Source organism: Enterobacter sp. SECR19-1250, from assembly GCF_013391025.1.
Classification (GTDB): Bacteria; Pseudomonadota; Gammaproteobacteria; order Enterobacterales; family Enterobacteriaceae; genus Enterobacter; species Enterobacter cloacae.
In genome coordinates this window covers 1-56,768 of sequence record NZ_JACASJ010000005.1, presented here as the reverse complement: position 1 = coordinate 56,768, position 56,768 = coordinate 1, and the positions used below count along the sequence as shown (strand labels likewise).

Here is a 56,768-nt window from a genome sequence, read left to right as displayed (position 1 = left end):
CGCAAGCGGCTGAACGTGCGCTGAACAGCGTTGAAGCGTCACAACCGCACCAGGATGCGATGGAAAAGGGCGCGAAAGCGCTAACCAAACGCTGGGATGAGTGGTTTGAGAATCCTATCGAGCTGGCGGATGCCCGCGAGCTGGTGACGGATACCCGTCAGTTCCTGGGCGATGTACCGGGCCACACCAGCTTCACCAACGCTCAGTTGCTGGACATCATGATGGCGCAGGATTTCCAGGACCTGACCGGTCAGGTGATCAAGCGCATGATGGATGTGATTCAGGAGATTGAACGTCAGCTGCTGATGGTGCTGCTGGAGAACATCCCGGAACCGGCTGCACGTCCGAAACGCGAGAACGAAAGCCTGCTCAATGGCCCACAGCTCGACGCCACCAAAGCGGGCGTTGTGGCAAGCCAGGATCAGGTAGACGACCTGCTGGACAGCCTCGGTTTCTGATACGCCTTTCCGCCTCAGGTGTGCATGCGCCTGAGGCGGTTAACGCAGAATCACCGAAAAGAGCCCGAATAAACGGGCTTTTCCCGCCATTGGATTTCCTCTGCGCTGGCATGATACCCGTGACGTAATGGGCTGAGCATGCACTGTGGCAGAAGAGAACGACGACCGAACAGAAGCCCCCACACCCCACCGACTTGAAAAAGCGCGTGAGGAAGGGCAGATCCCCCGATCCCGAGAGCTGACATCCCTGCTGATCCTTATTGTGGGTGTGTGCATCATCTGGTGGGGGGGGGAGTCGCTCGCCCGAAAACTGGCGGGGATGCTCTCTGCCGGATTGCGTTTCGACCACAGTATGGTCAACGACCCAAACCTTATCCTCAGCCAGATTATTCAGCTTATTAAAGGGGCCATGGTCGCACTGCTGCCCCTGATTACGGGGGTGGTGCTGGTCGCGCTGATCTCGCCGGTGATGCTTGGCGGTCTGGTCTTTAGCACCAAATCGCTGCAACCGAAATTTTCCAAACTGAACCCGCTGTCCGGCATCGCGAAAATGTTCTCCGCACAGACCGGGGCAGAACTGCTTAAAGCCATCCTCAAAGCGGCGTTAATGGGCAGTGCCGCGGGGTTTTACCTGTGGCACAACTGGCCGGAAATGATGCGGCTTATCAGCGAGTCGCCTCTGACCGCGATGAGCAATGCATTGAATCTGGTCGGACTCTGCGCGCTGCTGGTGGTCCTCAGCATTATTCCGATGGTGGGGTTCGACGTCATCTTCCAGCTGTACAGCCACTTCAAAAAACTGCGCATGTCCCGTCAGGATATCCGTGACGAATATAAGCAGATGGAAGGTGACCCGCACGTGAAAGGGCGTATCCGCCAGATGCAGCGCGCCGCCGCCCGTCGACGGATGATGGAAGATGTGCCGAAAGCCGACGTTATTGTCACCAACCCGACCCACTATTCCGTTGCGCTGCAGTACGACGAAAACAAAATGAGCGCGCCGAAAGTGGTGGCGAAGGGGGCGGGCTTAATCGCTCTGCGCATCCGCGAGATTGGCACGGAAAACCGGGTGCCAATACTGGAAGCGCCGCCGCTGGCGCGTGCGTTGTACCGCCACGCGGAAATTGGACAACAGATCCCAGGACAACTCTACGCCGCCGTGGCGGAAGTGCTGGCCTGGGTATGGCAGTTGAAACGCTGGCGTCTGGCTGGCGGTCAACGACCTGTCAAACCTGAGAACCTTCCGGTGCCTGCTGCGCTGGATTTTATGAACGAGAAGGACACTGATGGCTAATCTGGTGGCAATGTTGCGCCTGCCCGGCAACCTGAAATCGACCCAATGGCAAATCCTTGCCGGGCCGATCCTCATCCTGCTAATCCTGTCGATGATGGTTTTGCCGCTGCCGGCATTCATCCTCGACCTGCTTTTCACTTTCAACATTGCGTTGTCCATCATGGTGCTGCTGGTGGCGATGTTCACCCAGCGTACCCTTGAGTTTGCGGCGTTTCCGACCATCCTGCTGTTTACCACCCTGTTACGACTGGCGCTGAACGTGGCGTCCACGCGTATCATCCTGATGGAAGGCCACACCGGCGCGGCAGCAGCGGGCAAAGTGGTTGAGGCCTTTGGCCACTTCCTCGTGGGCGGTAACTTTGCCATCGGCATCGTGGTGTTTGTCATCCTCGTTATCATCAACTTTATGGTTATCACCAAAGGTGCAGGGCGTATTGCGGAAGTGGGTGCGCGCTTTGTGCTGGACGGGATGCCGGGTAAGCAGATGGCGATCGACGCCGACCTTAACGCCGGGCTTATCGCGGAAGATGAAGCGAAAAAACGCCGTGCGGAAGTGACCCAGGAAGCGGACTTCTACGGCTCAATGGACGGTGCGAGTAAGTTTGTGCGCGGTGACGCCATCGCGGGCATTCTCATCATGGTGATTAACGTGGTGGGTGGCCTGCTTGTTGGGGTACTGCAGCATGGCATGGGCATGGGCCAGGCGGCTGAAAGCTATACGCTGCTGACCATTGGTGATGGTCTGGTTGCCCAGATCCCGGCGCTGGTCATTTCTACCGCCGCGGGCGTTATTGTTACCCGCGTCAGTACCGATCAGGACGTTGGCGAGCAGATGGTTGGTCAGCTGTTCAGCAACCCGCGCGTCATGCTGCTGGCGGCGGCGGTGCTGGGTCTGCTCGGCCTGGTGCCGGGCATGCCGAACCTGGTTTTCCTGCTGTTCACGGCAGCACTGCTGGGCCTTGCCTGGTGGATGCGTGGCCGTGAAATGAAACCCGCGGCAGAACCTGTACCGGTAAAAATGCCGGAGAACACGCAGGCCGTGGAAGCCACCTGGAACGACGTTCAGCTGGAAGATTCGCTGGGGATGGAAGTGGGTTACCGTCTGATCCCGATGGTCGATTTCCAGCAGGATGGCGAACTGCTTGGCCGTATCCGCAGTATCCGGAAAAAATTCGCCCAGGATATGGGCTTCCTGCCGCCGGTTGTGCACATCCGCGACAACATGGATCTTCCGCCTGCCCGCTACCGTATTCTGATGAAAGGGGTTGAGATTGGCAGCGGTGATGCGTATCCAGGCCGCTGGCTGGCGATTAACCCGGGCACAGCCGCCGGTACGCTGCCGGGTGAACAGACCATCGATCCCGCGTTTGGTCTGGCCGCTATCTGGATTGAAAGCGCGCTCAAAGAGCAGGCACAAATTCAGGGGTATACCGTGGTGGAGGCCAGTACCGTGGTGGCTACCCATCTTAACCACCTGATTGGACAGTTCTCAGCAGAGCTGTTTGGCCGTCAGGAAGCACAGCAGTTACTCGACCGCGTGAGCCAGGAGATGCCGAAGCTGACGGAGGATCTGGTACCGGGCGTGCTGACGTTGACCACCCTGCATAAGGTGCTGCAAAACCTGCTTGATGAAAAAGTGCCGATCCGCGATATGCGCACCATTCTGGAAACCCTCGCCGAGCACGCGCCGCTGCAAAGCGATCCGCATGAGCTGACGGCGGTGGTGCGCGTGGCGCTGGGCCGCGCGATCACCCAGCAGTGGTTCCCGGGCACCGGCGAAGTGCAGGTGATTGGCCTGGATACGCCGCTGGAACGTCTGCTGTTGCAGGCCCTGCAGGGCGGTGGCGGGCTGGAGCCGGGTCTGGCTGACCGTCTGCTGGCGCAAACACAGGAGGCGCTGGCGCGTCAGGAGATGCTGGGGGCACCGCCGGTGCTGCTGGTGAACCATGCGCTGCGTCCGCTGCTGTCACGCTTCCTGCGTCGTAGCCTGAACCAGCTGGTGGTGCTGTCGAATCTGGAGCTGTCTGATAATCGCCATATTCGTATGACGGCGACGATTGGAGGTAAATAATGCGTAAGTGGTTAGGGCTATTACTCTTCCCGCTGGTGGCGCAGGCCGCGGGCGAAGGGAGCTGGCAGGCCAGCAGCATCGGCGTGACCCTCAGCAACCGTGGCGTGGCGATGTCGTCGCGCCCGCTGGCGCCTTCTGAACCGGTGTCCGGTCAGATGAGCCTGGTGGTGTGGAACTACTCGCTGATTGGCCCGACGCCTGCCGGGCTGCAGGTGCGTCTGTGCTCCCAGAGCCGTTGCACGGAAATTGACGGAGAGAGCGGCACTACCCAGGCGTTTAACGGCGTACCTGCTATAGAACCTTTACGCTTTATCTGGGAAGTGCCGGGCGGCGGGCGGTTGATCCCGGCGCTCAAGGTGCAGAGTAATTCCGTTATCGTTAACTACCGCTAGTTGCCTGCCTCAACGCCCGTTATCAGTGATTATGATAGCGGGCTCGCAAAAATGACCTCGCCTTTTGAAGTAATAGAAACGCTGTTTTATAAATCAGTGATGCACGTAATGACACTCTTTGCATTTTTGCCAGCCTTTGCGGTGTGATGGCAGAAACAGAAAGGTTTCCACAGTGCGTTAATTCTACTGTAGCCGTGTAAAAACTCCCGGACGAGGTTTGCTTACAGGGGGTCTCCTAAAACTGATTAGGGTTGACGGCAATGAAAACACGAAAAATTGGACTCGCAAACTATCTTGCATACGGGGCAGGGGATTTCCTCGGCGCGGGAACGACCGCGCTGACGGCGGCCTGGCTTTTGTATTTTTATACGACCTTCTGTGGACTCACACCGATTGAAGCGACCTTTATTTTTGCTGCTGCAAGGGTGCTGGACGCGGTGGTCAGCCCGCTGATGGGCTTTTTAACCGATAACTTTGGCACCACCTGGCTGGGCAAACGCTTTGGCCGCCGCAAATTCTTTATTCTGCTCGGCATTCCCTGCGTCTTCAGCTACTCCCTGATGTGGGTTGGGGAGATGAATTTCTGGTACTACCTGCTGACCTATCTGGTCTTCGATATCGTCTACACCATGATTCTGGTGCCGTATGAAACGCTGGTCCCGGAGATGACCGATGACTTTAAACAGAAAACGAAATTCTCCGGTACGCGTATTTCGATGGCGCAGATGTCCGCTATCCTGGCTTCGTTCCTGCCGGGGATCCTGCTGACCCACTTTGGTAAAGACAACGCGATTTCATTCTTCTACGCAAGCCTGGTCTTCTCCGTGCTGTGCGCGCTGATGCTGACCTTTGTCTGGTTCTTCACCTGGGAGCGCCCGCGCGAGGAGTGGTCCGAAGCGGCCCTGCGCGCGGAAGAAGAGAAGAAAAAACTGACCCTGGGCCAGAGCCTGAATCGCCTGTTTGTGGAGTTAAGCTCGACGCTGCGCATCAAGATTTTCCGTCAGCACCTGGGCATGTACCTCGGCGGCTACATTGCGCAGGACGTCTTCAACGCCGTCTTTACCTATTACGTGGTGTTTGTGCTGATGCAGGAGGCGTCAATGGCATCGAACCTGCTGGGCACGATGGCCATCTTCCAGTTCCTTGCCGTGATTGGGATGATCCCGCTGTGTATTCGCTTTGGGCCTGCGCCGTCTTACCGCATGGTGGTGGTGCTGTTTGGCCTGGCCTCTCTCTCTTACGCCGTGCTGTATTATGCCGGGCTGAGCGACGTTTACGCTCTGCTGTTGCTAATCTCCGCGGTTGCCGGTCTTGGTCGCGGCGGTATCAACTATGTGCCGTGGAACACCTATACCTACATTGCTGACGTGGACGAAGTGATCACCGGCCAGCGTCGTGAGGGCATCTTCGCCGGTATCATGACATTGACCCGAAAAGCGTCTCAGGCCGGTGCGGTAATGCTGGTGGGCATCGTGATGCAGATGTCCGGCTTTGTCAGCGGTCAGAAAACCCAGCCTGCTGAAGTCAGCCACACCATTCTGCTGATTTTGAGCGTGGGAACCCTTCTGGTGCTGTTCTGCGGTTTCCTGGTTTCCCTGCGCTTCAGGCTCAATCTACAAACCCACAGCACGCTGCGCGAAGAGACCGCGAAAATGCGCGAATCGGGCCGCGCCATGCCTGAAGCGGCCAGCCCGCACGCCCGCGCCACCGTGGAAATGCTGGCCGGTATGCCGTTCGAATCCTTGTGGGGGAATAACAACATTGGTTATCTCAATCGCAATAAACCAGCGGCCCCTTCGCTGAAGGGACGTGCGGTACTGAATTCGACATACAACAGAGGTTAAGATGATGAAAGTTTGGCCTGTCAAACATAGCCCCTTGCTGCGTCAGCCAGAGCGTTTTATCGCCAGGGACGAGCTGAAATCGCTGATTCAGAAGGTGACGCATAACCTGGTCAATATCCACGACAAAACGGGTGAATTTTTGCTGCGGCTGGACGACGGGCGCGTCATAGATACCAAAGGCTGGGCAGAGTGGGAGTGGACGCACGGCGTCGGGTTGTACGGTATCTGGCAGTACTACTGCCAGACCGGCGACGACGGGATGCGCGACATTATCGACAGCTGGTTTGCGGACCGTTTTGCGGAAGGGGCAACCACCAAAAACGTAAATACCATGTCGCCGTTCCTGACGCTGGCGTACCGCTACGAAGAGACCCGAAATCCGGCCTGGCTGCCGTGGCTGGAGAGCTGGGCGGAGTGGGCGATGCATGAGATGCCGCGTACCGAACACGGCGGCATGCAGCACATTACCCTGGCGGAAGAGAACGCGCAGCAGATGTGGGATGACACGCTGATGATGACGGTCCTGCCGCTGGCCAAAATTGGCAAGCTGCTGAACAAACCGGAATACGTTGAGGAGGCCGTGTACCAGTTCCTGCTGCACGTGCAGAACCTGATGGACCGGGAGACCGGGCTGTGGTTCCACGGCTGGAACTATGACGGCAACCATAACTTTGCCCATGCCCGCTGGGCGCGTGGCAACAGCTGGCTCACCATTGTGATCCCGGACTTCCTCGAACTGGTCGATCTGCCGGAAAACAACGCCGTGCGCCGTTATCTGACGCAGGTGCTCAATGCGCAGATTGCCGCGCTGGCGACATGTCAGGACGACAGTGGCCTGTGGCATACGCTGCTCGACGACCCAGACTCATACCTGGAGGCGTCGGCCACGGCAGGTTTTGCCTACGGTATTCTTAAGGCCGTGCGTAAACGCTATGTGGCGGCGGAATACGCTGATGTCGCGGAGAAAGCCATCAGAGGGATTGTGAAAAACATCTCGCCGGAAGGGGAACTGCTGCAAACGTCGTTCGGAACCGGGATGGGGAGCGATCTGGAGTTTTACCGCCAGATCCCGCTGACGTCGATGCCGTACGGTCAGGCAATGGCAATCTTCTGTTTGACGGAGTATTTGCGGAAGTACTTCTGATCATAAAAAAAACCGGCGATGATAGCCGGGTTTTTTGTATTACATACGTTCTACGGTTTCGATACCCAGGGTATCCAGACCCAGCTTCAGGGTCTTCGCCGTCAGCTGCGCCAGCTTCAGGCGGCTGTTGCGGACCGATTCATTTTCCGCAGACAGAATAGGGCAGTGCTCGTAGAAGCCGGAGAACAGACCGGCCAGATCGTACAGGTAAGCACACATCACATGCGGCGTACCGTCGCGTGCAACCACGGACAGCGTCTCTTCAAACTGCAGCAGACGGGCCGCCAGCTGGGCTTCACGATCTTCGGTAATGGTGACGGTCGCATTCGCCAGCACGCTTTCATCGATATTCGCTTTACGGAACACCGAGAGCACGCGGGTGTAGGCATACTGCATGTACGGCGCGGTGTTACCTTCAAACGCCAGCATGTTGTCCCAGTCGAAGATATAGTCGGTGGTACGGTTCTTGGAGAGATCCGCGTATTTCACCGCACCGATACCCACGGCGTTCGCCAGTTTTTCCAGCTCCTCGGCCGGCATATCCGGGTTCTTCTCTGCCACCAGGCGACGGGCGCGTTCCAGCGCTTCATCCAGCAGGTCGGACAGCTTCACCGTACCGCCCGCACGGGTTTTGAACGGCTTGCCGTCTTTACCCAGCATCATGCCGAACATGTGGTGTTCCAGCGGTACGCAATCGGGAACATAACCGGCTTTACGCACGATAGTCCACGCCTGCATCAGGTGCTGGTGCTGACGGGAGTCGATGTAGTAGAGCACGCGGTCAGCATGCAGCGTTTCGTAACGGTACTTCGCACAGGCGATATCGGTGGTGGTGTAGAGGTAGCCGCCATCCTTTTTCTGGATGATCACGCCCATCGGTTCGCCTTCCTTGTTTTTGTACTCATCAAGGAATACGACCGTTGCGCCTTCGCTCTCAACCGCCAGATGTTTGGCCTTCAGGTCAGCCACAATGCCCGGCAGCATTGGGTTATAGAGGCTTTCACCCATCACGTCGTCGCGGGTCAGGGTGACGTTCAGACGGTTATAGGTGAGCTGGTTCTGGGACATGGTGATGTCCACCAGCTTGCGCCACATCTCCAGGAAGTACGGGTCGCCGCCCTGCAGTTTCACCACATAGCTACGCGCGCGCTCGGCGAAGGCTTCATCTTCGTCGTAGTGTTTTTTGGCTTCACGGTAGAACCCTTCCAGGTCCGCCAGCGCCATTTCACCCGCGTTTTCCTGCTGCTGTTTTTCCAGGTAAGCAATCAGCATACCGAACTGGGTACCCCAGTCGCCAACGTGGTTCGCGCGGATCACCTTGTGACCGAGGAACTCAAGGGTGCGTACTGCCGCGTCACCGATGATGGTGGAGCGCAGGTGGCCAACGTGCATCTCTTTCGCGACGTTTGGCGCGGAGTAGTCAATCACCACGGTCTGTGGCTCTGGCTGGGTTACGCCCAGACGGTCAGATTTCAGCGCTGCGTCAACGTGGCTTGCCAGGAAGGCCGGCTCAAGGAAAATGTTGATAAAGCCCGGGCCCGCGATTTCGGTTTTGCTGGCAATGCCGGTGAGATCCAGATGAGTCAGCACCTGCTCAGCCAGTTGTCGCGGCGGCATGCCCAGTTTTTTAGCCACTGCCATCACGCCATTAGCCTGATAGTCGCCAAACTGTACTTTCGCTGACTGACGAACCTGCGGTTCGCAATCCGCAGGCGCACCTGCGGCAATCAGTGCCTGACTGACTTTTTCTGAGAGAAGAGCCTGAATATTCACCTGGATACCTTACGTTTTTGATGCGGGCTGACTGCCACCCGCGCCAGTTAAAGAATGAGGGCGGGAGTATACTGCAAATGCCTTCTGGCGTCAGCATTGCGGGGGGCGAAGATTGCGCAGAATCCAGGCTAAGAAAGCATGCATAATCATGCAGTGATAAAAAGCGTCATTCCGCGGTTGGTCAAAAGGGGGCAACAGAGTAAATTAGCGGCTTTGCGACACGATAAGAGACTGATTTATGGCGAACTGGCAATCCATTGACGAACTGCATGATATTTCCGCAGATTTACCGCGCTTTACCCAGGCGTTCACAGAACTTGCCACACGTCTTGGTCTGGACATTGCGCCGCTTGAGGCCGATCACATCTCCTTGCGCTGTCATCAGAACGCCACAGCCGAGCGCTGGCGTCGCGGGTTTGAACAGTGCGGGGAACTGCTCTCTGAGAACATCATCAACGGCCGTCCTATCTGTCTGTTTAAACTGCATGAGCCGGTCTGCGTAGCGCACTGGCAGTTTAGCGTTGTTGAACTGCCGTGGCCGGGAGAAAAACGTTACCCGCATGAAGGCTGGGAGCACATCGAAATCGTGCTGCCAGGCGAGCCCGAAACGCTGAATGCGCGCGCGCTGGCGCTGCTGTCTGATGAGGGGTTGAGCAAGCCGGGTATCTTTGTGAAAACGAGTTCACCAAAAGGCGAGCGCGAGCGTTTACCAAACCCGACGCTGGCCGTGACTGACGGACAGGTGACGGTGAAGTTCCATCCCTGGACGATAGAACAGATTGTTGCCAGCGAAGAGTAAGCGTTGTGACGACACGCGAAGACCGACCGGGAGCGGCGTGTCATGATGGTGCATTACGCGGAATTTAAGGAGGAGTGGATGGCGCGGCTGGAGATTTGCTGTTACAGCGTGGAGTGTGCCGTGATGGCGCAACGGCGGGGGGCAGACCGCATTGAACTGTGCGCGGCACCGAAAGAAGGGGGGTTAACGCCCTCGTACGGTGTGTTGAAGTCTGCCCGTCAGGCTGTCACCGTTCCGGTACACCCTATCATTCGTCCTCGGGGCGGTGATTTTTGTTACTCGGCAGGCGAGTTCAGTGCCATGCTTGACGATATCGCCCTTGTTCGCGATCTGGGTTTCCCGGGGCTGGTGACGGGGCTGCTCGATGAAGAAGGCAACGTCGATGTACCGCGTATGCGCCAGATAATGGCGGCCGCGAAGGGGATGGCGGTAACATTTCATCGCGCGTTCGATATGTGTAAAAACCCATTGCAAGCCTTTGATACCCTTGCGGAACTTGGCGTGGCGCGTGTGCTGACATCGGGCCAGCAGTCGTCGGCTGAAAAAGGACTGCAATTAATTACGGAACTAAAAGCACATTCCGGAGTTCCAATAATAATGGCGGGTGCGGGAGTCCGTGCCAGCAATCTGGAACTGTTTTTAAACGCCGGGGTGGAAGAGCTTCACAGCTCTGCCGGGAAATGGATACCGTCGCCCATGCGTTATCGCAATACAGGGTTGTCTATGTCGACGGATGCTGAAGCGGATGAGTACTCACGCTACGGTGTAGATGGAGAGTCGGTTGCGGAAATGAAATCGCTGATTGAACGTCATCACGTGTAGCAACGTACCGATTTTTACCGCGCATCATGTCGCCCAATATGATGCTTGCTTGTACCAGGCCCCTGCCAATTACACAGGGGCCTTTTTTTCTCCTTCATATTTCAAGCCGCAGCTGCGTTGGCTGCCTCGCTCCCCCCAGTCACTTACTGATGTAAGCTCCTGGGGATTCGCTGCGTTGCCGCCTTGCTGCAACTTGAAATATTTTGGAGAAAACCTGCGATGACCAGGCCGGGTAAGGCGCAGCCGCCACCCGGCTAAAAGGCTACGGCTTCGTGGCAATCAACACCGCACGCATTGGCGCCGGATAGCCTTCAACGGTTTTGCTGTGGTCGGTTGGGTCAAGGAACTGCTCCAGCGATTCGGTCACCATCCACTCCGTGCGGCGTTGCTCCTCGATGGAGGTCACGCAGACGTCGGCGATGCGCACATCCACAAATCCGCACTTCTCCAGCCAGTTTTTCAGCGCCAGCGCGGAAGGAATGAAGTAGACGTTGCGCATTTGCGCGTAACGATCGCCGGGAACCAGAACGGTATTTTCATCGCCTTCGACCACCAGCGTTTCCAGCACCAGTTCGCCGCCGCTGACCAGCTGATCTTTCAGCTGCCATAAATGCTCCAGCGGGGAACGGCGGTGGTAAAGCACGCCCATGGAGAAGACGGTATCAAACGCTTTCAGCGCGGGCAGTTGCTCAATGCCCAGCGGCAGCAAATGCGCGCGCTGGTCGTTACCCAGCAGCTTACGCACGGCTTCGAACTGGCACAGGAACAACTGCATCGGGTCGATGCCAACGGCTAAATGCGCGCCCGCGCCAATCATGCGCCACATGTGGTAACCGCTACCGCAGCCGACGTCCAGAATGGTACGCCCGGTCAGGTCGGAGAGGTGCGGCAGCACGCGATCCCATTTCCAGTCGGAGCGCCATTCAGTATTGATATTCACCCCGTAGAGCGAAAACGGTCCTTTGCGCCACGGCATCAGGTTACGCATCAGCGTTTCGATGCGATTAATCTGCCCGGCGGGCAGCGGCTCTGCGCTTTCGGCCGTGACGCTGTGCAGCAGATCCAGACGGTGAGGCGTCAGCTCCGGCAGAAACTCCACCGCATTTGACCACTGCTTCAACAGCCCATGCTGCTGATCGCGCTGCCAGTTGGCAATCTGCGCAGGCAGGGTCTCCAGCCAGTGGGAGAGATGGTTTTTTGCAATCAGCTGATAGAAGTTACCGAACTCAATCATGCCGCATCCTCAGCTTTCAGCGCCACCAGGGAGCCAAAGTTAAAGCACTGGAACCACAGTTCGCTGTGCTCAAAGCCTGCCTGGCGCAGACGCGCTTTATGAGTTTCCACGGAGTCCGTCAGCATCACGTTTTCCAGCATGCTGCGTTTCTGGCTAATCTCCAGCTCGCTGTAGCCGTTTGCACGTTTGAAATCGTGGTGCATGTTGAACAGCAGTTCGCCGACGGTCGCGTCTTCAAAGCTGAATTTCTCAGACAGCACCAGCGCGCCACCGGGGTTAAGGCCCTGATAAATTTTGTCCAGCAGCCGCTGGCGGTCATCGGGCACCAGGAACTGCAGGGTAAAATTCAGCACGACCATCGAGGCGTTGTGGATTTCGATGTCACGAATGTCGCCTTCAACGACCTCGACCGGAGTTGCCGCTTTCCAGGCATCAATATGGCGACGGCAGCGTTCAACCATCGCTGGGGAGTTATCGACGGCAATGATTTTACAGCCTTCGTGATGAACGTTACGACGTACCGACAACGTTGCCGCGCCGAGCGAGCAGCCCAGGTCATACACCTGCGTGCCGGGTTGAACGAAGCGCTCAGCCAGCATGCCGATCATGGAGATAATATTGGAATAACCGGGAACAGAGCGCTGGATCATATCCGGGAAGACTTCGGCTACTCGTTCATCGAAGGTCCAGTCGCCCAGGCTGGCGATAGGCGCGGAAAAAAGCGTGTCGCGATCTGACATAACGTAAAAATCCGGGAAAAATAAAGTGGCGTATTGTGCGCTAACGGAAGGAGAAAACCAACTCCCACGGCATATACCAAAGGTTAGCCAGCACCATCAGCAAAAGCGAACACCATGTCGCGCTCATGCCGGAACGACGCCAGCGGAATAAGCGGTGGTGAAAGCCGTAATAATGCATTAACCGACCCGCAATCAGCAGCAGGCCACAAATGTGTACCATCCAGGTTTCGGCGCCATTCATCTCCATAAACAGCAGCAAAATGAGTGCCACTGGAATGTACTCAACCGCGTTGCCGTGGATACGGATAGCGCTTTGCAGTTCGGAAAACCCCCCGTCGCCGTATGAGACGCGGTACTGCATTCTGAGTCGCACAACATCAAATGAAAATTTAATCAGCAGTAATGCACCTAGCACCGCATACAACGCGCTGACCATACAAACTCCCTGTGTTTTGGCAGATGGCGTCTCTATGATATGGCGTGATCTCAGAAAAGAGAAGATTGTTGTGGGATGGACGGCGCGCTGCCGAGCGACGGAACCGCGGTTTGCAGGGCCTGCCAGAGCGTATCGACCAGTTCGGGGGCCTGGGCGATATCCGGCGTATGTAAAAAAAGATACGGCGTGGTGGTCTGTTCCCATTTCGCTAACGTGTGCAGCCAGACGGCGAACATCTCCTGATTTTGCTGCATATTGTCGCTGCCGATAAACCGGACCATCGGATTGTGCGCGGTTACGATGGCGTGGACCGGGACTTTGGGCTTCTTGCGCTGGGCATCAATAATGGCTTCGTTATGCGCAATTGCGCTGTGAACAGGACGACTGTCAAGGATGACGCGGTTGACTGAGCGCTCATGCAATCCCCGGTTGAGTGCTTTCTCCACTTCGCCTTTGGCAAAAAATTCAGGATGTCTCACTTCCACGCCGTAGGTAAAGTCCCGGGGCAGGCCATCAAGGAATTGCCAGAGCGCGGGCAGATCGCGCGGACCAAAGGTGGCGGGAAGCTGCAGCCAGTACTGGCCGATACGGTTTGCCAGTGGCGACATTCGGCCAAAAAACTCTTCGGTTAAATCACCGCAGTTACGCAGGGCGGCGTTATGGGAGATGGTTGCCGGAAATTTAAAGCAGAAGCGGAAATCATCCGTGGTTTGATCCCGCCAGCGCTCGACAATCTCTGCCCGGGGAAGGGCATACAGCGTGGTGTTGCCCTCCACGCAGTTAAAGTGCCGGGCGTACTCTTCAAGGCTGGTTATGCCAAGGCGCACCCATTTCGGGTGCGACCACTGGGGCAGGCCCACATACATCATAACGCGCTTAAAATCTCATCCGTGCTGCGCACGCGACCGATGCGCGGGAAAATATGGGTCATGCTGCCCTGGTGTTGTTCCGCAGAAGCCGCGCTACATGCGTCTTCGGCAATCACCAGGTTAAAGCCCAACTCCCAGGCGTTACGGGCGGTGGATTCCACGCCAATGTTGGTGGAGATCCCGCACAGGATAATGGTGTCGATACCGCGGCGGCGCAACTGTAGCTCCAGGTCGGTGCCGTAGAAGGCGCCCCACTGGCGTTTGGTCACTTCGATATCGCTGTCGCGTTTGCCGAGCGAGACCGGATACGTCCACCAGTTTTCCGGCAGAGCGTGCGCGGGTGCCTGGGCATCAACCGGCTGTTTTAACGCTTCGGCAAAATCGGCCGACCAGCCAACGCGCACCATGACAACCGGTGCGCCGCTGGCGCGGCATTTTTCCGCCAGACGGGAGGCACGGCTGACGACATCATCAGCGGTGTGCGGGCCACCGGCAAAGGGAAGGATCCCTTCCTGTAGATCAATCACCACCAGGGCGGTTTTGCGGGCATCAAGTGTCAGCATGGTAACTCCAGTTAAATGAATCGCTTCCGTTACACCTTACGACGTTATGGCCTGTTATCGGTCGGATAATTTTGTTAATTTTTGTGAGAATGCGCAATAAGAGCGCAGCAAACGTGCGTCTGGCCGTGCTTCGCTCTTATCGTCCGGCGGAATTTCCAGTATAATAGCCGCCTTTTTTCATCCAGTTGTGACATACAGAAAGCTGCGACATAGTAGCCTGCATACCAGGCGACATTTAGCCTGCGGCTAATTAAGGGATATCTCATGCGTACAGAATATTGCGGGCAGCTGCGTCAGTCCCACGTCGGACAGCAGGTGACCCTGTGTGGTTGGGTCAACCGTCGTCGTGATCTTGGTAGCCTTATCTTCATTGATATGCGCGACCGCGAAGGTATCGTTCAGGTGTTCTTCGATCCGGATCGCGCGGACGCGTTGAAGCTGGCTTCTGAGCTGCGTAATGAGTTCTGCATTCAGGTCACCGGCACCGTACGTGCGCGTGACGAGAAAAACGTCAACGCAGATATGGCGACCGGTGCCATTGAAGTGCTGGCCTCCGATCTGACGATCATCAACCGTGCTGAAGCGCTGCCGCTGGACTCCAACCACGTCAACACTGAAGAAGCGCGTCTGAAATACCGCTACCTGGATCTGCGTCGCCCGGAGATGGCACAGCGCCTGAAAACCCGTGCGAAAATCACCAGCCTGGTGCGTCGCTTTATGGATGACCACGGTTTCCTCGATATCGAAACCCCGATGCTGACCAAAGCCACGCCGGAAGGCGCGCGCGATTACCTGGTGCCATCCCGCGTTCATAAAGGCAAATTCTACGCGCTGCCGCAGTCTCCACAGCTGTTTAAACAGCTGCTGATGATGTCCGGCTTCGATCGCTACTATCAGATCGTAAAATGCTTCCGTGACGAAGACCTTCGCGCTGACCGTCAGCCAGAATTTACCCAGATCGATGTGGAAACCTCCTTCATGACCGCTGAGCAGGTGCGTGAAGTGATGGAAGCGCTGGTGCGCAGCCTGTGGAATGACGTGAAGGGCGTGGAACTGGGCGACTTCCCCATTATGACCTTCGCCGAAGCCGAGCGTCGTTACGGCTCCGACAAACCAGACCTGCGTAACCCTATGGAGCTGGTGGACGTTGCTGACCTGGTGAAATCCGTTGAGTTTGCGGTGTTTGCCGGCCCGGCTAACGATCCGAAAGGTCGCGTAGCAGCCCTGCGTGTACCGGGCGGTGCAGCGCTTAGCCGTAAGCAGATTGACGACTACGGCAACTTCATCAAGATCTACGGCGCGAAAGGTCTGGCCTATATTAAAGTAACCGAGCGTGCGAAAGGTCTGGAAGGTATCACCAGCCCGGTGGCGAAGTTCCTGAATGCGGAGATTGTAGAAGCGATCCTTGAGCGCACCGGCGCACAGGATGGCGACATGATCTTCTTCGGCGCTGACAATAAGAAAATTGTTGCCGATGCAATGGGCGCGCTGCGTCTGAAACTGGGCAAAGATCTGAACCTCACCGACGAGAGCAAATGGGCGCCGTTGTGGGTTATCGACTTCCCGATGTTTGAAGACGACGGTGAAGGCGGCCTGACTGCCATGCACCACCCGTTCACCTCGCCAAAAGACATGACGGCGGCAGAGCTGAAAGCGGCACCGGAAGAGGCAGTCGCGAACGCCTACGATATGGTTATCAACGGCTATGAAGTGGGCGGCGGCTCCGTGCGTATTCACAGCGGTGAGATGCAGCAGACGGTGTTCGGCATTCTGGGCATCAACGAACAGGAACAGCGCGAGAAGTTCGGCTTCCTGCTGGATGCGCTGAAGTACGGTACGCCGCCTCACGCAGGCCTGGCATTCGGTCTCGACCGTCTGACTATGCTGCTGACCGGCACCGACAACATCCGTGACGTTATCGCCTTCCCGAAAACCACCGCAGCGGCGTGTCTGATGACCGAAGCGCCAAGCTTCGCTAACCCGGCCGCACTGGCTGAGCTGGGTATCGACGTGGTGAAAAAGGAAGAGAAAAACTGATATGGCATATAAGCGTCCCGTTTCTGTCTTAGTTGTAATTTACGCTCAGGACACGAAGCGGGTGCTGATGTTGCAGCGGCGCGATGACCCTGAATTCTGGCAGTCGGTTACCGGCAGTCTGGAAGAAGGCGAAACCGCGCCGCAGGCCGCCGCGCGTGAAGTAAAGGAAGAGGTCACCATTGACGTTGCTTGCGAGCAACTGACCCTGAAGGACTGTCAGCGCACGGTGGAGTTCGAAATTTTTAGCCATTTACGTCATCGCTATGCACCGGGTATCGAGCGCAACACGGAATCGTGGTTCTGTCTCGCGCTCCCTCACGAACGGGAGATCGTGTTCACTGAACATCTGACCTACCGCTGGGTGGATGCGGCGGATGCCGCCGCACTGACCAAATCGTGGAGCAACCGGCAGGCGATTGAAGAATTTGTAATTAACGCAGCCTGAAAAGGCGCGATTTTTGGAGAACTTTTTATGGCAGGTCATAGTAAGTGGGCCAACACCAAACACCGCAAAGCGGCACAGGATGCCAAGCGCGGTAAGATCTTTACCAAAATCATTCGCGAGCTGGTGACAGCGGCGCGTCTGGGCGGCGGCGATCCGGCGTCTAACCCACGTCTGCGTGCGGCAGTAGATAAAGCGCTGTCCAACAACATGACGCGTGACACCCTGAACCGTGCTATCGCTCGTGGCGTGGGCGGTGATGAAGACACGAACATGGAAACCATCATTTATGAAGGTTACGGTCCTGGCGGCACCGCGGTAATGGTTGAATGTCTGTCCGACAACCGTAACCGTACCGTTGCAGAAGTGCGCCATGCGTTCACCAAAACCGGGGGTAACCTGGGGACTGACGGTTCTGTAGCGTACCTGTTCAGCAAAAAAGGCGTCATCTCCTTCGAGAAAGGCGACGAAGATGTCATCATGGAAGCGGCGCTGGAAGCGGGTGCGGAAGACGTAGTGACCTTCGACGATGGCGCTATCGATGTCTACACCGCGTGGGAAGAGATGGGCGCAGTACGTGATGCGCTGGAAGCGGCGGGCCTGAAAGCCGACAACGCTGAAGTCTCCATGATCCCGTCCACCAAAGCGGATATGGATGCTGAAACGGCACCAAAACTGCTGCGTCTGATCGACATGCTTGAAGACTGCGACGACGTGCAGGAAGTGTATCACAACGGTGAGATCTCTGATGAGGTTGCAGCGACTCTCTGATGAGAGCGTTTAAACCGTTTACGGGAGACGCGTGATGTCGATTATCCTTGGGATTGACCCCGGCTCACGCGTCACCGGTTACGGCGTTATCCGTCAGGTTGGACGCCAGTTAACCTACCTTGGCAGTGGCTGTATTCGCACCAAAGTTGAAGATCTGCCGTCGCGACTGAAGCTCATTTATGCGGGCGTGACGGAGATTATCACCCAGTTTCAGCCTGACGATTTCGCCATCGAGCAGGTCTTCATGGCGAAAAACGCCGATTCGGCGTTAAAGCTCGGTCAGGCGCGGGGCGTGGCAATTGTTGCTGCCGTGAACCAGGATCTTCCGGTATTTGAATACGCGGCAAGACAGGTCAAGCAGACGGTGGTCGGAATTGGTAGCGCGGAGAAAAGCCAGGTGCAGCACATGGTGCGTACCCTGTTGAAGCTCCCCGCGAACCCGCAGGCCGATGCCGCCGATGCGCTGGCAATTGCGATCACCCACTGTCATGTCAGCCAGAACGCGATGCAAATGAGCGAGTCGCGGCTCAATCTGGCGCGAGGCAGGTTACGATAATGAGAAATCAGGCTGGATGTTTATCCAGCCTTTTTTTATTATGTCGCAAATCAATAATTTTCCAGAACGCAGGAGCGTCACGTGATAGGCAGACTCAGAGGCATCATCATTGAAAAACAACCCCCGTTAGTGCTGCTGGAAGTGGGCGGCGTGGGCTATGAAGTCCATATGCCAATGACCTGCTTCTACGAGCTGCCGGACGCGGGCAAAGAGGCGATTGTCTTTACCCAGTTTGTGGTGCGTGAAGATGCTCAACTGCTCTATGGCTTCAACAACAAACAGGAACGCACCCTGTTCCGCGAGCTGATTAAAACCAACGGCGTCGGGCCGAAGCTGGCGCTGGCCATTCTCTCCGGTATGTCCGCCCAGCAGTTCGTCAATGCCGTTGAGCGCGAAGATCCTGCCGCGCTGATTAAGCTTCCGGGCATTGGTAAGAAAACGGCAGAGCGCCTGATTGTTGAGATGAAAGACCGCTTTAAAGGTCTGCATGGCGATCTCTTTACCCCTGCTGCCGATCTGGTGCTGACTTCGCCGGGTGCGCCTGTGTCGGATGATGATGCCGAGCAGGAAGCGGTTGCCGCGCTGGTGGCGCTGGGCTATAAACCTCAGGAGGCCAGCCGAATGGTGAGCAAAATTGCCAAACCGGATGCCAGCAGTGAAACTCTGATTCGTGAAGCGCTGCGCGCTGCATTGTGAGGTAAAGGATGATTGAAGCAGATCGCCTGGTATCGGCAGGCACTATTCAGGCAGACGACGTGGTGGATCGTGCGATCCGTCCGAAGTTGCTTGATGAGTATATTGGCCAGCCGCAGGTGCGTTCCCAGATGGAGATCTTCATCCAGGCGGCAAAGCTGCGCGGCGATGCGCTCGATCACCTGCTGATTTTCGGTCCTCCGGGTTTGGGGAAAACCACCCTGGCGAATATCGTTGCCAATGAAATGGGCGTGAACCTGCGTACCACGTCTGGCCCGGTGCTGGAAAAAGCAGGCGATCTGGCGGCGATGCTGACCAATCTTGAACCGCACGACGTGCTGTTTATCGATGAGATCCACCGCCTGTCGCCGGTGGTGGAAGAGGTTCTCTATCCGGCAATGGAAGACTACCAGCTGGATATCATGATAGGCGAAGGCCCTGCCGCGCGTTCGATCAAAATCGATCTGCCGCCGTTTACCCTGATTGGCGCCACCACCCGTGCCGGGTCTTTAACCTCTCCACTGCGCGACCGCTTTGGTATTGTGCAGCGCCTCGAGTTCTATCAGGTCGCCGACCTCCAGCATATCGTGGGTCGCAGTGCCCGCTATATGGGGCTGGATATGAGCGAAGAGGGGGCATTTGAAGTGGCGAAGCGTTCGCGCGGAACACCGCGTATCGCTAACCGCCTGCTGCGCCGCGTCCGTGACTTTGCAGAAGTGAAGCACGATGGTTCTATTTCTGCCGAAATTGCTGCTCAGGCGCTGGATATGCTGAATGTCGATGCTGAGGGTTTTGACTACATGGACCGCAAGCTGCTGCTGGCGGTACTGGACAAATTCTTTGGCGGGCCGGTCGGGCTGGATAACCTGGCGGCGGCAATCGGGGAAGAGCGCGAGACAATTGAAGATGTACTCGAACCGTATCTGATTCAGCAGGGCTTCCTGCAACGTACCCCGCGTGGGCGTATGGCCACGGTGCGGGCGTGGAATCATTTTGGTATCACGCCACCGGCAATGCCGTAATGCTTAATTCCCTCTCCCACCGGGAGAGGGTTAGGATGAGGGCATCAGCGCCCTCGATATCAACTAGCGGTCTTCTTCATCATACTTAAAATAAACAGTACCGCCGCACACAGCACCACTGACGGCCCCGCAGGCGTGTCATAGAACGCCGAGAAGGTTAACCCGCCCGTTACCGCAATCATCCCGATAATCACCGCCACGCCTGCCATCTGCTCCGGCGTACGGGCAAAACGACGCGCGGTGGCCGCAGGAATAATCAGTAGCGACGTAATAATCAGCGCACCGACGAACTTCATCGCCACGCCGATGGTTAACGCCGTCACCAGCATCAGCAGCAGCTTCACCCGCTGCAACTTCACGCCGTCTACAAATGCCAGATCCGGGCTGACGGTCATCGCCAGCAAATTACGCCACTGCCACAGCAGAATACCCAGCACCACCACCACGCCAATGGCAATAGCAATGAGATCTTCAGGCGTCACGGCGAGCAGGTCGCCAAACAGATAGGCCATCAGGTCAACGCGGATATTGGACATCAGGCTCACTACCACCAGACCCAGGGACAGGGCGCTGTGCGCCATAATGCCGAGCAGGGTATCAATGGCGAGGTGAGGGCGTTTTTCCAGCCAGACCAGACCGGCGGCGAGGAGCAGCGTAACGACAATCACCGCATAGAACGGGTTGACGTCCAGCAGTAAACCAAAGGCCACGCCCAGCAGTGAAGCATGGGCCAGGGTATCGCCGAAATAGGACATTCTGCGCCAGACCACAAACGAGCCAAGCGGACCCGCGGCGCAGGCGAGCATAATCCCGGCCAGCCAGCCGGGCAGTAACAGTTCAATCATGAGTGTCCATTTCCCCGGCGCAGGACAATTCGTCCCTGTAAATCATGGCGGTGGTTATGATGATGGCGATAAATACCCAGTTGTTCAGCCCCGCGAGGGCCAAACATAGAGATAAATTCGGGGTGCATTGACACCACTTCAGGCGTGCCGGAACAGCAGATATGATGGTTCAGACAGAGCACTTCGTCGGTTTTCGCCATCACCAGATGCAGGTCGTGGGAGACCATCAGCACCGCGCAGTTCAGTTCGTGGCGCAGCTGGTCAATTAAATCGTAAAGCGCGACCTGACCATTGACGTCCACACCCTGCGTTGGCTCATCCAGTACCAGCAGCTGGGGGCTGCTGAGCAGCGCCCGGGCAAGTAACACGCGCTGGGTTTCCCCGCCGGACAGTTTTTGCAGTGGCGCGTCAACCAGGTGGCCCGCCTGGACACGTTTCAGCGCCGGAAGAATATCGGCTTTACGCGTGCCCGGGCGCAGGCGCAGGAAGCGGCTGACGGTCAGCGGCAGCGTGGCATCAAGATGTAATTTTTGCGGCACGTAGCCGATACGCAATTTTTCTTCACGCTTGATGACACCTTCATCAGGGGCTACCAGACCCAGCACCACGCGCACAAGGGTGGATTTACCCGCGCCGTTCGGACCGAGCAGCGTCAGAATTTTACCGGGCTTCAGATCCAGCGACACGTCAGAAAGGACGCGGCGCTGACCGAAAGAGACCGAAACATTTTCAAGAGAAACCAAAGTTGTCATGTCAATTTAAGCTTGCAGAAGTCAACGAATGTTATAATATCACATTCCACGCATTCATTACGATGATTAGTCGCATTATGTTACATAAAAATACGCTTCTTTTCGCAGCATTATCCGCTGCCCTTTGGGGCACAACAGCACAAGATGTTAACGCTGCCGTTGTCGCTTCGCTCAAACCGCTGGGATTCATTGCATCGGCCATTGCAGATGGGGTGACGGAAACCCAGGTTCTGCTGCCCGATGGTGCCTCTGAGCATGATTATTCCCTGCGTCCATCTGATGTAAAACGCTTACAAAACGCGGACTTAGTTGTCTGGATTGGGCCGGAGATGGAAGCCTTCATGCAGAAGTCTGCGAACCAGATCGCGGACACGAAAAAGGTCACCATTGCCGAACTTTCTGGCGTGAAACCGTTGCTGATGAAGGGGAGTGACGACGACGGTGACGAACACGAAGGTCATCATGCTCATGATGAAAAAGGTGACGGGGATCACCATCACGGCGAGTACAATATGCATCTTTGGCTCTCCCCAGAGATAGCGCGGCTTTCGGCGGTTGCAATCCATGACAAATTAGTGGAACTTATGCCGCAAAGTCGAGCCAAACTAGACGCCAACCTGAAGGATTTTGAGGCACAATTAGCCGCAACCGATAAGCAGGTGGATAACGAGCTGGCACCGCTGAAAGGAAAAGGGTATTTCGTTTTTCATGACGCCTATGGCTATTACGAAAAACACTACGGCCTGACCCCGCGTGGGCATTTTACCGTCAACCCTGAAATTCAGCCTGGTGCGCAGCGTTTACATGAGATCAGAACACAGTTGGTTGAGCAAAAAGCGTCCTGCGTTTTTGCTGAGCCACAGTTCAGGCCAGCGGTCGTAGAAGCCGTGGCCAGGGGAACATCCGTGCGCATGGGAACCCTTGACCCGCTAGGAACGAACATCCAGTTGAGTAAAGCGAGCTATTCGCAGTTCCTCACTCAACTGGCGAACCAGTATGCGAGCTGCCTGAAAGGAGATTAACGAGGAAGTGAATACGTGCAACAGATAGCCCGCTCTGTCGCCCTGGCATTTAACAATCTGCCCCGACCCCATCGCGTTATGCTGGGGTCGCTTACAGTTCTCACCTTAGCGGTCGCCGTCTGGCGGCCCTATGTTTACCACCCGAGTTCTGCCCCTATCATCAAAACCATCGAGCTTGAGAAGAACGAAATCCGTTCTCTGCTGCCGGAGGCCAGTGAGCCTATCGACCAGGCGGCTCAGGAAGATGAAGCCATTCCGCAGGATGAGCTGGACGATAAAACCGAGAATGAAGCCGGGATCCATGAATATGTGGTCTCCACTGGCGATACGCTGAGCAGCGTACTGAACCAGTACGGCATTGACATGGGGAATATCAGCCAGCTGGCTGCCGCAGATAAAGACCTGCGTAACCTGAAAATTGGCCAGCAGCTCTCGTGGACGTTAACGCCAGAGGGCGATCTGCAGCGCCTGACCTGGGAAATGTCCCGTCGCGAAACGCGCACCTACGACCGCACTGCAAACGGTTTCAAGATGACCAGCGAGTTGCAGAAGGGCGACTGGGTTAACAGCGTGATGAAAGGGACCGTAGGCGCAAGCTTTGTCTCCAGCGCGCGCGATGCGGGCCTGACCAGCGCTGAAATCAGCTCGGTTATCAAAGCCATGCAGTGGCAGATGGATTTCCGTAAGCTGAAAAAAGGTGATGAGTTCTCCGTACTGATGTCCCGCGAAATGCTGGACGGCAAGCGTGAGCAGAGCCAACTGGTGGGGGTACGTTTGCGCTCTGATGGCAAAGATTACTACGCCATTCGCGCTGAAGACGGCAAATTCTATGACCGCAGCGGTACCGGGCTTGCGAAAGGCTTCCTGCGCTTCCCAACGGCGAAACAATTCCGCATCTCATCCAACTTCAACCCGCGTCGTCTGAACCCGGTCACCGGGCGTGTGGCGCCGCACCGTGGCGTAGACTTCGCCATGCCACAGGGCACACCGGTGCTGGCGGTGGGAGATGGTGAAGTGGTTGTCGCCAAACGCAGCGGGGCTGCCGGGTACTATGTTGCGGTCCGTCATGGTCGCACTTATACCACCCGTTATATGCACCTGCGTAAGCTGCTGGTGAAACCAGGCCAGAAAGTGAAACGTGGCGACCGTATCGCCCTCTCAGGCAATACCGGGCGTTCTACGGGGCCGCACCTGCATTATGAAGTGTGGATCAACCAGCAGGCGGTAAACCCGCTGACGGCGAAACTGCCGCGCACCGAAGGGCTGACGGGTAAAGATCGTAAAGATTACCTGGCGCAGGTGAAAGAGGTTGTGCCGCAACTGCGTTTCGACTAAACCCTTCCGTTTTGTCTAAAGCCGGCGTCAGTAAGCGCCGGCTTTTTCTTTTGTGCGTGGGGCGCTGCCTCGCTACACTATCGTCATTATATTTTGCGTCACCAGACCCTGGAACCAGCATGGAAACCAAAAAAAACAATATTGAGTTCATTCCTGAGTTTGAAAAATCCTTTCGCCACCCGCGTAACTGGGGCGCCTGGCTTGGCGTTTACGCGTTTGCTGGCATTGCCATGTTACCTGCCTCTGTGCGCGATCCCGTTCTGGGTAAAATTGGCCGTCTCGCAGGACGAATGGGCAAAAGTGCCCGCCGTCGCGCGCAAATCAATCTCTTCTACTGCTTCCCGGAAAAGAGCGATGCCGAGCGCGAAGCGATTATTGATGACATGTATACCACCGCGCCACAGGCCATGGCGATGATGGCAGAGCTGGCGCTAAAAGGGCCAGAAAAGGTCCTTAAGCGTGTTGACTGGAAAGGGCTGGAGATCATTGACGAGATGCGCCGCAACGATGAAAAAGTGATTTTTCTCGTTCCGCACGGCTGGGGAGTGGATATCCCGGCCATGTTGATGGCATCTCAGGGCCAGAAGATGGCGGCCATGTTCCATAACCAGGGTAATAAAGTCTTTGATTTCGTCTGGAACACCGTGCGTCGTCGTTTTGGTGGACGCCTGCACGCCCGTAACGATGGTATCAAGCCGTTTATTCAGTCCGTGCGACAGGGGTACTGGGGTTACTATCTGCCGGATCAGGATCACGGTCCTGAGCACAGCGAGTTTGTCGATTTCTTTGCCACCTACAAGGCGACACTTCCGGCGATTGGCCGTCTGATGAAAGTCTGCCGCGCCCGGGTTATTCCGCTGTTCCCGGTCTACGATGGCAACACGCACCGTCTGAGCATTGAGGTTCGCCCGCCGATGGACGACTTACTGACCGCGGACGATAACACCATCGCGCGTCGCATGAACGAAGAGGTGGAGGTGCTGGTGGGGCCGCATCTTGAGCAATACACGTGGATCCTGAAGTTGCTCAAAACGCGTAAGCCTGGCGAGAAAGAGCCGTATCAGCGCAAAGAACTTTACCCAAAGAAATAAAACCCCTCACGCTGACCCTCTCCCCATGGGGGAGAGGGGAACATCTTTTTATTATTCGACGGTTAATACGCGAGTGGTGTTGGTTGAGCCGATGGTGCTCATGACATCACCCTGGGTCACGATGACAATATCACCGGATACCAGGTAGCCTTTGTCGCGCAGCAGATTAACGGCATCGTGCGCCGCTGCCACACCGTCATTGGTGCTGTCAAAGTAAACCGGGGTTACGCCGCGGTACAGCGCCGTCAGGTTCAGCGTGCGCTCGTGGCGGGACATCGCGAAGATCGGCAGACCGGAGCTGATACGGGACGTCATTAGCGCGGTACGGCCCGATTCGGTCATGGTGATGATCGCCGTGACGCCCTTCAGATGGTTAGCCGCATACATGGCGGACATCGCAATCGCTTCTTCCACATTGTCGAACTGCACGTCCAGACGGTGTTTAGAGACGTTAATGCTTGGGATCTTCTCTGCGCCCAGACAGACGCGCGCCATCGCGGCAACGGTTTCTGCCGGGTACTGACCGGCTGCGGTTTCAGCGGAAAGCATGACCGCATCGGTACCGTCCAGCACGGCGTTAGCCACGTCCATCACCTCTGCACGGGTCGGCATTGGGTTGGTAATCATGGATTCCATCATCTGGGTTGCGGTGATCACCGCGCGGTTCAACTGACGCGCGCGACGGATCAGCGCTTTCTGGATGCCGACCAGTTCCGGGTCGCCAATTTCCACACCCAGATCGCCACGGGCAACCATCACCACGTCAGACGCCAGAATCACGTCGTCCATGGCATCCTGATCGCAAACGGCTTCCGCACGTTCAACTTTTGCTACGATTTTCGCGTCGCAGCCTGCATCACGCGCCAGACGACGGGCATAGTTCAGGTCTTCGCCGCAGCGCGGGAAGGAGACGGCCAGATAGTCCACGCCGATCAGCGCCGCGGTAACGATATCCGCTTTGTCTTTATCGGTCAGCGCTTCGGCAGACAGGCCACCGCCGAGTTTGTTAATGCCTTTGTTGTTAGAGAGTGGGCCGCCGACGGTGACTTCGGTGAACACCTTCATCCCCTGAACTTCCAGCACTTTCAGCTGAACACGACCGTCGTCGAGCAGCAGGATATCGCCAGGCACAACGTCAGCCGGCAGACCTTTATAGTCGATACCCACTTTCTCTTTATCGCCTTCACCTTTACCCAGGTTGGCATCAAGCAGGAATTTATCGCCGATATTGAGGAAAACTTTGCCTTCTTTGAAGGTCGAGACACGAATTTTTGGACCCTGCAGGTCACCGAGGATAGCAACATGGCGGCCCAGTTTAGCCGCGATCTCACGCACTTTGTCGGCACGTAATTTATGGTCTTCTGGCGTACCGTGAGAGAAGTTCATACGCACCACGTTGGCACCCGCGGCGATAATCTTTTCGAGGTTATTATCGCGATCGGTGGCCGGGCCTAAGGTGGTGACGATCTTGGTTCTGCGAAGCCTTCTGGACATGTAATACTCCGTTGACTGAAACAACTTTGGTGTTGCGTGAAGATTGAATCGGCCTTCATCTGCTGCAAAGCAACCGCGAGGGGACCGAATGCCGTAAATCGTTACATCGTAATTATTCGTTACGTCTTAGTTATCTACTATCAGGGAACATCGCTCTTTATAAGCAATTCTTTATCAAAACGCGATTCCTTGAGCGCTTCCTTGACACGCTTCAAGTTATCTCTGAATTTAGCGCCGCGGCGTAAGGTAAAACCGGTTGCCAGGACGTCAATCACCGTCAGCTGCGCCAGACGGGAGACCATTGGCATATAGATATCCGTATCTTCCGGAACGTCCAGAGTGATGGCGAGCGTGGCTTCTCTTGCCAGCGGCGTGCCTGCCGTCGTGAGGGCGATAACCATGGCATCGTTTTCACGCGCCAGCTGCGCCAGCTCAACCTGACTTTTGGTGCGCCCGGTATGGGAAATCAGGACCACCACGTCATCCTCGCTACAATTCATACAGCTCATGCGTTGCAACACGATGTCATCGGAATAAATGACCGGGACGTTAAAGCGGAAGAATTTATTCATGGCATCATGCGCCACGGCCGCCGACGAACCGAGTCCGAAGAACGCAATTCGCTTGGCCTGGGTCAGCAAATCGACCGCCCGGTTAACGGAACTCATATCCAGCGACTGACGCACGTGGTCAAGCGTGGCCATGGCCGATTCAAATATTTTCGCCGTGTATGCATCTACGCTGTCGTCTTCATCCACATTGCGATTAACATAGGGCGTACCATTTGCCAGACTTTGTGCCAGATGCAGTTTAAAATCAGGAAAGCCACGCGTTTCCAGGCTCCGGCAGAACCGATTCACCGTCGGCTCGCTGACGCCTGCATCCTGTGCCAGAGCGGCGATGCTTGAATGAATCGCCTGAGCAGGCGAGGCGAGAATAACTTCAGCCACTTTTCGCTCGGATTTGCTAAGGTGTTCCAGTTGAAACTGGATTTTTTCCAGCATGTTCATGTTAACAGGACGCTCATGGGTGTAAACGATTTCATCCATAGATGAAATTGAGATTCGATTTAGCCGATATTACCCTCGTGGCTTCCATAAAGGGTAACAGTCGACAAGATAATGTTGTTGTTTTTTTTCATTACTTGATCGGTGTCGGGTTTTACTGTGACCGTGTTGCGCAAAGAATCGACGCTTGTTGCGTCATCAGGCCAGCGTAATCCTCTTAAGGGGTGAAAAATCGCCGTATCGCACGCGACGTTAAGCGCTAATGGTTTCGGGAATGACGTAAAAGCAGTACAGTGCATTGTAATAAAATTACAACGATACCTGGCAGAAGCACCAGGTGATCCAACTGAGGAGAATGACATGGCGGTAACGCAAACAGCCCAGGCATGTGACCTGGTCATTTTCGGCGCGAAAGGCGATCTTGCACGCCGAAAATTGCTGCCTTCCCTGTATCAACTGGAGAAAGCGGGCCAACTTCATCCGGATACCCGTATCCTGGGTGTAGGGCGCGCCGACTGGGACAAGGACGCATACACCAAAGTCGTGCGTGAAGCGCTCGAAACTTTCATGAAAGAGAAAATTGATGAAAGTTTGTGGGATACCCTGAGCGGACGTCTCGATTTCTGCAATCTGGATGTGAACGACGTGAGCGCGTTTACCCGTCTGGGTGAGATGCTGGATCAGAAAAACCGGGTCACCATTAACTATTTCGCCATGCCTCCAAGCACCTTCGGTGCCATCTGTAAAGGTCTGGGCGAAGCGAATCTGAACGCCAAACCTGCGCGTGTGGTAATGGAAAAACCGCTGGGTACCTCGCTGTCAACCTCCCGCGAAATCAACGACCAGGTGGGCGAATACTTCGAAGAGTGCCAGGTCTACCGCATCGACCACTATCTGGGCAAAGAGACGGTACTGAACCTGCTGGCGCTGCGTTTTGCCAACTCCCTGTTTGTGAACAACTGGGACAACCGTACCATCGACCACGTGGAAATCACCGTGGCCGAAGAGGTGGGTATCGAAGGCCGCTGGGGTTACTTTGACCAGGCCGGTCAGATGCGTGACATGATCCAGAACCACCTGCTGCAGGTACTCTGCATGATTGCCATGTCTCCGCCATCAGACCTGACCGCTGACAGCATCCGCGACGCGAAGGTGAAAGTGCTGAAGTCACTGCGTCGTATCGACCGTTCTAACGTGCGCGAGAAGACGGTGCGTGGTCAGTACACATCCGGCTTTGCGCAGGGCAAAAAAGTCCCTGGTTATCTGGAAGAAGAGGGCGCGAACAAGTCCAGCAACACTGAGACGTTCGTGGCGATCCGCGTGGATATCGATGACTGGCGTTGGGCGGGGGTGCCGTTCTACCTGCGTACCGGTAAACGTCTGCCAGCCAAATGCTCTGAAGTTGTCGTTTACTTCAAAAACCCTGAGCTGAACCTGTTCAAAGAGTCGTGGCAGGAGCTGCCGCAGAACAAACTGACTATCCGTCTGCAGCCGGATGAAGGTGTGGATATCCAGATCCTGAACAAAGTGCCGGGGCTGGATCACAAACATAACCTGCAGACCACCAAACTGGATCTGAGCTACTCCGAGACCTTCAATCAAACGCACCTGGCGGATGCTTACGAGCGCCTGCTGCTGGAAACCATGCGCGGTATCCAGGCGTTGTTTGTGCGTCGTGACGAAGTGGAAGAGGCGTGGAAATGGGTCGACTCCATCACCGAAGCCTGGGCTGCCGATCAGGATCCGCCAAAACCGTATCAGGCGGGCACATGGGGACCTGTCGCCTCCGTGGCGATGATCACCCGTGATGGCCGCTCCTGGAACGAGTTTGAGTAAGATAATCCTCTAGCCCGAAGGTGTTATTTTACCGGTAACATGATCTAACACAGCTAGTGGCACAATTTTTATACTTTTAAGCTCCGCGTGGATTCACCCGCGGGGCTTTTTTTATTACACTGCCGGAAGCGATTTTGCCCCTGAGCTCCGGACAGCAAGCGTTTCAGCGTTGTTAACAACTGCCAGCGACTTTGTAAACTCCCGAGCCCGGACAGATATATTAGAGGAGCTTTTATGAATCCGACATTGTTACGCGTAACACAACGCATTATCGAGCGCTCGAAAGAGACCCGTTCGGCCTACCTCGCCCGCATTGAACAGGCTAAGACCAATACCGTACACCGCTCGCAGCTGGCCTGCGGTAACCTGGCGCACGGTTTCGCCGCCTGTCAGCCTGAAGACAAAGCCTCATTAAAGAGCATGCTGCGTAACAATATCGCCATCATTACCTCCTATAACGACATGCTCTCCGCGCATCAGCCGTACGAAGTGTACCCGGACATCATCCGTAAAGCGCTGCACAGCGTGAATGCGGTGGGCCAGGTGGCGGGGGGCGTGCCGGCCATGTGTGACGGTGTGACCCAGGGGCAGGACGGGATGGAGCTGTCGCTGCTGAGCCGCGAAGTCATTGCCATGTCTGCAGCGGTCGGTCTTTCTCACAATATGTTCGATGGCGCGCTGTACCTCGGCGTGTGCGACAAGATTGTCCCGGGGCTCGCCATGGCGGCTCTGTCGTTTGGTCATCTTCCGGCCATTTTTGTGCCGTCAGGTCCGATGGCCAGCGGTTTGCCAAACAAAGAAAAAGTGCGTATCCGCCAGCTGTATGCCGAAGGTAAAGCAGACCGCCAGGCGCTGCTGGAAGCGGAAGCCGCCTCTTACCATGCGCCGGGTACCTGTACCTTCTACGGTACGGCCAACACCAACCAGATGGTGGTGGAATTTATGGGGATGCAGCTTCCGGGCTCCTCCTTCATTCAACCCGATGCGCCGCTGCGCAAGGCTGTGACCGAAGCCGCCGCCCGTCAGGTGACGCGTCTGACCGGGAACGGCAACGAGTGGATGCCGCTGGGTAAAATGGTCGACGAGAAAGTGATCGTCAACGGCATCGTGGCCCTGCTGGCAACGGGGGGCTCAACCAACCACACCATGCACCTTGTTGCAATGGCACGTGCGGCTGGCATCCTGATCAACTGGGATGATTTCTCCGACATCTCTTCCGTGGTGCCGCTGATGGCGCGCCTGTATCCGAACGGTCCGGCAGACATTAACCACTTCCAGGCCGCCGGTGGCGTACCGGTGTTGATGCGTGAGCTGCTCAAGGGCGGTCTGTTGCACGAAGACGTGAACACGGTGGCGGGTTATGGTCTGCATCGCTATACCCTTGAGCCGTGGCTGAACAACGGTGAGCTGGACTGGCGTGATGGGGCGAGCGCCTCTCTTGATCCACAGGTCATTGCTACCTTCGAACAGCCGTTCTCACGCCACGGCGGCACGAAAGTGCTGAGCGGCAACCTGGGACGCGCGGTGATGAAAACCTCTGCCGTGCCGGAAGAGAACCAGGTGATTGAAGCCCCGGCAGTGGTCTTTGAGAGCCAGCATGATGTTTTACCTGCCTTTGATGCGGGCCTTCTCGACAAGGATTGCGTGGTGGTGGTGCGTCATCAGGGACCCAAAGCGAACGGGATGCCAGAATTACATAAACTTATGCCACCACTTGGTGTATTATTGGACCGCCGTTTCAAAATTGCACTGGTCACCGATGGACGCCTCTCGGGTGCCTCAGGTAAAGTGCCTTCAGCCATCCACGTAACGCCTGAAGCGTATGATGGTGGTTTGCTGGCTAAGGTGCGTGACGGCGACATCATCCGCGTCAATGGCCAGACAGGTGAGTTAACCCTGCTGGTGGACGAAGCCGAGCTGGCGGCCCGTCAGCCGCATATTCCAGACCTGAGCGCATCGCGCGTGGGAACGGGACGCGAAATGTTTGGCGCGCTGCGTGAGAAACTCTCCGGGGCGGAGCAGGGCGCAACCTGTATTACGTTTTAAGACGACTTGATTTTATCGATCTGGCGAGAGAAAACTCTGATGAAAAACTGGAAAACAAGTGCAGAAGCAATCCTGACCACTGGCCCCGTTGTGCCGGTTATCGTGGTGAACAAACTGGAGCACGCGGTACCGATGGCGAAAGCGCTGGTTGCGGGTGGCGTTCGCGTTCTGGAAGTGACCCTGCGTACCGCCTGCGCGATGGATGCGATTCGTGCCATCGCTAAAGACGTGCCGGATGCCATCATTGGTGCGGGTACCGTTACGAACGCAAAACAGCTGGCTGAAGTGACCGAAGCGGGCGCGCAGTTTGCCATCAGCCCGGGTCTGACCGAGCCGCTGTTAAAAGCGGCAACCGAGGGCACCATCCCGCTGATCCCGGGGATCAGCACCGTTTCTGAACTGATGCTTGGCATGGACTACGGTCTGAAAGAGTTCAAATTCTTCCCGGCAGAAGCCAACGGCGGCACCAAAGCGCTGCAGGCGATTGCGGGTCCCTTCTCTCAGGTGCGCTTCTGCCCGACGGGCGGCATCTCTCTGGCCAACTACCGTGATTACCTGGCGCTGAAGAGCGTGCTGTGCATCGGCGGCTCCTGGCTGGTACCGGCGGATGCCCTGGAAGCAGGCGACTGGGATCGCATCACCAGACTGGCTCGCGAAGCGGTTGAAGGCGCGAAGCAGTAAGCACCTCGCATCATGAAAAACGGGCCATCAGGCCCGTTTTTTTTATCCGTTAACGCTAACCGCGGCAGCGGCAGCTTTCGCCCTTGCCACGGCATCATCCACGCTATTGCCAGTGGCTAATGCCACGCCCAGTCGACGCGTACCGTCGATCTCCGGTTTCCCGAACAGGCGAACCTGCAGACCTGTCCCAACCGCGCCTTCAACGTTGTCAAAGGTGATGTTCTGGCTGGTCAGTTGCGGGAGGATCACCGCCGAGGCGGCCGGACCATACTGGCGAATACCGCCAACCGGCAGGCCGAGGAACGCGCGCACGTGCAGGGCGAACTCGGAGAGATCCTGGGAAATCAGGGTCACCATCCCGGTATCGTGCGGGCGAGGGGACACTTCGCTGAATATCACCTCATCACCGCAGACAAACAGTTCCACACCGAACAGGCCGTAACCGCCCAGCGCCAGCACCGTTTTACGGGCGATCTCCTGCGCGCGCGCCAGCGCCAGGGCACTCATCTGCTGCGGCTGCCAGGATTCACGGTAATCGCCATCCTCCTGACGGTGTCCAATCGGATCGCAGAAATGGACACCATCAACGGCACTGACGGTCAGGAGGGTAATTTCGAAATCAAACTTCACCACGCCTTCAACAATCACGCGACCGGCTCCGGCGCGACCGCCCTGTTGGGCATAATCCCATGCCTTGTCCAGCGTGCTGCTGTCGCGGATGAAGCTCTGCCCTTTACCGGAGGAGCTCATCACCGGCTTAATGATGCACGGATAGCCAATCTCCTCAACGGCCTGCAGGAAAGCAGCTTTATCGCCGGCAAAACGATAGCCAGAGGTGGGTAAACCCAGCTCTTCCGCCGCCAGGCGACGAATGCCTTCGCGATTCATGGTCAGCTTCGCGGCCTTTGCACAGGGCACCACGCGCTGGCCTTCCTGTTCAAGGGCAAGCAGCGTATCGGTGGCGATGGCTTCGATTTCCGGTACGACAAAATCCGGTTTCTCACGCGTAATCAGCTCGCGCAGGGCATCGCCATCCAGCATGTTAATCACATAAGAACGGTGGGCAACGTGCATGGCGGGTGCATCGGCGTACCGGTCTACGGCAATGACTTCCACGCCTAAACGCTGACACTCAATGGCGACCTCTTTGCCCAGTTCACCCGATCCCAACAGCATTACACGCGTCGCCGCAGGTCGCAGCGCGGTTCCTAAACGAGTCATAACAATCCCCCTGAAAAAGTTGCGCGCAGTATAAACGAAAACGTTTGCATGTGTCTTGATCGGGGCCCGTGCGCGGGGAAGAAATTTGCGCTTCTTTAGCCCCGCCAGACATTTCCTGACGCCTGCTCGCTTACGCTGTGGAACATGTACACCGTTAAGTGAGGGAAACCATGTCTGGCTGGTTAAATCAATTGCAATCACTGTTAGGGCAGAAAACATCGCCATCCGGCGAGCAGGGGCTAAGCAAACTGCTGGTCCCCGGGGCGCTCGGCGGGCTGGCGGGCCTGCTGGTGGCGAATAAATCCTCGCGCAAGTTGCTGGCAAAATATGGCACTGGCGCGTTACTGGCCGGTGGCGGAGCCATTGCGGGCACGGTTCTGTGGAACAAATACAAGGACAGAGTACGAACCGCACATAGCGATGAACCCGATTATGGTCAGCACACGTCACCGTTGGATCTGCGCACTGAACGGCTGATCCTTGCGCTGGTTTTTGCCGCGAAAAGTGACGGGCATATCGACGATAAAGAACGGTCGGCGATTGAGCAGCAGCTGCGGGAGGCCGGTGTGGAAGAGCAGGGCAGAACGCTGGTGGCCCAGGCCATCGAACAGCCGCTGGATCCGCAGCGCCTTGCGCAAAGCGTAAAGAATGAGGAGGAGGCGCTTGAACTCTATTTCTTAAGCTGTGCCGCCATTGATATTGACCACTTTATGGAGCGCAGCTACCTCAATGCCCTCGGCGACGCGTTGAAGATCCCTCAGGACGTGCGCGACGGCATTGAGAAGGATATCAGGGAGCAAAAACAGGCGTTAGCGGGTTAACTGTCACCGTCGCGGTCATGTTTCGCTTGCATCATGCGCGTGTTTTGCCAACCTTATAGGGTGTAAAACTCAAAAGAAACATGACATGCCACCAAAAGCCCGACGTACTCCTTATGCGATCACCACGCATGGCGATACGCGCATTGACAATTATTACTGGCTCCGGGACGATTCGCGTTCCCGGCCAGAGGTGCTCGACTATTTGCACGCGGAAAATGACTATGGCCGCAAGGTCATGGCCAGCCAGCAGGCGCTTCAGGATCAGTTGCTGAATGAAATGGTGCAGCGTATTCCCCAGCGCGATGTCTCCGCACCCTGGACCAAAAACGGCTATCGTTATCGCCATATCTACGAGCCCGGTAACGAATATCCCATCTACCAGCGTCAGTCGGTGTTAAGCGCCGAGTGGGATGAATGGGATATTTTGCTGGATGCCAACCAGCGTGCTGCCCACAGCGAGTTTTATACGCTGGGCGGCATGTCGGTCTCGCCCGATAACGCCATTATGGCGCTGGCGGAAGATTACCTCTCCCGGCGTCAGTACGGCCTGCGTTTTCGCAATCTGGAAACCGGTAACTGGTACCCGGAGATGATTGCGAACGTTTCGCCGGATTTTGTCTGGGCGAATGATTCTGAAACCGTCTACTACGTGAAGAAACATGCCTCCACGCTGCTGCCTTATCAGGTATGGCGTCATACCGTCGGCACCAGTGCGGATGATGACGAGCTGGTCTACGAAGAGAAAGATGAAACGTTCTATGTCAGTCTGCATAAAACGTCGTCACGCCACTATGTGATTATCTTCCTCGCCAGCGCAACCACCTCTGAAGTTCTGCTCCTTGATGCCGAGCTGCCTGATGCGCAGCCGCTCTGCTTCCTGCCGCGTCGTAAAGATCATGAGTACAGCCTGGATCACTTCCAGCACAGCTTTTACCTGCGCTCTAACCGCGAGGGCAAAAACTTTGGCCTCTATAAAACCAAAGTACGCGATGAACGAAAATGGGAAGTGCTCATTCCTGCGCGGGAACAGGTGATGCTCGAAGGATTTACCCTCTTTACCGACTGGCTGGTGGTGGAAGAGCGCCAGCGGGGGCTGACCAGCCTGCGGCAAATTAACCGCAAAACGCGGGAGGTCATCGGGATTGCGTTTGACGATCCGGCCTATGTTACGTGGATTGGGTTTAATCCCGAGCCGGAATCGTCCCGCTTGCGCTATGGCTACTCGTCAATGACCACGCCGGATACGCTGTTTGAACTGGACATGGAGACCGGCCAACGTCAGGTGCTTAAGCAGTCTGAGGTAAAAGGGTTTGATTCCGATAACTACCGAAGCGAACACCTGTGGGTCACCGCCCGGGATGGCGTTGAGGTGCCCGTCTCGCTCGTCTATCACAAGGCGCATTTCCAGAAAGGGAAAAACCCGATCCTGGTCTACGGGTATGGATCCTACGGCTCAAGCATGGATGCCGATTTCAGCAGCAGCAGATTAAGCCTGCTCGATCGTGGCTTTGTTTTCGCCATCGCCCACGTGCGCGGTGGTGGCGAGCTGGGCCAGCACTGGTACGAAGACGGGAAATTCCTGAAGAAGAAAAACACCTTTAACGACTACCTCGACGTCTGCGATGCGCTAATAGAACAGGGTTATGGCGATCCGCAGCTCTGCTTTGGCATGGGCGGCAGTGCGGGAGGGCTGCTGATGGGGGCGGCCATTAACCAGCGTCCTGACCGCTTCAAAGGGGTCATCGCGCAGGTTCCGTTTGTCGACGTGGTGACCACGATGCTGGATGAGTCTATTCCGCTGACGACCGGTGAGTTTGAAGAGTGGGGGAATCCTCAGGACGAGATCTATTACCGCTACATGAAAGAGTACAGCCCGTACGATAACGTGGAAGCTAAAGCCTATCCGCACATGCTGGTGACCACCGGTCTGCACGATTCACAGGTGCAATACTGGGAGCCCGCAAAATGGGTGGCGAAGCTGCGGGAGCTGAAAACCGATAATAACCTGCTGCTACTCTGTACCGACATGGACTCCGGACACGGCGGGAAATCGGGACGATTCAAATCGTATGAAGGGGTCGCGCTGGAGTATGCCTTTTTGATTGGCCTGGCACAGGAAACGCTGCCAGGCCGTGCAGGAAGTTAAGCTTCACCCAGATAGTGCTTGAGCGTTAAGCGAAGCTCCGGGCTCATTTTGTCGAGGTTGTTATACAGCCAGCGCAGGTAGCCCGGATCTTTATCGGCGATATCGGACACCGCTTTGCCGCGGTATTTGCCAAAGGTGAAGGTGGTCAGCAGCGCCGGTCTCCCGGTGATCGTCGCCATATCATCCGGCGTCCAGCCAGAGGTATTCATAATATCTATGAGTAGCGCCGCGGTGATATAGCAGTCGTACAGGGCGCGGTGATGATGCAGCCCCTCGGGCGTTCTGACGCTGAGCTTACGCGATTTATACAGCGCCATATTGCTGTATTTGATCCCCGGCCACAGACGACGCGCCAGCTTCATGGTGCAAATCCATTCGCCGGGCATCTCGGGCAGTACCCGGCGGTCAAAGCTGGCGTTGTGCGCGACATACCACGGGCTACCGTAATAGTGCGGAATGACCTCTTCAATCCAGGGTTTATCCGCCACCATCGATTCTGTAATGCGATGAATGGCCATCGCCTGTGGGCTAATCGGGCGGTCGGGACGCACCAGATGGCTCATGGGATTGACGATTTTTCCGTCAATGACGTCAACAGACGCCACTTCCACTATTCCGCCCTGAAGATCGCAAGTTTCGGTATCGATGACGCGCAGCATTGAACGCTCCTGAGCTAAAACGCTTAGCCTAAAGGAATGATATCGCCTTGCCAACCCTGTCGGCCCAGAGATCCGGTCAATAATAGTTCGCCCTTATCCGCACGGACAATCAGCTGGCCTTTTTCATCCCACAGCGCGCTACCGCCACGGGCGTTCGCCATTAACACGGCAATGGCATACCTGTGCGCGAAGCGCTGCAACGTGTTGATGGACTGGCGCCAGCGGGTATCGCCCACCGACTGACAGCTGGTAAACAGCGTCGCCTGCGGATCCAGATTGGGGGAATCGGCATGCGTATCAACAATCGTCAGCTGTTTATCACCCGGCACCAGGCTGGCTCCACTTCCCTGGGGGTAGCGCAGGATGCTGTGCCGGGACGGCGAAAACAGGGCGAGGCCCTTAACGCGCTGACCATTCAGATCAAGGGGCAGACCGGCAATGATGGTGATCCGGTAACGCTTTGCGGCGGCGAGCAAAGGGGCCAACTGTGCGTCATCGGGTGGGGGAGGTAGGTCCGTCCTTCCCGATCCTGTTAACGAGAGTTCAGGAAAGACCAGGAGATCGCACCGCTGTTGTGCCGCTTCCGCAACGAAACGGAGATGGTGCGCTACGTGGTCATTTACACTGTGATGCTGCCCGGCATACTGGGCGGCGGCAATATTCCATTGTGACATCGTGACTTCCTTATACACAGAGTCGCAGGATTTAAGAATACACCTAAACTAATCAGGGTTTTCTTATCCTGGCATATTCCGCGTAAGGAAGTGTAACGAGTCGTTAAGCTTATTTAACTTTAGGTTCGTACGGCAAACGAGAGAGATTGACCGACGCGAGTCGGTGCGCAATCAAACGTTCGCGGAACCAGTCACGCAGATGGGCGGGTTGTTCACGTTCCACCACCTCAGCCACGATTGGCATGTTGTAACGCTCTTTAAACGCGACACCTGCGGCAGCGAGATCGACATTCACTTTATCCATCTCGTCCTGAGGAAGGGCAGCCAGATTGATCTTCATTACCTTCTCCTTTTTATGCGGCGGCAACGTTACCGCGATTGCACGATGATGACAAGCGGAGGTGGGATGATCCTCGACTCGATTATTATACAGCGTTATTCTTTAGCATATAGGCATAACAAAAAGGAATGATTGCGATGGGTTTATCCGTTTCCCGCGCGGTATGCGCGCTGGCTTTTCTCTTCTCTTCCGTTACAGCGACCCCGGTGCTGGCGCATGCGCACCTCCAGCTGCAAATCCCGGCAGCCGATAGCCAGGTAGCAGCTCCTCAGGCGCTTACCCTGAATTTTTCCGAAGGCATTGAACCCGGATTCAGCGGTGTCGTGGTGAAGGATGCACAGGGGAACGTGGTTAAAACCGGTGATATACAGCGTGACGAGCAGAATAAGGCCCAGTTCCATGTTCCGCTGGAGCAGACGCTGGTGACCGGCACGTACCGGGTTGACTGGCATGTGGTCTCGGTAGATGGTCACAAAACCAAAGGCAGCTATCGCTTCAGCGTGAAATAATATGCTGGCCTTCATCTATGTGGGGTTGCGCTTTATCCATTTCGGCGCGCTGATGCTGATTTTTGGTAATGCGCTGTATAGCGTCTGGTTCGCGCCGTCTTCTTTGTACCGTCTGATGTCCTGTCGTTTTCAGGCGCAGCAACAGATTGCGGCGCTGGTCAGTCTGACGTCAGCCATGCTGATGTTCATGATCCAGGCGGGGCTCATGGGCAACGGCTGGGGAGACGTGTTTAACCCGAACGTCTGGCAGAGCGTGCTGGCAACGCAGTTTGGTAGCGTGTGGCTGTGGCAAATTATCCTGGGTGCAATTGCGGCCTGTGTCGCCTGGCTTGCGCCCCAGAAAGGATCGCGACTCTTGCTGCTCGCCATGGGGCAATTTGTCCTGCTGGCAGGCGTAGGGCATGCTGCAATGAACGACGGTGCAGCGGGGGCGTTGCAGCGTATCAATCACGCTCTACATCTGCTCTGTGCCGCCACCTGGGTTGGCGGCCTCCTGCCGCTGCTGTATTGCATGCATCTGGCGAAAGGGCGCTGGCGGGTTGCGGCAATTTATACCATGATGCGCTTCTCTCGCGTGGGGCATTATGCCGTAGCGGGGGTAGTGCTTACCGGCGCGATCAATGGGCTCTTTATTCTGGGCATTACGCTGCCCTGGCAGACGGGCTACGTGCAACTTTTGTTGTTCAAATGTGCGCTGGTGGCATTGATGGTGGTAATTGCGCTGGTGAATCGGTATTTTCTGGTGCCACGGTTTGGTGCCCACATCGGGCGCGAACAACAGATTTTTATCAGAATGACACAGGCAGAGGTGGTGCTGGGGGCGTTGGTGCTGGCAACGGTCAGCCTGTTCGCGACCTGGGAACCCTTTTGACAAGGTTAAAAAGCATATGAAAAAGACAGTACTTTCTCTCTTATTGTTGGCCTGCACGGGTAGCGCGCTGGCGGCACCGCAGGTTATCACCGTCAGCCGTTTTGAAGTGGGTAAGGATAAATGGGCGTTCAATCGTGAAGAGGTGATGCTGACCTGCCGTCCGGGTCATGCGCTGTATGCCATCAACCCAAGCACGCTGGTGCAATACCCGTTAAACGACGCGGCCGAACAGCAGGTCGCCAGCGGTAAGAGCAGCGGACAGCCCATCAGCGTTATCCAGATAGACGACCCGTCCAGCCCGGGGCAGAAAATGAGCCTGGCGCCGTTTATCGAACGCGCTGACAAGCTCTGCTAGCTTTCGGTTTCCAGTAAAAAAAACCGCAGTGGCTTGCGAAAGCACTGCGGTTTTTCATATTTATTGATGTTTTGACGCTTTTTTTCCGGCCGCTTTAGCTGTGGACTGGAAAACCTGGCGTCGTCATCTATTCTTAAAAGGCAAGGCGACTTAGCCTGCATTAATGCCAACTTTTAGCGCACGGCTCTCTCCCAAGAGCCATTTCCCTGGACCGAATACAGGAATCGTATTCGGTCTCTTTTTATCTGATTGAAAGTAACGACAAAATCCACTTATCGACTCTCTCAGAAGGGACACTTCCAGTGAACCGCCTTCAACCATACCACACTACGGCAGGCGGAAGTCCAGCCCTTTTTGACGGTTTTGTTAAATTTTTGTATGTGGTTGGCAAAAGCAAGACGCAGGGTTAAAAGCGGGCGTTAATGGCCGTTTTAATTTCATCAAGCAGCTCAAAGCGGCGGCGATATTCTGCCCGTTTCTTACTGGCAATCTCGTCCAGGGATTTACGCGCCATCTCAAGTGGCAACTGCCAGCAGAAGGTCGAGCGTTTCTTACCGTCCAGGGTTTCCCAAAACTCATCGTAGCTGGCGTGGAAATGACGGCCTTTGCTCAGGCGATAACGCAACGCGCGGAAAACATGGCCCTCATCACTGACGGCATAAATGGCGCGGATGTTTGACTGTGCGACCAGCTGGAAAATCACTTCCATCAATACGCGTTTTGGGAACAGGCCGTGGCAGGCGCGGGTAGCCTGTTTTATCACATCGCGCGTGACGCCACGGCGAGGCCCCTGAAGACCGCCAATCACCAGTACCCGTTGTCCCGCGCTGTGCGCAACAGTGAAGGTCAGGCTTGCGAGTAAGGTATTCCCGTCATCGCGCAGCCACAGTGTGCTTTCACCTTCGCGCTCGGCTTTGTGAGCGGAGGAGGCGTTGACGGTATAGAGCACCTCATTTTTAGCCCTGAACTGCACGACAGGTTGCTCCTGAGAGCTGGTCAGCGCATGGGCGAGTAGGGGGTCTTTCAGACCATCCATCCAGTGGTAGTGGCTGACGATCGCGTCAGCACGGTCGCCGGCATTCAGGCCGCGCATCAAGTACTGGCGGTGGGTTTTACTGGGTAACGTGATTTGCGCGGCCAGCAGTCGATCAAAGTCATCCCGGCCAGAGAGTGCCTCAAGCATGCGTCGGGTAGAAGACCAGAACAGAAGCGAGCGTAACAGGAATTTCAGCCGATACTCACGCTTTTTCCAGATGGGGCCCGGAACGCATCTTCCGTTGACCAGGTCGGAAATAATATGTGTACGATGCGGATAGAGCACATCGTTATGCAGGTGAGTATTGGACACGTTGAAACCTCTCTTTTATTTAGCGCTTATTTTAAAGGCCCGATAAAAAGGGATTAATAGCGCGGGAAGGTTTATTTCCGTTTGGTTTAGCGTTTGTTTGGCTTTGTGATGCCCGGCGCTGATATTTGCATTTTCTGATGCGGCTATACTTATTCAGGGAGGCCTTATGTATCAGCGAATCGATGGTGGAAAGTGGCGTCACGTCTGGGTTGTGAGCGATATACACGGTTGCTGTCAGTGGCTGTTGGACGAACTGAAACGCCGCCGTTTTAATCCTTATGAGGATTTGCTGATCTCCGTTGGGGATTTGATTGATCGTGGCCCTGACAGCGTTAAGTGCCTGCAACTGATCAATGAAAAATGGTTTCGCGCAGTCCGCGGGAACCATGAGCAAATGGCAATCGACAGCGTGGAAAATAACGACGTTGCGCTCTGGTTGATGAATGGTGGAAGCTGGTTCTCGCAGCTTGATGATTCGCAACAGCAGCAGGCGCTGACCCTGTTAGAAGCGTGCCGACAGTTGCCGCTGATTATTGAGATAACCTGCACAAATGGCCTGAATGTTATTGCTCATGCTGACTATCCGGCAGCGGAATATCGCTGGCAGCAGCCGGTGAGCGCTGAGCGGGTGCTGTGGGATCGGGATCGGCTAATGGGGTTTATGGCAGGAAAAGGGCAGGGAATTCGCGGGGCGGATCACTTCTGGTTTGGTCATACGCCGCTGGATAAGCGATATGATTTTGACAACCTGCACTACATTGATACCGGCGCGGTATTTGACGGCTATTTCACGCTGGCGCAGTTGCAGTAATAAATAACCCGCCTTCGGGCGGGTTCTCTCTGGTCAGGCAAGACGCATGACCCAGGCATCGGTTTTACTATCGTAATGCTCGCGGTAAAGGACGGAATGTTCGCCATCAAGGATTGCCGGAACGCTGGTGTCGGCATCCCAGGCATCCAGTTGCATACACAAATCCGGGTCGGATTTGCAGGGAATACTTAACGTTCGTTCGCCCTGGGTTTCGCCGCGCAATTCTGCGTCGTCGATTTCAAAAGCGCCAATTCGCACGCTGGTTTTCGTCATAATGCTCTCCGGGTGTGTTGTCGAAATCTGGTATGACCAGTACAGCCATCCATTTTTGATCGTAGACAAGGAGAGCAAAATCGCCAGTAAAAAAGTGCGCTTTTTTTAGTCGGCGCGATCGTTACCGGTAAACAGGCGACCATCGCGCACCAGTTCGCGTGGATAGCTGTTTTTCAGACGCGAACCCACTTTCTTTGCCAGCCCCAGCGGGTATCCCTGGTACGTCACCACAACGTCATCCTGAGAAGGGGCCGTTTCCGGATACACATCGCGCCCCCGGTACCACTCTTCAGCTTCCTGATGCGTCAACGCGAAGGTGTTAGCCGTGCCGGCAAGGGCAATGACCGCCTCGTGCTGCCAGCGATAGCCCTTGTTATGCACTTCCGCCAGGCGGATCCCGATTCGGGAAAAACGAACTTTGCCGATAAGTGGTTCGATGTTCGCCGGGAAAAGCCAAATCTCTTTATCACGCTGCCAGAGGTGGAGATCGTCGTTCCAGTTCAGTCCGGCTTTGCGGGCTGCGGTGGTGACCTGCTCTGCTTCACGGCTCTTCAACGGTGTGAAGGGGAAATTACCGACCTTAAATGTTGGCGCGGGCAGTGGTGCGATGGCGGCAGTTTTACGCAGACGGGCGACAAAAAATCCTTCGCAGTCATAAATCTGCGGGAATACGTGGAGGAAACCTTCCGGGGTGATGGCGTCTTCAGCAGAGGCAAATAAGTCATTCAGTGGCAGAAACTCAACCGCATCGGGGTATTGCGCTTTCAGCCACAGGCAGACCTCTTCGTTTTCATCACGGTTTAACGTGCAGGTGGAATAAACCAGCGTACCGCCTGGACGAAGGGCATGAAACGCGCTGTCGATCAGTTCGCGCTGCGTTGAGGCAATGTCGAGGTTGCTTTCAACTGACCAGTTTTTTAGCGCATCGGGATCTTTGCGTACCACGCCTTCACCGGAGCAGGGAGCGTCCAGCAGGATGGCGTCAAACGCTTCCGGCAGGGCGGCGCCAAATACGCGTCCGTCGAAATGCGTCAGGGCAACATTCTGAATGCCGCAGCGGCTGATGTTGGCATGCAGCACCTTCACGCGGCTGGCTGAAAACTCATTGGCGAGAATGGCCCCGCGGTTAGCCATGCGGGCGGCAATCTGCGTGGTTTTTGAACCGGGGGCGGCAGCCACATCCATGACCCGTTCAGGCGCGTTGCCATCGGCAAACAGCGCAGCAACCGGCAGCATTGAGCTGGCTTCCTGAATATAAAACAGACCGCTCAAATGCTCGGCGGTACTGCCCAGCGGCAGTGACGCCTCGTCCTCCCGGTCGATCCAGAAACCCTCTTCACACCACGGAACGGGCGTGAGCTGCCAGTGGTAAGGTGATACCAGCGCAAGGAAATCCGCGACGCTGATTTTCAGCGTGTTGACGCGAATACTCCGGCGTAACGGTCGCTGACAGGCGGCGATAAAATCGTCTAACGAGAGGTGAGAAGGAAGCGCCTCGCGCATCTGCGCCAGGAATTGTTCAGGAAGATATACGGAGTTTTGAGCCACGGGCACACCACAGGGAAAAGTTCAGGTGCGCAGTGTAACATAAAGGCTCCGGCGCGTTGACACCGGAGCCCTGAGATTAACGCGGCAGGGCGGTTCCCCACTCACGCCACTCTTTAGGTTCGCTTTCGAGCAGCAGGAAGTGTTTGCCCGGCTGTGCTTTCGGCGCCAGCGGTGTACCCGGCGGCGTGGCGAAAGCAATACCGCCGCGAATAAACTGGTTGAACGTACCGGTTTTCACCACACCACCCGTCAGGCCGAAGTCCAGCGAATAGCCGGAGGCCAGCCAGAACACCGAGTTATTCCGCACCAGATGCTGGTAACGATCGCTGATGCGTAACGCCACCATCACGCGGTCGGAGAGCGTCCCGAGCGTCAGGCCGGTCACCGTTCCCACTTCAATACCGCGGAACAGAACTGGCGTGCCGATGCTAAGCGAGCCGGCTTCCGGTACTTCTACCACAATGCTCAGACCATCAAGATAGCGCGAGTCGGTGATGGTGGCTTCCTGCAGTTCAAAATCCCGACGCGCGTTGCCACGGCCAGGCTCGACGTTGATATACGGCTGCAGGATGGTGTCGAGATGCTCAACGCCCGCGGCCGAGATCTGCGGCGTCACCACGGAGAAACGCGTGCCTGAACGGGCGAACGTCTGCACATATTCTGGATAAAGCACCGCGGTGGCCTGCACTTCATTGCGGGCGGTGATCAGCGTCAGCTTCTGGATCTGTCCGATATCAATGCCCAGATAGCGGATAGGCATTCCTTCCGCCAGCTTCCCGGCATCGAAGGCGTGCAGGGTAATCTGCCCGCCAACCGCACGTGCAGCGGTTTCAGACGGGAAGAGGATACGCTTGTCACCCTTGCGCATATTGCCGCCCGCGCCGGGCAGATTATCGAAGCTGATCGCCCCGCGCAGCGCGCGCGAGAGCGGGGAGGCCTGCACGGTCAGCCCGCTACCGTTGAGCTGAACTTTTGCGCCACCTTCTGCCCAGAAGACGCTGTTCGGGGTAAGCAGTTTGCGATACTCCGGCTTGATGTGCAGTTCAATATCAAAGGCGTCTGCACGAGGGCGAACGGTGATGACTTCCCCAACTTCAAATTTGCGATACAGCACGACCGAGCCTGCCTGAACGTCCGGCAGCGTTTCCGCACTCAGCGTCAGCGTGGTGGTCGGCAGATCGCTCATGCTGTTTTCAATCGCTTTATCCAGATTGGCATACAGCGGATAGCTGTCACGAACGGGACCTTTGCTGCCCGGCAGGATGCGGATCCCGCCGTTCACCCACTCGCTCGCACTGGCTCCGAGAAATTCAACGCCGTCCAGCCCGACCTTCACGTCTACGCGGCTGTTAACCACAAATTTGCTGTCGCCATGCACCAGATTGCTGTATTGCGGATCGATTGCGGCGGAGAAGCTCACACCGTTTTCCGACAACGACCGCTCCAGCACCTGACCTACCTGTACACCGTGTAAGATCAGCGGCTGACCGGCTTCGATACCGTAACTTTCCGGCGCGTTCAGCGTTATTGTCACCACGCCGGGTTTTTGCAGCAGGGCTTTATCCGCCGGGGCAACCACAAAGGTGTTGCTGGGCTGGCCTTCGCCGGGGATCAACTCGAAGGTACTGCCTGTCAGGAGGCTGCTGATGCTGGCATCACTCAGGGACAGTTTCGGGCTGCGCATTTCGATACGCGTTTTCTCGCGCAGAAGATCCACCACGCTTGGGTCAACCGTCATCTCCCCGGTTACGGAACCGCCCGGATTGAGCGTCATTTTGGTGAGCTGACCGACCTCAAGCCCCTGATACATCAGCGGCGTAGAACCGGCTTTTAACCCTTTGGCATCGGGCAGGGCAAGTTTGACGATCACGCCACGCTGGCTGTGCGCCAGGTCGGCATACAGACCGAACGTGTCATCTGCGGCGGCAGGGCTGGAATTTTCCGGGGAGTCAAAGGCAATGGCACCATTGACCAGCGCGGCCAGACTTTCAAGCTTCACTTTCGCACCGCTGAGGCTTAGGTCAGCATCCACGCCGGAAACGTTCCAGAAACGGCTGCCTTTTTTCACCAGATTGGTAAAGCGACGCTCGATTAACACATCGATAGTCACCCCCTGCTTGTTGGGGTTGATGGCGTAATCGTACACCCGGCCCACCGGGATTTTACGGAAGTACACCAGCGAGCCGCTGTTGAGTGACCCTAAGTCCGGCGCCTGCAGGTGGATCATCAGATCCCCGTTATTGAGACGATATTTGGGCTGCGTATCAAGCGCCACAAAGTGATCCTGTGGCTCACCTTTACCCGGCATCATGCCGATATAGTTCCCGCCAACCAGCGCATCCAGACCGGACACCCCGGCCAGAGAGGCCTTTGGCGTGACCAGCCAGAACTGTGTTTCGCTGCGCAGCGCGTCCTGCATATCAGATTTGATGCTGGCCCGCACCTGAATCTTATTCAGCCCTTTTCCAAGGGAGATATCCTGGACGGTACCGACTTCCACCCCCTGGAAACGCACCGGGGTACGTCCGGCCACAATGCCGTCGGCAGACTGGAAATCAATGGTGATGGTACTTCCGCGATCTTCATAGCTCGTCCAGATAAGCCAGCCTGCAATCATCAGGGCGATGACAGGCAGCAACCAGAATGGCGAAATGCGGCGTTTTGTTTTAATTCTCGCTTCAGTCGGCGAAGCGGGGGTTTCCTGACTCATGTGCATCCCAAAGTAAGCGGCTATCCAGCCATTCCACAGCAAGAATAGTCAATATCACCGCAGAGCCGAAATAAAAAGCTGCGGGTCCCATTGTAAAAGCAAGTAGCTGGTCGCGGTTAATCAGCGACATCATCAACGAAATCACGAACAGATCCAACATCGACCAGCGGCCAATCCAGGTAACGAAGCGCAGGAGCAGGATACGGGTACGTAAGCCTTGCTCACATTTAAAGTGAATGCTGATGAGCAGGGTAAACATCACCACCACTTTGGTAAACGGCACCAGAATACTGGCGATAAACACAATTGCCGCCACGCCAATATTACTGTGCGCAAGGGAGATAATGCCCGAGAGGATGGTATCCTCCTGCCGCCCGCCATTCACGTAAATAATCGATATCGGCAACATGTTGGCAGGAAGCAGGAATATCAACGAGGCGATGAGGGCGGCCCAGCATTTTTGCAGGCTATTGTTGCGCCGCAGTCGCAAGGGAATATGGCAGCGTGGGCAGCGGCCGCGCGCATCGGGCAGCCCGGTATAGTGGCAGCCCAGACAGACCCGGAGATTCTCGTCCGGGCGCGTGGCGGGGCGCTGCGGGTAAAATCGCTCCCAGAGCTGCTCAACGTTGAGATGGATCAGCGTCAAGATACTGAGCAATACCAGACAGATAAAAGCAAAGAGGCCGACGCCCGGTTGCAGAAACGCGTAGTCCTGCACTTTTATGGAGGCCACGCCAACGCCCACCAGATAGATATCCAGCATCACCCACTCTTTGAGTTTATCGAGCATCAGCAACACCGGACGCAGGTTCATGCCGAGAATATTACCGAACCAGAGATACGCAATGGCGGCGACCAGCACCAGCGGTGCACCAACGGTGCAGAAAAGCACCATGGCTGCGGTCACCGGATCGCCCTGGCGCGTCATCTGCCAGATCCCCTGCAGCACGTTGGCATCAATGCGCACGCCGAGCAGGTAGAGCTTCAGTAGCGGCTCGCTCCAGGCAAAAGGCATCAACAGCAGCATGGTGACCGCCATGGCGGCGAGACGGGTTAATGACCAGTCCCGGCCATCACGAATTTTAGCGTCGCAGCGGGGACAAAAGGCGCTTTGGTGCGATTTCATCTTCGGCAACATAAAAAGCGTATCGCACTGGGGGCAACGCTGATAATGTGCACGAGGCAAAGCTGCGCTTACCGTATGGACAGTTATCTTTTTTGTCGGCGTGATTTTGGTTGTTTTTAAGGCCATCAGTTGCGCACAAATAGGTATTGTTGAAAGTTATAATAACTCATGAATGGATTCATCTTGAGCATGAGCGCATTTAATGCTTATTTTAATAGGCTATGCGGTAATTTTGTAAGACAACTAAGTGATTGAAGAATGAACAAAACAGAATTCTACGCGGACCTAAACCGCGATTTTAAGGCATTGATGGCGGGTGAGACCAGCTTCTTAGCCACTCTGGCAAATACTAGCGCATTGCTGTTTGAACGTCTCTCTGACGTGAACTGGGCCGGTTTTTATCTTCTGGAAGGTGAAACGCTGGTGCTGGGGCCGTTTCAGGGCAAACTGGCCTGCGTGCGCATTCCGGTCGGCCGGGGTGTCTGCGGCACGGCAGTCGCCGAGAATCAGGTACAGCGTGTGGAAGATGTGCATGCGTTTGACGGGCACATTGCCTGTGATGCCGCCAGTAATTCTGAAATCGTGCTGCCGCTGGTGGTAAAAAATCAGATTATTGGCGTTCTGGACATCGACAGTACGGTCTTCAGTCGCTTTACAATCGAGGACGAACAGGGGCTGCGCGAGCTGGTGGCGAATCTGGAAAACGTTCTTGCAGCAACCGATTATCAAAAATTCTTTGCGAGCGTCGCAGGATAATCAACGGATAACGTAGCATTTACTGATAGCGTCATTATAATGACGCCTGTTCATGCCTGCGCTTGTTGGCAACGTCCGTTGTAATCAGGAAATTTCATGGAAAATCAACCTAAGTTGAATAGCAGTAAAGAAGTTATCGCATTTCTGGCCGAGCGTTTCCCACAGTGCTTCAGCGCTGAAGGCGAAGCTCGTCCCCTGAAAGTCGGTATTTTTCAGGATCTGGTAGCACGCGTTGAGGGGGAAATGAACCTCAGCAAAACTCAGCTGCGTTCCGCCTTACGTCTTTATACTTCGAGCTGGCGTTACCTGTACGGTATCAAACCGGGTGCGACTCGCGTGGATCTTGACGGCAACCCATGTGGTGAGCTGGACGAGCAGCACGTCGAGCATGCGCGTAAGCAGCTTGAAGAAGCCAAAGCACGCGTTCAGGCACAACGTGCAGAACAGCAGGCGAAAAAACGTGAAGCCGCTGCGGCAAACGGCCAGGAAGAAGCGCCTCGCCGTGAGCGTAAACCGCGTCCTGCACCGCGTCGCACCGAAAATAACGATCGCAAACCGCGTGCTGACAAACCAGCAGCTAAAGCCCCGCGCGCGCCTCGTGAAGAGCAGCGCCACACTCCGGTTTCAGACATCAACGCCCTGAGCGTCGGTCAGGCACTGAAGGTAAAAGCGGGTAACAATGCAATGGACGCCACCGTTATGGAAATCACCAAAGATGGCGTTCGTGTACAGCTGACTTCTGGTATGTCAATGATTGTACGCGCAGAACACTTGTTGTTCTGAAACGGAGGCCAAGCCTGGCATGAACACTTTTTTTAAGCTCACCGCGCTGGCGGGCCTGTTTGCCATAACAGGCCATGCTTTCGCAGTGGACGATATTACGCGTGTTGATCAAATTCCGGTTCTCAAGGAAGAGACGCAGCACGCGACGGTGAGCGAGCGTGTGACGTCACGCTTCACCCGTTCGCACTATCGTCAGTTCGATCTCGATCAGGCCTTTTCGGCCAAAATCTTCGACCGCTATCTGAACTTGCTGGATTACAGCCATAACGTACTGCTCGCCAGCGATGTCGAGCAGTTCGCCAAACGTAAATCCGACGTCGGTGATGAGCTGCGTTCCGGCAAGCTGGATCTGTTCTACGATCTGTATAACCTGGCACAAAAGCGCCGCTTTGAACGTTATCAATATGCGCTGAAAGTGCTGGAACGTCCGATGGACTTCACCGGCAACGACACCTTTAATCTGGACCGCAGTAAAGCGCCCTGGCCGAAAGACGAAGCCGAGTTGAACGCCCTGTGGGACAGCAAAGTGAAGTACGACGAACTGAGTCTCAAGCTCACTGGCAAAGATGAGAAAGAGATCCGTGACACGCTGACGCGCCGTTACAAGTTTGCCATTCGTCGTCTGGCACAAACCAACAGCGAAGATGTTTTCTCGCTGGCAATGACTGCCTTTGCCCACGAAATCGACCCGCACACGAACTATCTCTCCCCGCGTAACACCGAACAGTTCAATACCGAAATGAGCCTGTCTCTGGAAGGTATCGGCGCGGTGCTGCAGATGGACGACGATTACACGGTGATCAACTCCATGGTTGCGGGTGGCCCGGCATCAAAAAGCAAAGCGATAAGCGTAGGCGATCGCATTGTCGGTGTAGGCCAAACCGGGCAGAACATGGTTGATGTCATCGGCTGGCGTCTGGACGATGTGGTTGTGCTGATCAAAGGTCCGAAAGGCAGCAAAGTTCGTCTTGAAATTCTGCCTGCCGGGAAAGGCACTAAAACCCGTATCGTAACCCTGACCCGCGAGCGTATTCGTCTTGAAGACCGCGCGGTGAAAATGTCGGTGAAAACCGTCGGTAAAGAGAAGGTGGGTGTACTTGATATTCCTGGCTTCTACGTAGGGCTGACCGATGACGTAAAAGTGCAGCTGCAGAAGCTTGAGAAGCAGAACGTCAGCAGCGTGATCATCGATCTGCGCAGCAACGGCGGTGGTGCACTGACAGAAGCTGTCTCTCTGTCTGGCCTGTTTATCCCGTCTGGTCCGGTCGTGCAGGTGCGCGATAACAACGGTAAAGTGCGTGAAGATGCCGACAATGATGGCGTGGTTTACTACAAGGGCCCGCTGGTGGTGCTGGTCGATCGCTTCAGTGCGTCAGCATCAGAAATCTTTGCCGCTGCAATGCAGGACTATGGTCGCGCGCTGATCGTGGGTGAGCCAACGTTCGGTAAAGGTACCGTGCAGCAGTATCGTTCTCTGAATCGTATTTACGATCAGATGCTGCGTCCGGAATGGCCTGCGCTGGGGTCTGTTCAGTACACCATTCAGAAATTCTATCGTGTGAACGGCGGCAGTACGCAGCGTAAGGGCGTGACGCCAGACATCATGATGCCGACAGGCACGGAAGAGACGGAAACCGGTGAGAAGTTTGAAGATAACGCGTTGCCGTGGGATAGCATCAATGCCGCGACTTACGTGAAAGCCGGTGATATGACCCAGTTTGGTCCGGAGCTACTGAAAGACCACAACGAACGCATCGCGAAAGATCCTGAATTCCAGTACATCATGAAGGACATTGCCCGCTTTAATGCCCTGAAAGAAAAACGGAATATTGTTTCTCTGAACTACGCTCAGCGTGAGAAAGAGAACAATGAGGATGACGCAACGCGTCTGGCGCGTATCAACGATCGCTTCAAACGTGAAGGTAAACCGTTGCTCAAGAAACTGGACGATCTGCCAAAAGATTACCAGGAGCCGGATCCGTACCTGGACGAGACGGTACATATCGCTCTTGACCTGGCGAAACTCGAAAAAGCCAGGCCCGCCGAGCAACCCGCTCCGGCAAAATAATCCCCAACAGGCACAAGAAATTGTGCCTGTTTCTTTTTGTTCTGCATCCTTCCGTCAGGCAGATTTCCAATTGTGTAAAGTTGTGTCTTTCTGGTGACTTACGCCCTTCGTATGCTTGAAAATAGCCACAATACCCATACGATGTGGGTAATCGCATAGTGCGTTTTGTTAAACTGAGGTTAAAAGAAAATTATGATGCGAATCGCGCTCTTCCTGCTCACCAACCTGGCGGTAATGGTGGTATTCGGGCTGGTGCTAAGCCTGACAGGAATTCAGTCGAGTAGCGTTCAGGGTCTGTTGATTATGGCGCTGCTGTTTGGTTTTGGTGGCTCTTTTATTTCACTGCTGATCTCGAAGTGGATGGCGCTGAAATCGGTAGGTGGTGAGGTCATTGAACAGCCGCGCAACGATATGGAGCAGTGGCTGATGAATACGGTGGCGCAGCAAGCTAAGCAGGCGGGGATCGCCATGCCGCAGGTTGCCATTTACCATGCGCCGGACATCAATGCCTTTGCTACGGGTGCCCGTCGCGATGCCTCGCTGGTTGCCGTAAGTACCGGGCTGCTGCAGAACATGAGCCGTGACGAAGCCGAAGCGGTTATCGCGCACGAAATCAGCCATATTGCGAACGGTGACATGGTAACCATGACGCTGATTCAGGGCGTGGTGAACACCTTTGTGATCTTTATTTCCCGTATTCTGGCGCAGATCGCCGCTGGCTTTATGGGTGGAAACCGCGATGAAGGTGAAGAGAGCAACGGTAACCCGCTGATCTACTTCGCGGTATCAATGGTTCTGGAGCTGGTGTTCGGCATTCTGGCCAGCATCATCACCATGTGGTTCTCCCGTCACCGTGAATTCCATGCGGATGCCGGCTCTGCGAAACTGGTTGGTCGTGAGAAGATGATTGCTGCCCTGCAGCGTCTGAAAACCAGCTACGAGCCGCAGGAAGCTAACAGCATGATGGCATTCTGCATCAACGGTAAATCAAAATCGTTGAGCGAGCTGTTTATGTCTCACCCGCCGCTGGATAAACGTATTGAAGCGCTGCGCAGTGGGGAATACCTGAAGTAACGCTGAAGATGCAGTCTGAGCCGGGCGGAGGTAACTCCGCCCGGCTTTTTTTATGCCTGTACGCTTGGCTGTGTGACGCGCAGGCCGCTGACGATCGCGGCAAGGGTGGCAAGTGCGCCTGCGGTGAGGAGCGCAAGGTGATTACCATTCTGCCCGGCAAGGTTGAACATCAGGGCGACCAGTGCCGCACCGGTGCTTTGCCCCAGCAGGCGCGCGGTACCCAACATGCCACTGGCTCCTCCACTGCGGTGGCGCGGTGCGGAGGTGATAATGGTGTGGTTGTTCGGCGACTGGAACAGGCCAAAACCGGCACCGCAGAGGATCATGCGCCAGATAATATCCAGATCCGTAGGTTGCGAGGGAAGCAGCGCCAGCGCAAACAGACCCGCCGCCATGACTGCCAGCCCCAGCGCGCCCAGTAATCCGGCATGCACGCGCTCTATGAGATAACCTGCCAGCGGTGCCATCACCATCGTTGCCAGCGGCCATGGGGTCAGCAGCAGTCCAGTCTCCACTTCCGAACGTCCTATTACGCTCTGCAGGAAAAAGGGCAGAGAGACGAGGGCGAGCATCTGGGCGCAGAACGAACAGATGGAGGTGCATATTGAGAGCGAAAAAAGCGGAATACGCAGCAGATCCACCGGCAGTAACGGCACAGGCAAAGCGAGCTGGCGGCGAACAAAGAAGTAGCCAATGATCAGCAGAGCAGCAACCTCTGCAACGGTCAGCAGGAGTGATTGACCCTGCGCAAAGCCGCTCAGGGCCGTAATCAGCAGGCCAAAGGTCAGCGCATTCATCACCGCACTGGCGATATCAAAACGAGGCATGGTGCTTTTGGGGCCGTTCCCCGGCAGATAGCGCAGGGCAAAGAAAATGGCCACCATACCCAGCGGCACATTTATGGCGAACAACCATTGCCATGAGGCGACAGACAGTATAGCCGCCGCAATGGTGGGCCCGGCGGCCGAGGATACCGCCACAATAAAGGAGTTTATTCCCATTCCGCGCCCTAAATGGCGCTGAGGATAAATTAAGCGAATCAACGCGGTATTAACGCTCATCAACGCCGCGCCGCCAAAACCCTGCGCAATGCGGGCCAGCGTCAGCATATGCAGCGAATCAGAGAGGGCGCAGAACAGGGAGGTTAAGGTAAACACAGCCAGACCGCACTGATACACCCGCCGGTAGCCGAACATATCACCCAGAAACGAGAACGAGAGCAGTGAGATCACGATCGCTATCTGATAAGCGTTAACAATCCAGATTGAGCTGGCGGGTGAGGCATGCAGATCGCTGGCAATGGTGGGCAGGGCAACATTGGCAATCGCGCCGTCGAGCACGGCCATTGAAATACCGATGATAATCGTAGCGATAGCGCCATACCGCTGGGGTAAAGGCAGGCCATCGGACAGTTTTTTTTCCATGTGGGATGAATAGCTCAGTATGAAATTATTCTCAGGGTAACTATTTTAGCACTGTTACAACCGCTTTATGTCGCAGATTTGTAACGAAGTAAACGCGGATTGATTGCAGCAGGCATGACGGGAATTTATAATAAAAACCGGTTCTGATTTTTATAAAACACTCTCTATGAGGTGATGAATGGCAATTGCAGATTTGGATAAACAACCCGATTCTGTTTCTTCCGTGCTGAAGGTGTTTGGCATCCTGCAGGCGCTCGGAGAAGAGCGTGAAATTGGTATTACAGAATTGTCGCAGCGTGTGATGATGTCGAAAAGCACCGTTTATCGCTTTTTGCAAACCATGAAGTCACTGGGGTATGTCGCGCAGGAAGGCGAGTCTGAAAAATATTCTCTGACGCTGAAACTGTTCGAATTAGGTGCCCGTGCGCTGCAAAACGTTGACCTGGTGCGTAGTGCAGATATCCAGATGCGTGAGCTCTCTCGTCTGACCAAAGAAACCATTCACCTGGGTGCTCTGGATGAAGACAGCATTGTTTACATCCATAAAATTGACTCTATGTATAACCTGCGCATGTACTCTCGCATCGGGCGTCGCAATCCGTTATACAGCACGGCTATCGGCAAAGTTCTGCTGGCCTGGCGCGACCGTGAAGAAGTGAAGCAGATTCTGGATGGGGTGGAGTACAAACGCAGTACCCAGCGTACCATCACCAGCACGGACGAACTGCTGACGGTGCTTGATAAGGTACGTGAGCAGGGCTATGGCGAAGATAACGAAGAGCAGGAAGAAGGGCTGCGCTGCATTGGTGTGCCGGTATTTGACCGCTTTGGTGTGGTGATTGCGGGTCTGAGTATCTCCTTCCCGACGCTGCGCTTCTCAGAAGAGCGTCTGCATGAGTATGTTGCTATTCTTCATACCGCCGCGCGTAAGATTTCTGAGCAGATGGGCTATAACGCGTATCCGTTTTAACCCCTCTCAGCATAAAAAAACGCCGCAGACATTGCGGCGTTTTTTATCGGTCGTAAAAAAGGGTAATTAACCGTTATCAATGACGACAGAAGTTTTACGCAGAACCGGGCAGTTGGTTAACCCGATGATCCCGCTATCAGAATGCAGGTACTGGGCGGTGCTCATTCCCTGGGCAGTCAGGTATTTACACTGGATACCTAATCCAGCTGCGTTTTCGGTGCTCCCCACAAGCACGCCATATCCGGTTAATAAAAGGCCAATCCATACTACGGCCAGTGCAATAATTGTTCGAATGATTAAATGCATCATTGCCTCTTTATCTTTGTTGTCATGCCTCAAGACTAAACGGTTTACTCTATGAAACAAGTGCATGATTCTGAAAAGGGCTTACAGGCGTTACAGTTAGTCCTTGTTTAAGATAACCGTGATAACCTGTATGCAACAGGTGTTAAGACGGAGTGTGGAGTGAAAAAAATACGCTGGGTAATTCTGGTTATCGTGCTGATTGCATGCGTGGTGTTGTGGACGCAGACGATCAATGTGATGTGCGATCAGGATGTACAGTTTTTTAGCGGCGTTTGCGCAATCAATAAGTTTATTCCGTGGTAACAGGCATTTTTTCTTAAGGTGATTTCCTTCCTTCGCGCCAGTGGTAAAATGCGTGTTTTTATTGAGGTGGTGAAATGGGTGAGTTACTGAATTCAGGGCTGCTGAATATGGCATCCCTGATGGTTTCTGTCGTTGTTTTGCTGGTGGGACTTGTCATCTGGTTTTTCGTGAACCGTGCGAGCTCCCGGACGAACGAGCAGATCGAACTGCTGGAAGCGCTGCTCGATCAGCAAAAGCGTCAGAATGCGCTGTTACGCCGTCTGTGTGAGGCTAACGAACCGGAAGAGAAAGAGACGGCGAAAGAGGCTGCTGCGGAAGAGAGCGACGACAAAGACGACTTTATCCGTCTGGTGGCAGAGCGTTAATCTTTCTGACCTGGGAGGTGGTTGTGGTCTGGAAAAATCCCTGGTATGACGCCTCCCTGAAGCATCACACACCGAACGGTTTTCAGAATACCTGTCCCGTTGGGCATCAGCCCGGCGACCTTGAGCGCTGGCGTAAAGCGCGTAAAGAAGCCGGTTTGCCCAAACCTCCTGCGCTCGGTTATGACGACTTTATCCGCCAGTGGTGGCAGCCCGTGTCGCTTAATCAACCTCATGAAGATGGGGTATGGTGGCTGGGGCATGCGAGTATGCTGCTGCAAATGGACGGCAATACTCTTCTCACCGACCCGGTGTTTTCCCGACGCGCCTCTCCCGTACCGTTCCTGGGGCCCCTGCGCAGAACGCCTCCCGCTCTCTCTGTGGAACAACTCACGCAGCTTGATGCAGTGGTTATCTCTCACAATCATTACGATCACCTTGATGACGCGACCATTCGCCGTATCCTGAAGCGCTTTCCCGACGTCAGTTTCTTCGTGCCGTTAGGACTTGCACAGTGGTTTCGCCGCCGGGGAGCAAGGCGCATCGTTGAACTCGACTGGTGGCAGAGTATCACCTGGCAGGGGATAACCCTGACCGCCGTACCGGCACAGCACTGGAGCATGCGAACATTCTGGAACCGCAATCGCTCTCTGTGGTGTGGCTGGGTCTTTGAGGGGCGACACCGCCGTTTCTGGTTTAGCGGCGATACGGGTTACTCTCCGGAGCTGCTTTTGATCCCGGAACGATTGGGCAAAATCGACGCCGCCGCGTTGCCCATTGGCGCCTATGCACCAAGATGGTTCATGGCGGTACACCATATGGATCCGCAATCTGCCGTCGCATTGTGGCAGCAGCTGGGAAGTCCCTTAGCTTTTCCCATTCACTGGGGCGTGTTTGAACTGGCGGATGAATCACTTGATGAACCAGTCAGAGAGTTAACTGACGCGCTTGTTAATTTAGCACCGGTTAATAATTCCTTCAGGATACTGAAAATTGGTGAATATTTATCCTTGTAAGCGAAGCGATGATTTGTTGCATATATTCTACTATTGAAGCCACTATCTAATGTTTTATTTTTATCGAAACGTTTTGCTTGCCTTCTTTTGAGGCAGAGTCATAAAAATTTCATTATTTTGGTGCATAACGTTTTTATTATCTGGTGATTTTGGTAATGACTCCAACTTATTGATAGTGTTTTATGTTCAGATAATGCCCGATGACTTTGTCATGCAGCTCCACCG

At 55.5% G+C, this 56,768-nt stretch carries 56 protein-coding genes (1 of these 56 running past the window's edge); 34 read left to right on the top strand and 22 right to left on the bottom strand.

Annotated features, from left to right (window positions below):
* From cheZ to HX884_RS02495, 6 genes are all read left to right on the top strand, one after another.
* Positions 1-458, top strand: partial view of a protein phosphatase CheZ gene (gene cheZ, locus HX884_RS02520; protein WP_013096065.1) — the 3' portion only. 187 nt of this gene lie to the left of the window's left edge; 458 of the gene's 645 nt are visible here — the last part of the coding sequence; the start codon falls outside the window, past its left edge; its stop codon occupies positions 456-458.
* A gap of 145 nt (positions 459-603) precedes the next feature.
* On the top strand, positions 604-1,752 hold the full coding sequence (gene flhB, locus HX884_RS02515; RefSeq protein ID WP_178327604.1) for a flagellar biosynthesis protein FlhB: 1,149 nt from the start codon (positions 604-606) through the stop codon (positions 1,750-1,752).
* Entirely contained in the window at positions 1,745-3,823 is a 2,079-nt protein-coding gene (gene flhA, locus HX884_RS02510) for a flagellar biosynthesis protein FlhA (RefSeq protein WP_020687642.1), read from the top strand. Before flhB ends, flhA begins: the two co-directional genes overlap by 8 nt.
* Positions 3,823-4,215 carry a flagellar protein FlhE gene (locus tag HX884_RS02505; protein WP_013096068.1) on the top strand — a complete coding sequence of 131 codons (393 nt, stop codon included), beginning with the start codon at positions 3,823-3,825 and terminating at the stop codon, positions 4,213-4,215. The genes flhA and HX884_RS02505 overlap by 1 nt, the downstream gene beginning before the upstream one ends.
* 260 nt (positions 4,216-4,475) lie before the next feature.
* The gene (locus HX884_RS02500) at positions 4,476-6,059 is read left to right on the top strand and encodes an MFS transporter (RefSeq protein ID WP_178327603.1); all 1,584 of its coding nucleotides are present in this window, start codon (positions 4,476-4,478) and stop codon (positions 6,057-6,059) included.
* A gap of 4 nt (positions 6,060-6,063) precedes the next feature.
* Complete coding sequence (locus HX884_RS02495; RefSeq protein ID WP_178327615.1) at positions 6,064-7,203, top strand: glycoside hydrolase family 105 protein; 1,140 nt, start codon at positions 6,064-6,066, stop codon at positions 7,201-7,203.
* Positions 7,204-7,242: 39 nt separating this feature from the next.
* On the opposite strand, the gene argS is transcribed toward HX884_RS02495, so the two are convergent.
* Positions 7,243-8,976, bottom strand: coding sequence for an arginine--tRNA ligase (argS, locus tag HX884_RS02490; RefSeq protein WP_029882318.1), 1,734 nt, complete (start codon positions 8,974-8,976; stop codon positions 7,243-7,245).
* Between the two features lie 238 nt (positions 8,977-9,214).
* On the opposite strand from argS, the gene HX884_RS02485 reads away from it, so the two are divergent.
* Both HX884_RS02485 and cutC read left to right on the top strand, forming a co-directional pair.
* Complete coding sequence (locus tag HX884_RS02485) at positions 9,215-9,775, top strand: VOC family protein (protein WP_038419925.1); 561 nt, start codon at positions 9,215-9,217, stop codon at positions 9,773-9,775.
* A 78-nt stretch (positions 9,776-9,853) separates the two neighbouring features.
* Positions 9,854-10,597 carry a copper homeostasis protein CutC gene (gene cutC, locus HX884_RS02480; RefSeq protein WP_045292662.1) on the top strand — a complete coding sequence of 248 codons (744 nt, stop codon included), beginning with the start codon at positions 9,854-9,856 and terminating at the stop codon, positions 10,595-10,597.
* A 262-nt stretch (positions 10,598-10,859) separates the two neighbouring features.
* Here the strand turns inward: cutC and cmoB are convergent, their stop codons facing one another.
* The 5 genes from cmoB to HX884_RS02455 are packed head-to-tail and all read right to left on the bottom strand — an operon-like array spanning position 10,860 to position 14,439.
* Complete coding sequence (cmoB, locus tag HX884_RS02475) at positions 10,860-11,831, bottom strand: tRNA 5-methoxyuridine(34)/uridine 5-oxyacetic acid(34) synthase CmoB (protein ID WP_095439701.1); 972 nt, start codon at positions 11,829-11,831, stop codon at positions 10,860-10,862.
* Entirely contained in the window at positions 11,828-12,571 is a 744-nt protein-coding gene (gene cmoA, locus HX884_RS02470) for a carboxy-S-adenosyl-L-methionine synthase CmoA (RefSeq protein ID WP_013096076.1), read from the bottom strand. The genes cmoB and cmoA overlap by 4 nt, the downstream gene beginning before the upstream one ends.
* Positions 12,572-12,611: 40 nt before the next feature.
* Positions 12,612-13,007, bottom strand: a complete 396-nt coding sequence (locus tag HX884_RS02465; protein WP_013096077.1) for an MAPEG family protein — start codon at positions 13,005-13,007, stop codon at positions 12,612-12,614.
* A gap of 50 nt (positions 13,008-13,057) precedes the next feature.
* Positions 13,058-13,876, bottom strand: coding sequence for a DUF72 domain-containing protein (locus HX884_RS02460; RefSeq protein ID WP_178327602.1), 819 nt, complete (start codon positions 13,874-13,876; stop codon positions 13,058-13,060).
* Complete coding sequence (locus HX884_RS02455) at positions 13,873-14,439, bottom strand: hydrolase (protein ID WP_178327601.1); 567 nt, start codon at positions 14,437-14,439, stop codon at positions 13,873-13,875. The genes HX884_RS02460 and HX884_RS02455 overlap by 4 nt, the downstream gene beginning before the upstream one ends.
* Before the next feature lie 264 nt (positions 14,440-14,703).
* Between HX884_RS02455 and aspS the strand changes: the two genes are divergently transcribed.
* The 6 genes from aspS (at position 14,704) to ruvB (ending at position 19,960) form a co-directional block, all read left to right on the top strand.
* Positions 14,704-16,476: an aspartate--tRNA ligase gene (gene aspS, locus HX884_RS02450; RefSeq protein WP_013096080.1), complete on the top strand. Its 1,773-nt coding sequence runs from the start codon at positions 14,704-14,706 to the stop codon at positions 16,474-16,476.
* A gap of 1 nt (position 16,477) precedes the next feature.
* Positions 16,478-16,921: a dihydroneopterin triphosphate diphosphatase gene (nudB, locus tag HX884_RS02445; RefSeq protein WP_023620451.1), complete on the top strand. Its 444-nt coding sequence runs from the start codon at positions 16,478-16,480 to the stop codon at positions 16,919-16,921.
* Between the two features lie 27 nt (positions 16,922-16,948).
* Positions 16,949-17,689 (top strand): YebC/PmpR family DNA-binding transcriptional regulator, encoded by a 741-nt coding sequence (locus tag HX884_RS02440; protein WP_013096082.1) that lies wholly within the window; start codon positions 16,949-16,951, stop codon positions 17,687-17,689.
* Between the two features lie 34 nt (positions 17,690-17,723).
* A complete protein-coding gene (gene ruvC, locus HX884_RS02435; RefSeq protein ID WP_178327600.1) occupies positions 17,724-18,245 on the top strand; it encodes a crossover junction endodeoxyribonuclease RuvC in 522 nt (173 codons plus the stop codon).
* Positions 18,246-18,326: 81 nt separating this feature from the next.
* The gene (ruvA, locus tag HX884_RS02430) at positions 18,327-18,941 is read left to right on the top strand and encodes a Holliday junction branch migration protein RuvA (protein WP_020687649.1); all 615 of its coding nucleotides are present in this window, start codon (positions 18,327-18,329) and stop codon (positions 18,939-18,941) included.
* Positions 18,942-18,949: 8 nt separating this feature from the next.
* Positions 18,950-19,960: a Holliday junction branch migration DNA helicase RuvB gene (gene ruvB / locus HX884_RS02425; protein WP_013096086.1), complete on the top strand. Its 1,011-nt coding sequence runs from the start codon at positions 18,950-18,952 to the stop codon at positions 19,958-19,960.
* Positions 19,961-20,019: 59 nt separating this feature from the next.
* Here ruvB and znuB read toward each other — a convergent pair whose 3' ends face one another.
* Positions 20,020-20,805: a zinc ABC transporter permease subunit ZnuB gene (gene znuB / locus HX884_RS02420; protein ID WP_130626254.1), complete on the bottom strand. Its 786-nt coding sequence runs from the start codon at positions 20,803-20,805 to the stop codon at positions 20,020-20,022.
* Positions 20,802-21,557 (bottom strand): zinc ABC transporter ATP-binding protein ZnuC, encoded by a 756-nt coding sequence (gene znuC, locus HX884_RS02415; RefSeq protein WP_014832401.1) that lies wholly within the window; start codon positions 21,555-21,557, stop codon positions 20,802-20,804. Before znuC ends, znuB begins: the two co-directional genes overlap by 4 nt.
* Positions 21,558-21,634: 77 nt before the next feature.
* Between znuC and znuA the strand changes: the two genes are divergently transcribed.
* The 3 genes from znuA to lpxM all read left to right on the top strand — a co-directional run bounded on the left by znuA (position 21,635) and on the right by lpxM (position 25,005).
* Positions 21,635-22,579 carry a zinc ABC transporter substrate-binding protein ZnuA gene (gene znuA, locus HX884_RS02410; protein ID WP_178327614.1) on the top strand — a complete coding sequence of 315 codons (945 nt, stop codon included), beginning with the start codon at positions 21,635-21,637 and terminating at the stop codon, positions 22,577-22,579.
* A 15-nt stretch (positions 22,580-22,594) separates the two neighbouring features.
* Entirely contained in the window at positions 22,595-23,914 is a 1,320-nt protein-coding gene (gene mepM / locus HX884_RS02405) for a murein DD-endopeptidase MepM (protein WP_013096090.1), read from the top strand.
* A 119-nt stretch (positions 23,915-24,033) separates the two neighbouring features.
* Complete coding sequence (lpxM, locus tag HX884_RS02400) at positions 24,034-25,005, top strand: lauroyl-Kdo(2)-lipid IV(A) myristoyltransferase (RefSeq protein WP_038419920.1); 972 nt, start codon at positions 24,034-24,036, stop codon at positions 25,003-25,005.
* A gap of 51 nt (positions 25,006-25,056) precedes the next feature.
* Here the strand turns inward: lpxM and pyk are convergent, their stop codons facing one another.
* Both pyk and HX884_RS02390 read right to left on the bottom strand, forming a co-directional pair.
* Positions 25,057-26,499 (bottom strand): pyruvate kinase, encoded by a 1,443-nt coding sequence (gene pyk / locus HX884_RS02395; RefSeq protein WP_013096092.1) that lies wholly within the window; start codon positions 26,497-26,499, stop codon positions 25,057-25,059.
* Between the two features lie 140 nt (positions 26,500-26,639).
* Positions 26,640-27,509, bottom strand: coding sequence for a MurR/RpiR family transcriptional regulator (locus HX884_RS02390; protein ID WP_029882312.1), 870 nt, complete (start codon positions 27,507-27,509; stop codon positions 26,640-26,642).
* Between the two features lie 357 nt (positions 27,510-27,866).
* Here HX884_RS02390 and zwf point away from each other — a divergent pair, with 357 nt between their 5' ends.
* From zwf to HX884_RS02375, 3 genes are all read left to right on the top strand, one after another.
* Positions 27,867-29,342, top strand: a complete 1,476-nt coding sequence (zwf, locus tag HX884_RS02385) for a glucose-6-phosphate dehydrogenase (RefSeq protein ID WP_014832396.1) — start codon at positions 27,867-27,869, stop codon at positions 29,340-29,342.
* A 234-nt stretch (positions 29,343-29,576) separates the two neighbouring features.
* On the top strand, positions 29,577-31,388 hold the full coding sequence (edd, locus tag HX884_RS02380; RefSeq protein WP_178327599.1) for a phosphogluconate dehydratase: 1,812 nt from the start codon (positions 29,577-29,579) through the stop codon (positions 31,386-31,388).
* Between the two features lie 39 nt (positions 31,389-31,427).
* A complete protein-coding gene (locus tag HX884_RS02375) occupies positions 31,428-32,069 on the top strand; it encodes a bifunctional 4-hydroxy-2-oxoglutarate aldolase/2-dehydro-3-deoxy-phosphogluconate aldolase (protein ID WP_178327598.1) in 642 nt (213 codons plus the stop codon).
* 42 nt (positions 32,070-32,111) lie between these two features.
* Here the strand turns inward: HX884_RS02375 and purT are convergent, their stop codons facing one another.
* Positions 32,112-33,290 (bottom strand): formate-dependent phosphoribosylglycinamide formyltransferase, encoded by a 1,179-nt coding sequence (gene purT, locus HX884_RS02370; RefSeq protein WP_178327597.1) that lies wholly within the window; start codon positions 33,288-33,290, stop codon positions 32,112-32,114.
* Positions 33,291-33,460: 170 nt separating this feature from the next.
* Between purT and HX884_RS02365 the strand changes: the two genes are divergently transcribed.
* Entirely contained in the window at positions 33,461-34,111 is a 651-nt protein-coding gene (locus HX884_RS02365) for a tellurite resistance TerB family protein (protein WP_057071813.1), read from the top strand.
* A gap of 85 nt (positions 34,112-34,196) precedes the next feature.
* Complete coding sequence (gene ptrB / locus HX884_RS02360) at positions 34,197-36,257, top strand: oligopeptidase B (protein WP_020690816.1); 2,061 nt, start codon at positions 34,197-34,199, stop codon at positions 36,255-36,257.
* Here the strand turns inward: ptrB and exoX are convergent.
* The 3 genes from exoX to HX884_RS02345 all read right to left on the bottom strand — a co-directional run bounded on the left by exoX (position 36,254) and on the right by HX884_RS02345 (position 37,930).
* On the bottom strand, positions 36,254-36,916 hold the full coding sequence (gene exoX, locus HX884_RS02355) for an exodeoxyribonuclease X (protein ID WP_013096100.1): 663 nt from the start codon (positions 36,914-36,916) through the stop codon (positions 36,254-36,256). The two genes, ptrB and exoX, sit on opposite strands and share 4 nt — an antisense overlap.
* Before the next feature lie 23 nt (positions 36,917-36,939).
* Positions 36,940-37,590, bottom strand: coding sequence for a carbon-nitrogen hydrolase family protein (locus HX884_RS02350; RefSeq protein WP_038419917.1), 651 nt, complete (start codon positions 37,588-37,590; stop codon positions 36,940-36,942).
* A 109-nt stretch (positions 37,591-37,699) separates the two neighbouring features.
* Positions 37,700-37,930 carry a DNA polymerase III subunit theta gene (locus tag HX884_RS02345; protein WP_013096102.1) on the bottom strand — a complete coding sequence of 77 codons (231 nt, stop codon included), beginning with the start codon at positions 37,928-37,930 and terminating at the stop codon, positions 37,700-37,702.
* 137 nt (positions 37,931-38,067) lie between these two features.
* Between HX884_RS02345 and yobA the strand changes: the two genes are divergently transcribed.
* The 3 genes from yobA to HX884_RS02330 are packed head-to-tail and all read left to right on the top strand — an operon-like array spanning position 38,068 to position 39,665.
* Entirely contained in the window at positions 38,068-38,439 is a 372-nt protein-coding gene (gene yobA / locus HX884_RS02340) for a CopC domain-containing protein YobA (RefSeq protein ID WP_178327596.1), read from the top strand.
* 1 nt (position 38,440) lies between these two features.
* On the top strand, positions 38,441-39,310 hold the full coding sequence (copD, locus tag HX884_RS02335) for a copper homeostasis membrane protein CopD (protein WP_130626250.1): 870 nt from the start codon (positions 38,441-38,443) through the stop codon (positions 39,308-39,310).
* A gap of 16 nt (positions 39,311-39,326) precedes the next feature.
* Positions 39,327-39,665, top strand: a complete 339-nt coding sequence (locus HX884_RS02330) for a YebY family protein (protein WP_013096105.1) — start codon at positions 39,327-39,329, stop codon at positions 39,663-39,665.
* Between the two features lie 406 nt (positions 39,666-40,071).
* Here HX884_RS02330 and HX884_RS02325 read toward each other — a convergent pair whose 3' ends face one another.
* Entirely contained in the window at positions 40,072-41,013 is a 942-nt protein-coding gene (locus tag HX884_RS02325; RefSeq protein ID WP_178327595.1) for a VirK/YbjX family protein, read from the bottom strand.
* Between the two features lie 166 nt (positions 41,014-41,179).
* Between HX884_RS02325 and pphA the strand changes: the two genes are divergently transcribed.
* Entirely contained in the window at positions 41,180-41,824 is a 645-nt protein-coding gene (pphA, locus tag HX884_RS02320; RefSeq protein WP_178327594.1) for a protein-serine/threonine phosphatase, read from the top strand.
* Positions 41,825-41,857: 33 nt separating this feature from the next.
* On the opposite strand, the gene HX884_RS02315 is transcribed toward pphA, so the two are convergent.
* The 4 genes from HX884_RS02315 to yebS form a co-directional block, all read right to left on the bottom strand.
* The gene (locus tag HX884_RS02315) at positions 41,858-42,097 is read right to left on the bottom strand and encodes a YebV family protein (protein WP_013096113.1); all 240 of its coding nucleotides are present in this window, start codon (positions 42,095-42,097) and stop codon (positions 41,858-41,860) included.
* Between the two features lie 105 nt (positions 42,098-42,202).
* On the bottom strand, positions 42,203-43,645 hold the full coding sequence (gene rsmF / locus HX884_RS02310; RefSeq protein WP_029882304.1) for a 16S rRNA (cytosine(1407)-C(5))-methyltransferase RsmF: 1,443 nt from the start codon (positions 43,643-43,645) through the stop codon (positions 42,203-42,205).
* 76 nt (positions 43,646-43,721) lie between these two features.
* Positions 43,722-46,355: a PqiB family protein gene (locus tag HX884_RS02305; protein WP_038419908.1), complete on the bottom strand. Its 2,634-nt coding sequence runs from the start codon at positions 46,353-46,355 to the stop codon at positions 43,722-43,724.
* On the bottom strand, positions 46,324-47,607 hold the full coding sequence (gene yebS / locus HX884_RS02300; RefSeq protein WP_038984489.1) for a membrane integrity lipid transport subunit YebS: 1,284 nt from the start codon (positions 47,605-47,607) through the stop codon (positions 46,324-46,326). Before yebS ends, HX884_RS02305 begins: the two co-directional genes overlap by 32 nt.
* A gap of 132 nt (positions 47,608-47,739) precedes the next feature.
* Here yebS and HX884_RS02295 point away from each other — a divergent pair, with 132 nt between their 5' ends.
* From HX884_RS02295 to htpX, 4 genes are all read left to right on the top strand, one after another.
* The gene (locus tag HX884_RS02295) at positions 47,740-48,237 is read left to right on the top strand and encodes a GAF domain-containing protein (protein ID WP_013096117.1); all 498 of its coding nucleotides are present in this window, start codon (positions 47,740-47,742) and stop codon (positions 48,235-48,237) included.
* A gap of 96 nt (positions 48,238-48,333) precedes the next feature.
* Entirely contained in the window at positions 48,334-49,020 is a 687-nt protein-coding gene (gene proQ, locus HX884_RS02290) for an RNA chaperone ProQ (protein WP_020690828.1), read from the top strand.
* Between the two features lie 19 nt (positions 49,021-49,039).
* Positions 49,040-51,088, top strand: a complete 2,049-nt coding sequence (prc, locus tag HX884_RS02285) for a carboxy terminal-processing peptidase (protein WP_178327593.1) — start codon at positions 49,040-49,042, stop codon at positions 51,086-51,088.
* Positions 51,089-51,280: 192 nt separating this feature from the next.
* Positions 51,281-52,162, top strand: a complete 882-nt coding sequence (gene htpX, locus HX884_RS02280) for a protease HtpX (protein WP_178327592.1) — start codon at positions 51,281-51,283, stop codon at positions 52,160-52,162.
* A 50-nt stretch (positions 52,163-52,212) separates the two neighbouring features.
* On the opposite strand, the gene HX884_RS02275 is transcribed toward htpX, so the two are convergent.
* The gene (locus tag HX884_RS02275; protein WP_013096121.1) at positions 52,213-53,586 is read right to left on the bottom strand and encodes an MFS transporter; all 1,374 of its coding nucleotides are present in this window, start codon (positions 53,584-53,586) and stop codon (positions 52,213-52,215) included.
* A gap of 178 nt (positions 53,587-53,764) precedes the next feature.
* On the opposite strand from HX884_RS02275, the gene kdgR reads away from it, so the two are divergent.
* The gene (gene kdgR / locus HX884_RS02270) at positions 53,765-54,556 is read left to right on the top strand and encodes a DNA-binding transcriptional regulator KdgR (protein WP_013096122.1); all 792 of its coding nucleotides are present in this window, start codon (positions 53,765-53,767) and stop codon (positions 54,554-54,556) included.
* Positions 54,557-54,622: 66 nt separating this feature from the next.
* On the opposite strand, the gene HX884_RS02265 is transcribed toward kdgR, so the two are convergent.
* Positions 54,623-54,862 (bottom strand): YobH family protein, encoded by a 240-nt coding sequence (locus HX884_RS02265; protein ID WP_013096123.1) that lies wholly within the window; start codon positions 54,860-54,862, stop codon positions 54,623-54,625.
* Positions 54,863-55,021: 159 nt separating this feature from the next.
* Between HX884_RS02265 and mgrB the strand changes: the two genes are divergently transcribed.
* The 3 genes from mgrB (at position 55,022) to HX884_RS02250 (ending at position 56,543) form a co-directional block, all read left to right on the top strand.
* Positions 55,022-55,165, top strand: coding sequence for a PhoP/PhoQ regulator MgrB (mgrB, locus tag HX884_RS02260; RefSeq protein WP_013096124.1), 144 nt, complete (start codon positions 55,022-55,024; stop codon positions 55,163-55,165).
* A 74-nt stretch (positions 55,166-55,239) separates the two neighbouring features.
* Positions 55,240-55,530, top strand: coding sequence for a YebO family protein (locus HX884_RS02255; protein ID WP_023620462.1), 291 nt, complete (start codon positions 55,240-55,242; stop codon positions 55,528-55,530).
* Positions 55,531-55,553: 23 nt separating this feature from the next.
* Positions 55,554-56,543, top strand: a complete 990-nt coding sequence (locus tag HX884_RS02250; RefSeq protein WP_013096126.1) for an MBL fold metallo-hydrolase — start codon at positions 55,554-55,556, stop codon at positions 56,541-56,543.
* A 166-nt stretch (positions 56,544-56,709) separates the two neighbouring features.
* Here HX884_RS02250 and HX884_RS27595 read toward each other — a convergent pair whose 3' ends face one another.
* Positions 56,710-56,766, bottom strand: coding sequence for an IS1 family transposase (locus HX884_RS27595; protein WP_003032489.1), 57 nt, complete (start codon positions 56,764-56,766; stop codon positions 56,710-56,712).
* Between the last annotated feature and the right edge of the window lie 2 nt (positions 56,767-56,768).

Coding starts and splice junctions, on each gene's coding strand:
- flhA (WP_020687642.1), top strand. CDS start 1,745: ATGGCTAATCTGGTGGCAATGTTGCGCCTGCCCGGCAACCTGAAATCG.
- HX884_RS02505 (WP_013096068.1), top strand. CDS start 3,823: ATGCGTAAGTGGTTAGGGCTATTACTCTTCCCGCTGGTGGCGCAGGCC.
- HX884_RS02500 (WP_178327603.1), top strand. CDS start 4,476: ATGAAAACACGAAAAATTGGACTCGCAAACTATCTTGCATACGGGGCA.
- HX884_RS02495 (WP_178327615.1), top strand. CDS start 6,064: ATGAAAGTTTGGCCTGTCAAACATAGCCCCTTGCTGCGTCAGCCAGAG.
- HX884_RS02485 (WP_038419925.1), top strand. CDS start 9,215: ATGGCGAACTGGCAATCCATTGACGAACTGCATGATATTTCCGCAGAT.
- cutC (WP_045292662.1), top strand. CDS start 9,854: ATGGCGCGGCTGGAGATTTGCTGTTACAGCGTGGAGTGTGCCGTGATG.
- cmoB (WP_095439701.1), bottom strand. CDS start 11,831: ATGATTGAGTTCGGTAACTTCTATCAGCTGATTGCAAAAAACCATCTC.
- cmoA (WP_013096076.1), bottom strand. CDS start 12,571: ATGTCAGATCGCGACACGCTTTTTTCCGCGCCTATCGCCAGCCTGGGC.
- HX884_RS02465 (WP_013096077.1), bottom strand. CDS start 13,007: ATGGTCAGCGCGTTGTATGCGGTGCTAGGTGCATTACTGCTGATTAAA.
- HX884_RS02460 (WP_178327602.1), bottom strand. CDS start 13,876: ATGATGTATGTGGGCCTGCCCCAGTGGTCGCACCCGAAATGGGTGCGC.
- HX884_RS02455 (WP_178327601.1), bottom strand. CDS start 14,439: ATGCTGACACTTGATGCCCGCAAAACCGCCCTGGTGGTGATTGATCTA.
- aspS (WP_013096080.1), top strand. CDS start 14,704: ATGCGTACAGAATATTGCGGGCAGCTGCGTCAGTCCCACGTCGGACAG.
- nudB (WP_023620451.1), top strand. CDS start 16,478: ATGGCATATAAGCGTCCCGTTTCTGTCTTAGTTGTAATTTACGCTCAG.
- HX884_RS02440 (WP_013096082.1), top strand. CDS start 16,949: ATGGCAGGTCATAGTAAGTGGGCCAACACCAAACACCGCAAAGCGGCA.
- ruvC (WP_178327600.1), top strand. CDS start 17,724: ATGTCGATTATCCTTGGGATTGACCCCGGCTCACGCGTCACCGGTTAC.
- ruvB (WP_013096086.1), top strand. CDS start 18,950: ATGATTGAAGCAGATCGCCTGGTATCGGCAGGCACTATTCAGGCAGAC.
- znuB (WP_130626254.1), bottom strand. CDS start 20,805: ATGATTGAACTGTTACTGCCCGGCTGGCTGGCCGGGATTATGCTCGCC.
- znuC (WP_014832401.1), bottom strand. CDS start 21,557: ATGACAACTTTGGTTTCTCTTGAAAATGTTTCGGTCTCTTTCGGTCAG.
- znuA (WP_178327614.1), top strand. CDS start 21,635: ATGTTACATAAAAATACGCTTCTTTTCGCAGCATTATCCGCTGCCCTT.
- lpxM (WP_038419920.1), top strand. CDS start 24,034: ATGGAAACCAAAAAAAACAATATTGAGTTCATTCCTGAGTTTGAAAAA.
- pyk (WP_013096092.1), bottom strand. CDS start 26,499: ATGTCCAGAAGGCTTCGCAGAACCAAGATCGTCACCACCTTAGGCCCG.
- HX884_RS02390 (WP_029882312.1), bottom strand. CDS start 27,509: ATGAACATGCTGGAAAAAATCCAGTTTCAACTGGAACACCTTAGCAAA.
- zwf (WP_014832396.1), top strand. CDS start 27,867: ATGGCGGTAACGCAAACAGCCCAGGCATGTGACCTGGTCATTTTCGGC.
- edd (WP_178327599.1), top strand. CDS start 29,577: ATGAATCCGACATTGTTACGCGTAACACAACGCATTATCGAGCGCTCG.
- HX884_RS02375 (WP_178327598.1), top strand. CDS start 31,428: ATGAAAAACTGGAAAACAAGTGCAGAAGCAATCCTGACCACTGGCCCC.
- purT (WP_178327597.1), bottom strand. CDS start 33,290: ATGACTCGTTTAGGAACCGCGCTGCGACCTGCGGCGACGCGTGTAATG.
- HX884_RS02365 (WP_057071813.1), top strand. CDS start 33,461: ATGTCTGGCTGGTTAAATCAATTGCAATCACTGTTAGGGCAGAAAACA.
- ptrB (WP_020690816.1), top strand. CDS start 34,197: ATGCCACCAAAAGCCCGACGTACTCCTTATGCGATCACCACGCATGGC.
- exoX (WP_013096100.1), bottom strand. CDS start 36,916: ATGCTGCGCGTCATCGATACCGAAACTTGCGATCTTCAGGGCGGAATA.
- HX884_RS02350 (WP_038419917.1), bottom strand. CDS start 37,590: ATGTCACAATGGAATATTGCCGCCGCCCAGTATGCCGGGCAGCATCAC.
- HX884_RS02345 (WP_013096102.1), bottom strand. CDS start 37,930: ATGAAGATCAATCTGGCTGCCCTTCCTCAGGACGAGATGGATAAAGTG.
- yobA (WP_178327596.1), top strand. CDS start 38,068: ATGGGTTTATCCGTTTCCCGCGCGGTATGCGCGCTGGCTTTTCTCTTC.
- copD (WP_130626250.1), top strand. CDS start 38,441: ATGCTGGCCTTCATCTATGTGGGGTTGCGCTTTATCCATTTCGGCGCG.
- HX884_RS02330 (WP_013096105.1), top strand. CDS start 39,327: ATGAAAAAGACAGTACTTTCTCTCTTATTGTTGGCCTGCACGGGTAGC.
- pphA (WP_178327594.1), top strand. CDS start 41,180: ATGTATCAGCGAATCGATGGTGGAAAGTGGCGTCACGTCTGGGTTGTG.
- HX884_RS02315 (WP_013096113.1), bottom strand. CDS start 42,097: ATGACGAAAACCAGCGTGCGAATTGGCGCTTTTGAAATCGACGACGCA.
- HX884_RS02305 (WP_038419908.1), bottom strand. CDS start 46,355: ATGAGTCAGGAAACCCCCGCTTCGCCGACTGAAGCGAGAATTAAAACA.
- yebS (WP_038984489.1), bottom strand. CDS start 47,607: ATGGCCTTAAAAACAACCAAAATCACGCCGACAAAAAAGATAACTGTC.
- HX884_RS02295 (WP_013096117.1), top strand. CDS start 47,740: ATGAACAAAACAGAATTCTACGCGGACCTAAACCGCGATTTTAAGGCA.
- proQ (WP_020690828.1), top strand. CDS start 48,334: ATGGAAAATCAACCTAAGTTGAATAGCAGTAAAGAAGTTATCGCATTT.
- prc (WP_178327593.1), top strand. CDS start 49,040: ATGAACACTTTTTTTAAGCTCACCGCGCTGGCGGGCCTGTTTGCCATA.
- htpX (WP_178327592.1), top strand. CDS start 51,281: ATGATGCGAATCGCGCTCTTCCTGCTCACCAACCTGGCGGTAATGGTG.
- HX884_RS02275 (WP_013096121.1), bottom strand. CDS start 53,586: ATGGAAAAAAAACTGTCCGATGGCCTGCCTTTACCCCAGCGGTATGGC.
- kdgR (WP_013096122.1), top strand. CDS start 53,765: ATGGCAATTGCAGATTTGGATAAACAACCCGATTCTGTTTCTTCCGTG.
- HX884_RS02265 (WP_013096123.1), bottom strand. CDS start 54,862: ATGCATTTAATCATTCGAACAATTATTGCACTGGCCGTAGTATGGATT.
- HX884_RS02255 (WP_023620462.1), top strand. CDS start 55,240: ATGGGTGAGTTACTGAATTCAGGGCTGCTGAATATGGCATCCCTGATG.